A 49,506-nucleotide genomic window follows, 5' to 3' on the forward strand; every position below is an offset into this window, starting at 1 on the left:
ACAACTATTATCTTCTTAAATTGAAGTGGAATGGATTGTTCTTCAGTACTTATAGGTTGATAAAGAATACCAGCTAGCTACCTCGACTGGTTTAACAACGTACTCCAGATGATGAATCTGTAAAAACTTATAGGCTAGGTTCTTTGAATGGTCCTGCTATGCTAGTTCTAAGAGAGGCAGGATCTAGATATTTACAAGCTAAGCCCAAAACATCTTGTGCAGTTGTGTTTAATACTTGGTCAATATATTGCTCATAGAAGCTAAATTCCACTTCTTGAGTATTCACCGTTTTGAATTTGGTGATTGCAGCGAATGGTGAACTAAAAGAGTTAATGAAAGAACCACACATATAGTTCTTTACCGTTTCCAATTCGGATTCTTGAATAAGTTGGTCTTGAAGAGTGTATATTTCTCTACTGATTTCTTCAAGGGTTTCTTTTTCGTTTTCTCCTTTGACATCTGTAGAAATAAGGAAGTAACCAGCGTGCTTAAGAGAGTATAGGGAAGAGTAGACTCCATATGTGTAACCTTTTTCTTCTCTTATATTTTTCATTAACCTTGAACCGAAGTACCCACCTAAAATTTCATTGCTAACCATAAATTTCAGATAGTCAGGGTGTGATCGGTTGAATAGCCTTTTTCCTTGTTTAATGGAGCTCTGAACAAACTTCTTGTCGCGGTGACAGATGCTTTCTCCAAAAGCTTGGAAGTGCTCTAAACCGGATCTTGTAGTGTACTGAATGTTTGTGCCGAATAAATGCTGAATAACCTGAACTGCGTCAATCGGAATATCTCCAGATAGATAGACATCAAATGATAAAACACTACTTTGATAGAGAGCTTTTATTTCATCAATTGAGACTGATTCTAAGTCTTCGATAGATAGGATATAACCATAAGGATGACCGTTGAAGAGTGTCTTTCTTAAATTTGTAGAAGAAAGGTAGGAGCCCTTTTCAAGGTTCATCTGTAATTTATTGATCTCTCTTTCTTTTAATAGTTTTAAAGACTTTTGATTGAACTCAGGAGTATAGAGCATTTCAGATAAGAGGCTTAGGTTCTCTTTAAAATGCTTTTTCAGTCCGTAGATGGCCACGGAAGAATGGTCAAAACTTGGGCTGATTTCTAAAAAGCTCCCAAGAGAATCTATTTGTTCAGATAGCTGATGACCAGTGCGTTTTTTGGTGCCTTCAGCTAGCATTTTAAGTGTTAATTGAACACTAGCTGCATTTTTAGCAGAAATGTTTCCTGCCTTCGTTAGTATTTCAACCTTAAACGCATTGGTGTTACTCTCTCTATGAAGATAGAGTTTTCCTCCTTGACCAAGGTCATAGTCCTCAATCTCGGGAAGAGTGATGTTACTTACCTGACGAATTGGGGGTGCCTGAGTTCTATCAAGCATATATTATTTGTCTTCTGATTTCGTAAAATTGAAAATAGCTCCAAATCTTAGAGTTTCGGCTAATGGATGCTCTTGCAATTGAGGTACTAGGTAGGAAAAGTTAAGCTCTAGCTTCTGCAACTTAAAGCCCACGCCAGCGGTGAAATATTTTCTATTTCCCTTGTTTACATGTTCGTAGAAATACCCAGCTCTTAAAGCGAAAGTTTCGCGATATTCATACTCAGCTCCCACTGAATACATTATTTCTTGAATTTCTTCTTTGAAGCCGCCTGGAGCGTCTCCGAATGATCCGAACATACCTGCTAGTAATCCTTTGTCGCGATGTGACCCATCAGCTTGCGGAGTTGGTACCATCAGTTTATTGAGGTCTAAGGCTAAAGTGATTTTGTTATAAGGATCTAAAAATGAAGAAAGTGAACTCCCTATCCTTAGGTTGGTAGGTATGAAGTCCTCTTCATCTGCACTATTGTAAGATATTTTGGAACCGATATTGGTAATAGAAGCTCCTAAAGCCAGTAATGACTGCTTATTGAAAACTGTAATTTGTTGGTTGTGGTAGATTCCAATGTCGGCAGCGATGCTTGTTCCTGGTTTTGGATCGGTTACAGGGCTTGTAGTAATGTTTCCAGACAGGTTAGAGAGAATGTACTTACCAGTAACCCCTATGCTTAAATTGTCGCTAAGTTTTCTAGAATATGAGGCAGATATAGCAAATTCTCTCGGAGTAAAGCTTCCTATTGGTTGCCCGTTTCCATTAGTGAGCTCAATATCACCAAGGTTGAAATAGGTTAGAGCAGCACCAAAGGCTTGTTCATCATCGAGTTTCTTATAGCCAGAAAGGTAAGACAAAGACATATCGTCTACGTACTTCTTTAGCCAAGGGGTAAAGGTTAAACCTAGTCCAGAGTTTTGGTTGATAAACGTAAGCTTAGCTGGGTTCCAGAAAGTGGAGTTTATGTCTGGTGTGGTTGCTACTCCTACATCGCCCATGGCGCCAGAAACAGGGTCTGGAGCGATTGTTAAAAACGGGACAGCTGTTGCTATTACATTGCGATCTGTATCTTGACCACTAATGGTTCCTGAGTTTTGAGCGTATACATTGACCGAAAAATAGGTAATAATTGTGGTGAGAATGATGAGCCTATTTCGCATGAAATTTTTGTTCAAAGATAGTACTATATAGTTAATTCGAAATTATCAGTTTTCCGCGTACAAAGTCGCTTTTTCCTGTAGTATTTGATGCCAACCTGAGTGTGTAAAAATATATTCCTGCTTCGAGACTTTGTTTATGGTGGTTTTTACCATCCCATTTAAGTTGTATTGTCTCTTCTGCACTCAATATTTCTGTCAGTAAATTATTGACAGGTTGACCTCTACTGTTTAGTATTTCAATCTCTAGATTTAGATTTTCTCCCAAAAGATTGTGCCCAACACTAAAGAAGGTTTCATCTATAAACGGGTTAGGATAGCTTTTTATTTCTGTAATAAATGAACTTTTGGTTCTAATCTCAAACTCTACTGTTTTGGATGATGAATTACCATGGACATCTCTAGCAGATACAGTGAGTGTGTATTTGCCTGTACTAAGATCTTCAAGATCCAATTCTGCAATACCTTTCTTGTAGTTGTCGAGTTGAGCGCTGTAGCGATCATTCAAGTTGAAAGTGAGACTGTCATTGAAGTTGAGAGTTAAACTCTGACCTAATACTGATTCCGAAATATTAATTCCACTTTCATCAGAGAGCTTAATTATGGTTTTTACGTTTTGATCATAGATTCCACTTACTGCCTTTAAGGTGTCGTTTAAGAAGATTCGTATTTCAGGCGGGGTATTGTCTACTAGGTGGTTTTCAAAGGTACCACCCAGTGTGAAGTTTAGATTGCTTCCCAAAGCATCAGAATTCTCATTGTTTTCAATTGCATATACTAGCATTTTACCTTCACCGAAAGCATAATTGATATTTTTAGGGACAATGAAATCAAGCTTGAACTTTCCGGAGGTTACCGAGGCCATTCCTTTAAATAGAACTATATCTCTTTCTTGGAACTGAAATGGAGGGTTTTCGGAGCCCCTTGTGGTCTTCTCTTGAGACTTATCAAACAAAGTAAAGCCAATGGTGCCTTGAAAGCTAGAATTCAATTGACCTCCTGCGGTAATTTGACCTTCTATAGTAACTGGTTGAAGTGCTTTGATTGTATCTTTTTTGGACGGAGTCTTACCATTAATAGCCGTAACACTTATTTCGTTTTTAGGATATGACAGTCTCATACTGGGGTCACCAAGTAGAATAAAATTACGATTGAGACTTCCTTCTAACGAGTTGTTTTTAGTGTATTTGATTACATCTCCGAGCCTTTGGTATTCATCCCCTTGCTTATTTAACATGGTTCCATAGAGTGCTTGGTTCAGCCTATAGTTCGTACTAGAAAACACGGGCCTTGTAGTGGTCAAGAGCCCTATTGTTCCACCTACATTTTTAAAGATCAGTCTTTCTGCGCCAGATTCAGTTAAGGGGTCGTCATTTCTTCCAAATTCGCAAGTAGCGGTTATAAGAAATGGAAGCTTGTAGGTGTTTCTCCATTCTTCCATTAGTTCGAAAGTGAGAATTCTCTCTTGCATCCAACCAAATTCTGCACCATGGCCAGTAAAATTGATGATTAATCGTCCTTCATTGACTGCCTCAATTAGTGCTTTTTCTGCATCTCTTGAGGTTTCACCAGAAGGTAAGCGTTCTTGTTTAAATGCATCTAAATAGAGCTTTCTGATTTGAAACTGTTGAAAAGAGGTGTCGACTAGCGTAGCTAACTGGTCAGCATCTCGTTGGTGAATGTTTCTATCACCATCGTCTGCAACAAAAAGTACTTTACTTCTCCAGTCGCCTAAGGTACTTGGGCTAGTTTGGTAAAGTATTATTTTATCTACGGCCTTTTTAGCTTGTGCTAAATCCTTGGCAGGTATACGTCCCACGCCAATGTCTAGAGAGTGGTCTCCTGCGGTAGATTCTTCCCATTCTCCTTCATGGTTTTCTAAGAAGCCATAAAAATCGTCTGAAGCAAAAGTGAGCAAGGGATGTATAGAGTTCCTTGATTCGTAAATGGGTACCAAATTGGTGTTTTCTTCTATTCGGTCTTTGTAATCGTAGGATCCTTTACCAAAGAAAAGTACATATTTTAAGGTGCCTTGATCGTACTTGTATTTGATGAAATTCCTTATTGCTGATACATCTTGTCGGCCAGCACTAAACTCATTGTAAATCTGATTTACAGTGGCTACTTGAACAGAAAGTTGATCGTGGGAATTTCGAAAATCAGCAAGTCTTTGAGCTTCCGAATGTAAACTCTCGTGAGTAATGATTAAAAAATCGACTGCAACTGATGATTTGAGGTCTTGATTCTGTAAGTCTTCGTATAAATCTGGCTCAGGTAGATTGTTCGAATTAAAGACCATAAATTCAGTGTATGTATTACTGAAAGTAGAAAAGGTAATCTTGTTATCGATGACTGAATGTTGCTGCTCTTTAATATTCGTAGGATCGGTGACATCCCATACTTGATGAGCACTTGCATTACTGTTAATGGAGAAAGTTGAAATGCCTGAGTTTTGCGCTGGGTATCTTAAAATTAATGGATTGTTTGTGAAAACTGGTTCAATCGGAAGGTCAACCCAGTACTTGTTCAAGTATGCTACAGAACTATTGGCTCCGTTTCTATTATAGGTGAATTGAACGTTTATTTGAGAGTCATCTATTTGAGTACTGCTAATGCTGAATGTATTATTCTGAAGGTTTCCTTTAACTGCATATTGTGAGTTTGGTATGGCTTCAAAATTAAGAGTGCCCAAAGCATTGTTATTAATTTGTATGTCTAAGCTAGTAGATACATAGGCTTGGCTTAAAAATTCTGCAAATACTTTGACGGTACTATTAGGTGACAGACTGGGTGTCTGATGTTGAAAGCTGATTGAGTTAATGGCATTCAGTTGTTCGCCAAACCATTCTCTTCCAGAGGAAAGAATGTTTGTCTCATCTGACTCGTGGTATACAAGCTGTCTAGCCGATTTCACTAAATTACCCGAGCTTCCTAAGTCTGGTTTTGCTTCTAACCTAAGTCCTGGCTCATTCTTAGTAGTTAGAAAATAGAAGATTTCATCTGTGTATAGGTTCTTGGTTATATTGAATTGGTCGGAATTTGCGTCATAATCTACTTGGTTAATCTCATCTACATAAAACAATATGTAGTCGTTTTCACCAAATACGCCATCGGACTCACCAACTACCGTGATAGGATTTTCTTGGAGGTCTATGTAGCGATTTTCGCTTAAGCTTTGCGGAAGCATACCTCCGGTCTGACCATAGATAGCTATGTTTTTGGGGTCTATATCTGATGGATCAAAACCAAATTCTCTGAGCTTATTCCATGTGATTTTGTATACTCCAGACTCCGAGAACGACATTTTCACCCATTTACCAGAGCCTAAAACACTGCTCTGGCACAAAAGGCATTGCGGAATTAGCAGTAAAGAAATAAGAAGTAGGTTTAAGCGCTTCAAAGTTTGAATATGACAATTGAATAACGACAAACCCTATTTGTTCGCATTTTCGGGTCTCTTAAAATTAGTGATTATAGAGAGCAATAGATAGATTATCATTATCCATGGAGCAGCCTGATACTGTAGAGTAATGGCTAGAACTAAACCTGACACAAGTAATATGTACTTTTCCCAATTAGAAGCGAAACCAAAGCCTTTGAATTTTAGAGATATCATTCTTAAAGGAGATACCATTAGATAAGAAAAGAATACGGCCATGATTACCCATGCTATAGGTGTTTCAGTTAAACTCTTGCCAAAGTAACTCTCTCCCTGCCATACTATTATGGGAAGCGTTGAGACGAATAATCCGTGTGCTGTTGTAGAAATACCTTTAAAGCTTGTTTGTTGATCTTCAGAGATATTGAATACTGCAAGTCTTATAGCGGAACAAGCTGGAACCAACAAAATTAGATATCCCCAGCCTTGAATTGGGTACATTGAGGCGTAGATGAAGGTTGGCAATACTCCAAATGTGATTAGGTCAGCAAGTGAATCTAGCTGTACACCTAACTTTGAAGATACTTTTAAGGCCCGCGCCACTGCTCCATCTAACAAGTCAAAAAAAGCAGCCAGGAATACGTATAGATGAACTACCGGCTCGCTGTTTTCAGGTTTCGTTAGAATTTGCTGAATAGCTAAGACTCCAAGGCAAAGATTACCTAAGGTGAATAGGTTTGGGATATTCTTTTTGATCCAACTCATACTAGCTTACAAAAAGGATTGTATAGTTTCTCGTGACCTATGGTTGTTTCTCCTCCATGACCAGAGTAAACAACTGTCTCATCAGGAAGAGTGAAGAACTGGGTTTTAATGCTTTCCATTAATGTATCAAAATCTCCTCCAGGAAGGTCCGTTCTTCCGATGCTTTCTTGAAAGAGAACATCTCCACCAATTATAAAACCATCTGCAGCACTATAGAAAGCTATATGTCCGGGAGCATGCCCAGGGGCGAAGAGTACCTTCAAAGTTCTATTTCCAATTTTAATTTCATCACCTTCTTTTAAGGACTGATCTGGTATAGATGGTGTATACTTTTGAAATCCATAGCTAGAAGCATAGGCTTCTACAGATTTTAAGGTTGTAGCATCGTGTTCTCCAATCCATAAAGGCACGTCAAATTGCCTTTTAGCAAAGGCGTTACCCAATACATGGTCTATATGACCATGGGTATTGAGTATTTTCTCAATCTGAATACTTTTATCTTCAATGCACTCAATCAGTGCTTGTTCTTCAGCTGGGTCATAACAGCCCGGATCTATGATTACTCCTTTGCCACTATCATGAAGAATGTATGTATTCTCCATAAAAGGGTTAAAAGTGAATTTAATTACCTCCATGTATTCAATTTTTAAAAGCTCTAAATTTCATTGATTATTCAAGAGTAATCAAAAATACTTCAATAATTTCACAGCATGCGGGTTGACTATCTGATTGTAGGGGCTGGAATTGCTGGGAGTGTGCTGGCTGACCATTTATTAAAAGCAGGAAAAGAGGTGATGGTTGTAGACGATGCCACCAAATCTAATTCTTCTAAGGTGGCCGGAGGTTTATACAACCCTATTACCGGAAGGCAAATGGTTAAAACTTGGAATTGCGACAGGCTTTTCGATTATCTCATACCTTATTATAAAGGACTAGAAACAGAGTTGAAGACCAATTTTTTGTTTGATACTCCGATTTATAGGCCGTTTTTTTCCATAGAAGAGCAGAATGAGTGGATGGCAAAAAGTGCCGAAAATCAATACTCGAGTTACATTAAAGAGATTAAATCCAAACCTGAATGGACTAATGAAGTGTCTAATCCTTATGGTGGTTTATTGCTAAGTAAATCAGGATACTTGGATACTTCAGTTTTTTTAGAGGCATTTAAAGACAAGCTGAGAAGAAGTAAGAAGCTAATTAAATCTGATTTTGATTTTCCTCAACTCAAGAAGTTGACAGAAGGCTATTCATTCGAGGGAGTGACGGCTAAAAGAATAATATTTTGTGACGGAAGATTCGGGGTCGATAACCCATACTTCTCATGGTTGCCATTTAGTTTGGTAAAAGGAGAGTTGCTTTTTATGAAATCTGACGTTTCTCCAAGGGTAATTTATAATAGAGGTGTATTTGTAATACCCCTCGGTAACGGTTTCATGAAATGTGGTTCTACTTATGAGCACAATGAACTCAATGAACTTCCAACCAAAAAGGCAAAAGACGAGTTAATACAAAGGGTTGAAAAGTTGATAAATTTCGACTTTGAGGTGATTGACCAAAAAGCAGGTGTACGACCAGCAACAAAAGACCGAAAACCTTTTATTGGAGAACATCCAGTAGAAAAAGGGATTTGGATTTTTAATGGTTTAGGTACAAAAGGAGTGTCTTTAGCTCCATTTTATGCCAAGCAATTGGTTGAGCATATGGAAGATGATCAACCTTTAGATGCCGAGGTCAATATTGAAAGGTTTTTTTCGTTATTTTAATTGTTTCTTCAGTAACCATATATGGTGAGAGATTATACTAGGCTACTTCAAGCATCTTTTTTTGCACTGATTTTATTCATTGCTACACCTCAGACACAGGCTCAAACCTATAAAGTAGAGTTTGGTAAGAACAGAATCCAATACAAGTATTTCGATTGGAACTACTATGCCTCTGAAAATTTTGAGGTTTACTTCTATAATGGAGGTAGAGATATTGCTTACAAGACAATAGAATACCTAGAAGAAGAGTTTAGCCGAATTACAGAAACCATCGGATACCCACCATTTGCGAAAATTCGAGTATTCCTCTATAACTCAGTTGTAGACAAACAGCAGAGTAACGTTGGGGTTAATGCTGGTGATTTTACTGTGGGTGGTCAAACCGATTTTGTTCAGTCGCAAGTTGAGTTGGCTTACTCTGGTGACTACACCTCATTTAAAGAAAAGGTTATTTACAGCATTACCGAAATGCTGATAGAGGAGATGCTTTACGGAGGAAACATAGCCGAAATGTTTCAGAGCTCCTTTACTAATCCTATTCCACTATGGTTTACAGGGGGTATTGCCAGATACGTGTCCGTTGGGTGGGATAGTAAATCTGACGATGCAGTAAGAGAATATGTTTCTACTACAACTGAGGATAGTTTTGTTAAGCTAACGCCAGAGATGAATATCCTCTTGGGCCAATCTATTTGGAATTTTATTGCTCAAAAATATGGGCAGAGAAGTATCTCTAATATTCTGAATTTAGCAAGGATAATACGTAATGAAGAGAATAGTATAGAGAGAACCTTAGGGGTGCCATTTGATCAGTTTATGAAAGAATGGAGGGTTTTTTATAGCAACACTAATGTTGAACTTAGAAAGTCCTATAAACTTCCAAATGAAGCTAATAGGGTTAGTGGGAAGAATAGAAATGGGATGAGCTTTACTGACGTAAAGTTCAGTCCTGACGGCAAGTTTTTAGCTTATTCTAGAATGTCTCAGGGTCAATTCAGTATTAAGGTGCTGAATATGGCAAATAATGATGAGAAGGAGATCTTTAATGGTGGACTAAAGCTTAATGACCAGGAGGTAGATATGGAATATCCATTATTAAGTTGGGCAGATAGTACAACATTAGGTATTGTTTATGCGGAAGATGGTCGCAATATAGTAGCTGTAAAAAGATTAGGTACTAAGGGAGAGCAGAAGATAGAAATCCCATTACTAAGTAAAATACAAAGTTTTGATTTTAAAGATGGTGGTAGGTTTGCCGTTATGACAGGAGCTATAAACGATGTTCCGAACGCATTTACCTATAATCTAGTTAGAGGGCAGGTCAGAAAAATAAGCGATGATTATTATGATGAAAGAGATATCACTTTTTACCCAGGCTCTAATCAGATTGTATTTATATCTAACAGGAAAACCGATAGTGTATTTGTAGATGGCCCACAAACTTTAAAAGAAGTTGAAGGAAATCAGTTTAATCTTTATGCATATGATATAGATTACCCAGACAGCTCATTTAAGAAGCTTACAAATGCCTTGGCTGTAGCGAAGCGCCCTAAGGTTGTAGATGGAAACTTCGTGCTTTACTTGTCAGATCAACAAGGAATAAATAACATCTATAAGTTTAATGGTTACGACTCTACTAGTGTCCAAATAACCGACTTTTTGTATGGTATAAAAGCATATGACTACCACCCTGAATCAAGAATGCTTGCGTTTGTCTCTAGTCAAAACGGAGAAGAGTCTGTCTTTTTGAAAACTATCGATATAGGCTCATCAATGTTTAGCCCTGTTACACCTAGGCGTGCTTTAGAAGTGGCTAGAATTTTAGCAGAAAGAAGAAGGAGTAGAATTGGCAAGCAATATAATCAGTTAGATTCGCTCAGTAACCCCGAAAAACTACCAACTTCTACACGATCTCCACTTCAAAAGTTAGACTCTCTTAAGGAAGGTGCTATCAATACGGAAGCGTATGAGTTTGAAGCTCAGACCAAAGTTGACACCAGGGATTATAGGTTCGAGAAGCCATCTGAAGATCCAAATGTTAGTGGGCGATCTTTTTTAAGTATTTACCAAAATGCTAATGCCGGCAATACTATACAAGGCCCTACTAATTACGAGAATAGGTTTCAGACTAATAATGTGGTTACCACTTTTGTAATAGACGAGTTGCGTTCATTTTCTCAATTATTAGAAATTGAAATGAATGACTATCTCCGGAACCATAGGTTTAAAGGAGGGGTGTTAATACCTCTTAGCTTTAGCTCTGGTTATGATGTTTATGGTGAGTATGAGTACCTGAAAAATAGAATTGACCTCAGTGCTGGCTACTATAGAAAGAGCATTGTGAGAATGAATGCATCGAATTTTTTAAATCAACGATTCAACAAGAGTACATTTAATCTAGGGTTGAGTTACCCCTTCACTCATAAGTTAAGACTGGAGTTTAATCCATTTTTCACTCAAACTAAGTATATAGATAGAGATATCAGATTGCTAATACCTAGTAATAATCCGGCACAATATGTTTCTGAAATTACCTCTGATTACTTAGGCTTTAATTCATCTTTAGTTTTTGACAATACCATTGTTACTGGAACCAACCTTCACCAAGGAACGAGGGCTAAAATTAGGTATGAAACTCATTTAAAAATGAATCAAAATGCCGTCAGCTTCAGTAACTTGGAAGTAGATGTCCGTCACTATTATAAATTAAACAGAGCTATCTACTTAGCAGGCAGGGCATATTTTGGGTCTTACTATGGAAATGCACCGAAAAAGTATCTTTTAGGAGGAGTTGATAACTGGGCTTTCAATACAATAGAGTCTAGTAATGCAGAGATTAATCCATTGGAGTTTCAAACACTTTTTGATAACAGCGATGTTTTATTTCATCAGTTTACTAACCTTCGAGGCTATAACTATAATACTTTCCAAGGTAGAAATGTAATGACATTCTCAGGTGAGCTGAGGTTTCCGATTAACCAATTAATGAGTAACAGCGATTTGAAATCTAACTTCTTGAGAAACCTGCAGTTTGTTGCGTTTTATGATATTGGTTCTGCTTGGGATGATCTATCACCGTTTAAAAAGAAGAATAACTTGAATATTGAGGAAATTAGGAATGACAATTCTCCATTTAGTGCCGTAATAAACAATTTCTCCAATCCATGGCTTCAAAGCACAGGAGTAGGAGTAAGAACTATGTTGTTCGGTTTCTTCTCAAGAATTGACTTCTCTTTCCCTATCCGCAACTTCGAAACCCTAGATCCAAAACTCCAACTTTCATTCGGATACGACTTCTAGTTTTTTTAGCATCTGAATTAGTCTATTTTTGATATTCAATTTTAGAGTATGTTGAAATCTATGACTGGCTACGGCCGAACAAAAGGCAAGATTAATGGCTTTCAAGCCGATGTGGAGATTAGAACATTAAATTCTAAGTTCTTAGATCTGCAACTCAAAGTACCACGAACTTTTCAGGGCAAAGAATTAGAAATAAGATCACTTATTTCCGATAGTTTGAAAAGGGGTAAGGTTTCGCTTAATGTTGAACTTACTCAAGATACTGACGTGGAAAGTGAGCAGGTGAATCATGAGTTGTTCAGAAGATACTACAAGGAGTATAATAAGCTGGCACAAGAGGTTGGCGCTTCTACTAATGATATTTTCAGGCTTGCCCTGCATAGTCCTGATGTTATGTCATCTTCTAATATTGATGAGAAAGTTTTAGAAGAGCAGTGGACTCAGTTGATGCCTTTGCTAAAACAAGCGATAGCACATTGCGATGACTTTCGTATTCAAGAAGGAGCCAACTTGGAAAAAGAGTTAGGGAGTTATATAGATGGTATAGCAGGTCAGCTTGAAGAAATAATAAGTCACGATCCTGATAGGGTAGAGGTTATAAAAGAAAGAATTAAGAAGCATCAGCAAGAGATTGAAGGCTCAGATGAGTTTGATAAGAATCGTTTTGAGCAGGAAATGATCTACTATATAGAGAAACTAGACATTTCTGAAGAGATAGTGAGGTTGAAGAATCACTTAAGCTATTTCAGAGAGGTAATGGCCGAAGATGATTCCCAAGGAAAGAAGCTTGGGTTTATCAGTCAAGAAATTGGTAGAGAGATTAACACTATTGGCTCAAAGGCTAATTATGCTCCAGTCCAAAAGCTGGTTGTAGGCATGAAAGACGAACTCGAAAAGATTAAGGAGCAGTTACTAAATATTATATAGTCTTATCTGGCTCCAAGGTCTTAACTATAGCTCAACGTCAAGATTGGTTCACTGCCTGTAAGCCCTGACCTTCCCAGAAATGCTGGGAAGATCTGACTGTAAGTTCATAGGGAATTTTCCCCCTGAATATCTACCTTAAGTCAAAGTGTATAAATAGAGACATTCTTGACTTTACTGGATTGCCTCTTTGTAGACCGGGATTCCATTTAGGAGCCATTTTTAGTACCCTTATGGCTTCGTCATCACAACCAGCACCAATTCCTCTTACAACCTCTATATCGGATATGTTTCCTTCCTTATCCACGACAAAGTTTAGAAATACTTTCCCCTCAATTCCAGCCCTTTTGGCCATTTTTGGGTACTTAAGATTGTCATGTAGAAACTGACCCCAAGCCTGCATACCACCAGGAAAGCTAGCTTGAGTTTCAGCTATAACAATGGTGTTGTCATTGACTATTTCATCTGGGATATCGTACGATTCGTAATCTTCAATGACATCTGTTGCTTCAAAATCAAAGTCTGGAATATCTATCTCTGGTGTTTCAATTTCATCATCAACAATGTCAATCAGTACAGGTTGTGGTTTAGGCTTTGGGGGCTGTGGTTCTTTGTGTTTGGTTATTGGCGTTTCGTCAAATATTTCAGCGTCCAGGGAATAATGGCCAATTATTTTATCGGGTTGAATTTCTGTCTTAATCTGAAATGCTGAGAACACTAGGAGTGAGCTGATGCATAGACCAATACTCATAAAGAGGTTTCTTTTAAGAGTATAATTTACTGAGTTGTTCTTCTTAATTTCCATGACTATTTATTTAGTGTTGAAACTAATTATTTAGTTATTGTGTTTAAAATAAAACCCACTTCTCAGTGGGCTTCATTATTTATTTCAGCTTGAAAACTATCCTAAATTGCATTCTGGACTTCACAGCTCTACCTCGCTGCTTTCCAGGATTCCACTTTGGAGACTCTTTAAGTACTCTTACGGCTTCTTCATCACATCCACCTCCGATTCCACGAATAACTTGGATATCAGAAATGTTACCTTCTTTGTCTACGATGAAAGATAAGAATACAGCTCCATCAATACCCATTCTTTTAGCTTGTCTTGGGTATTCAAGGTTTTTACTTAAGTATTTCATCCAAGCAGCGTTTCCACCAGGGAAAGAAGCTTGCTCTTCTACGATCATGAATACTTCATCTGCCACTTCTTCTTCTGGCTCCTCCTCGAAGATGATCTCTTCAACCTCAGTTTCTTCTGTGATTTCTACATCAAGGTCAATTTCAATTTCTTCTTCAATCTCTTCCTCATCTGGAATTTCGATAATTTGAGGCTGCTTAATTGGTGGCGGTGGTGGCGGTGGTTGCTCGGTTGGAGGTATTTCGGTTAATTCTTCAAAATCATCCGGAGCCATACCTAGATCCATCAACTCGCCTTCTTCATACTGCTTTGCTTCGAAAGCATATAAAGTTAGGGACAAGCTAATGATCAGGCCAAGAGCCATATACATGGTTCTTTTTTTGCCGACATCCGCTTTAGGGGTTTTCTTTAATTCCATAACTTTTCTTCAGTTAGATTCTAAAACTATAATATTAGTTTAGGAATCGCAAGTTTATTTTTGATAAAAATCATAAAAACAATTACACCAAACAAGGCTCCTGTAAAATTTGCAAGTAAATCATAAATATCTGCCATACGACCAGGTACATATTGTTGCAAACCTTCTAGGATAATCCCGTAAACTAAGCATATAGTTAACGTGAGATTCCTTTGTTTTGTTCCTTTACCTTTCAGTTTTCCTTTAAGAGAGTACCCAATAAGTACCAGTAGACTAAATATTAGAAAAACAGCTAGGTGGGCTAATTTGTCGTAAGAAAGAAGCTTTGACTGCGGAAAAGTGTCTTGTGGCAGTAGCATTAAGAAGGCCAAGGTTATGGCCCAGATTATTGCTGGCCAATAAGCATACGGCCTCAGCTTCTCAAACATCTTAACCTGCTATAAGCGACTTGTAGTCTTCTGCAGAAAGAAGGTCATCTAATTGAGATGAATCAGATAATTTAATTTTGATCATCCAACCTTCTTCATAAGCGTTGTCGTTTACTTTTTCTGGTGAGTCTTCGAGGTCTTCATTTACCTCCACAATCTCTCCACTCAGTGGCATAAACAAGTCTGAAACTGTTTTTACTGCTTCAACAGTACCAAATACTTCATTAGCATTTAGAGTGTCTCCCTCAGTTTCAATTTCAACATAAACAATATCACCTAGTTCGCCTTGAGCAAAGTCTGTGATGCCTACTGTGGCTACATCGCCATCTACCTTCACCCACTCGTGGTCTTTCGTGTACTTTAAGTCTGCAGGTACGTTCATAGTGTCATTTCAATTTGCACCAAAATTACATGCTTTAATGAGAATTGCAGACTTTATTGTGACAAACTGAATTGAATTCTTCCGCCAAATGTAGTTCGTGCATTTAGGAAGCTAGTAGATACTCGTGGGTCGTTAACGCTTCGGTCGAAATACAGGGTTACTAGCAGGGCTTCGCTAATCTTGTAATCTACTGTTGGATTGAGCCTGAAGGTCATTATACCATCTGTTATGATAGGATCTTCATCGATTCTACGTTGAACAACCTTGGTGTCTGAAATGGTGAGTCCCATGTTGAACCTCAGTTCATTTGGAAGAGACTCTCTTCGGCCATTTATTCTGAACGGTATTTGAACTCCAGATTTAGCGAAGCCAACGTTTAGAACGAAATCTTTCTTTTGCCTTTCAGTGATTTGAATATTGGATAGGTTAAGTCCTAGGTTTCTTTCTCTATTGTAATCTAGCCTAAGCGTCCAGTTGCCTTTTGTTCTCATATTCATGCCTATAAATGGAGCCATTCTTTCTGTCATTACTACTTGTTGGGCTAAATAGACAGGAACTAAATCTCCGTTTTCATTGAATTGAGAGGCCAGGCCAGCATCTCTTAAGCTATAATCTAGCGTTAGGCCTGTTGTGTAAAGAGGTGAGTTTACGAAATTACTGACATCATATTGGCTAGCATAAGCATGGCTTATTGAGAAAGTGCTGAATACATCGCTAATACCCGGAATTTTGGAAAGACCGTTATAATTAATGCTCCAGTTAGGAATAGGCAGTTTTGGGAATGGACTTAGGTTTACACTTTCTGGATTTTTGCCCGTATATGCAGCTATGAACGCGGGAATTACAACTTCTTGAGAGTTAATATCGTATTCCCCGTTTTCATTTAGGCCGTCAAGCCTTTGCTTTAAGGCGCTTCTGTAATTTTCAAAATTTTCAAAAAGAGGAGAGGTATTATCTGCATTATCTTTTTCAAAGGCTGTTTTAATCATCATGAATGAGATGCCATAAGTACCTGTTCTATTCGGGTTAATGCTGACAAAACCGGGATTATCGGCATCGTTTCGGAATATTTCTTGATAATTATCAGTGTAGTTTTTGCGTCCGTTTACATTAATTCTGAAGTCTTGGAATGGTTCTACTACAGCATCGAAGCCATAGGTAGTAGTTCTATTTTGTTGAAAAGGTGAGGTGAGGAATTCGCTTGGAGCGTATAGGCTGTTATTAGCCAATCTGTTTCTTATACTGTTGTCTTGTGAGCCTAAAACAAAGCCAAGGCCTGGGTTTTCAAATCCTTTGTCTAACCCGAAGAGATAGACGTCTGGCATGTATCCCGGTAAAATGGTGCCTTCTGTTCGGGCATAATTAAAGTTGACACTTCTAAGCGACATAAGGGCTCTTAAGAAGCCTTTCCAGAACGGTATTTCAGATATACTCTTTCTTTGCGTTGAGTCTGCTGCAGCAGCGTTTGAGCCAGGTCTGGTTCTGCTTCTGGTTGGTGTGTTAATTTTCTTAAGTACACCGATGTTATTGTAAAGCTTCACTAAGTCTAGCTTACCTGTTACCCCATACTTTCTATTATTTCTGGCTGTATTTCCAAGTGTGTCTCGCTGGCCTATAGCTCCAGCTATCCAATTAAATGTGGTGGTATAATCAACGTCAGAGCTAATCCAGTCTGTAGCTGGTATTTTATCGAATGGAAGGGTATAGCCAGCAGTTATACTATGGGTATAGTTTTTAATTCTGCCGAATTTTTTAAAGTTGTTCCATATAGAGTCCCGTTTTACATCGGTATTAATATCACCCTCAGGTTCGTCAACAATGGCGTTTACCGTAGCTGTGTAATCTAAAGTGAGCCTTTCTGTTAGGTCCCAATTAACTGCATATCTTCTGTCGAAGGTGAAAGACTTTTCGTAATACGGATCAATTCCATCAGTGCCCAAATCTGCATTGCGCAACTGTGTCTTTAGAAAACTTCTGTTTACATCGCCATTGACTGTTATGGAGGTAGGGATCGGGTTGAAGTTGATGTCTTGGATTAGCTGAAGCCATTTGGAGTTCAGAAATTCAGCATTTTTAAAAGGAGCTATATTCAGTGGGGCAGGGTTATAACTGTAATTAATAGCGCCTCTGTAATTTCTGTAGGCGTATTCGGCAGTATTGATATTGCTTCGGTCTATCTCATTATAAGCATAGGTGAAGCTAAAGTTTTCTATGGCCCAAGGTAAGTTAAGGCCTCCTTCTCCAGTCCTCCTTTTTCGTACGTTTGAAAAGTTAAAGCTCCTTCTTTTAGATACATCAACCACCTTGTCAAAATAGTCATCTCGTTCTCCTTCATCATCGAAAGAATTCAAAACATCTTCTAACGGTAAATCTGGGTCTAAAGGATCGAACTGAGGGACTGATCGAGCGTGTTCCACACTGTAGAACGCTGGGATTTCTAAGCCCCAGTCTTCTGGGAAAAACTTGTGTAGTGCTACGCTGGTAGAAATATCATAGGCAGTCATTTTTTCTCTGTTTCTTTCCGAAACCTTATCTGAGATTCCACCAAAACCGATTGATGAGTGAGAGAATGAAGCAGAAACATTTCCTAAATCTGCCAGCTGAGCATCTAATCGAGCATTAGCTGCCCAACCAGACTTAGAGTCAAAGTCTGTAACTCTAAGTTCATTTGCCCAGAGGTAGAAAGTTTTTGGTTCGGCATCTAGAGAGCTAGGGTTTCTAACCCCAATCATTAATGTCTGAACAGAGCTCATATCTGGCCTACCTACAACAGTAACATTGTATTTGCCAACAGTAGCAGTATATGGTAGGTTGAGGTTGGCGTTCATTCTATTGCGCTCTGCTTTTACTTCGTAGAGATCGCTAAAGGCTATGTCTATTTCATTTTCTTCAGGCCAAATGAGTTCTGGAGAAATGTCGCCTGATTGAGTCATGGTAAGCGGAACCTCTACCTCATAATAGTTCTCGGTGAAATCGGTACCTAACCTTAAGAAGGCAGTTACCTCGCCTGGTTGAAGATTATCTGGACTGTCTGCATGCAAGAACATTTTTATTCTTCCATAATTGACCATGTCCATAGTTACGTTTTTATATACCGCTCTAGCATCTCTATCTCTAAGTCCATCTACATAAAGTTGAATGGACTGCTCATTTCTTCTACGTTCAACAGTTGAGGTATTGTCTCTGTCTCGCTGAATGCCTGGAGGGAGCACATAAGGCGGTCTGCCATCTGCTGCCTGACTATTGTCTTCAATGTTTACAACCCCTACAGTAAAATTGGGGTCAGATGGTTCAGGTATTTCAAACAGCCCTTTTTCATATAAACTTTCTTGGAAGGTTCTCCACTGGCTACCAACCATTCTGAAATTGACAAACCTTAAAACAACTGGCTCTTCAAATTCGGTGAGGTAAGTTCTTACATATCTGATGGACTTAAACCCGTTGATATTTCCTTGTACGCGGTCTGGTTTTCTAACAGGAATACGGAAAAGGTACCAGCTGACTTGGTCGCCATTTACTTCATTGGTTACTTTATCTACAATATTGTTGGTGCCTACCTGGAATTGACTTGGTCGAACATCAATTTCATACTCGTAATATTCCTCTAAGTCGGCCAGAGTATTATCTCTATTTAGGTCTTCATTGTCTGGGAGGTTGCTGTTAGAAGCGGTAAAAGTTTGATTGCCCGTAGATAATGGGCTATTACCTTCCATGCCGTTGAAGTTTTTATATCGGGCTAGAATCTTTACATCAGCAGCATCTAATTCATCGCTTAAATAGTACTGGAAGTTATCTCCCGATGGATCACTTTCTAGCGCAGCTCTAACCTCTGCACTAACATTTACACTAGATAGGTAATCGGTGAAAAAAGTGACTTCGTCTGTAGACTTGAGTCCGTCTAGTCCAACGTCTTGATTTTCTCTGGCGCCTTGGCTATTGTCGAAAGCTGGATTTAGGTAGGGCTGGTTGGTTACATAACCCCATTCGTTAACCACCACATCGTTAGGGTCTGTAGAGCCATCTGTAGGAAGTCCTTGCTCAAAAGCATGTCTTTCATCCTTCATTAAGTCTTCTGAAATACTACCCAGGTTGAGGAACATTTTACCACCAGTTGTATTGGCTTTTGGCGGGTTTATGCCATCATCTATTTGGCCTCGTGGATTCTGAGGTGTACCGTTAGAGCTATTTATAAACGGATCCATCATCCAGAACTCTATGTACTCAATATTGGTCTTGTCGAAATCTACCTCATTGGTGATGGCTCTAACAATTCCTCCAAAGTTCTTTTCGGGTTCAGGTAGTGTTCCATCTGGGTTCAAGTCAGGATTGTAATTGTACATTCCTCGCTCTGATGGATAGTAGGCGATATCAAACGATGGCTCGTTTACCACAATTTGTTGAGGGTCTCGTTTTATTACTTCTGTTTGACCAATAGAGCGCACATAGTGGTTTTCTAAGTCTTCAGGAGTAATATTCTGTGGCCTGTTTCTGCCAGAAGATCTGTAGAAAACATTGTCTATGGTGTACCAAGCAATTTTTGCTCTTCTGTAGTTGGCGCCTAGTCTGTCTGGTGTTTGATTGGATAGGTCGAACCTATTGTCATCTGTTTTCGGGGTAGATGCAAGTTTCCAACTTTGAGGATTACTGAGACTAAAAGGTGTTACTGTGGCTTCAAAATCGTCTATGTATGAGGTGCTCGTTCCATTTACTTGGTTTGAAGTACCTGGAATGAGCTGGGCAAATTCGCCACCCATAGTTATTTTAGATGGTGCTTTAGTGTCTATAAATGGAAGGGCATCTACCATTCTTGTCAGTAAGCGAGAGTCTGCACTATAGTTGAAATCTAAGCCCCACATGGTATTGCTCACAGGTTCATTCCCTATGTTTACTCTAGATAGTTGAGGCCTTTCATTTAGGTGTAGGAGGGTGAGGCCAACATTGGTTTTGTCATTGACTACATAATCTAATCGTGTACCTAAGAGATTTCTCGCCTGAAAACTGAAGAGGTCTGCCTTTTCATAAGTTACACGGATCTTTTTTCCTGAATTAAGGATAGATGGGTTAATGATGGTGACCTTTCCTATGGTGTAATCTACCGTGTAATCAGAGCCTTCAACAAGCCTGGTACCACCTGCGGTAACCACTACACTACCTTCGGCCACTTGAAAGGCATTAAGGTTTATTTCATTGGTAGAGCCAGACTGCAGGCTTCCTTTAATAAAGTATTTATTCAGTCTGGAAATTAGCTGAGCATCGGCACGGGTTGTTTGGTAAAGCGTGTCGAATACATATTTGTCTTTTAAAAACTGTTCAGAATCTAGGAATTGTTCTTCTAGCCTATCGCCAAAGGGTTCTAAATAGGGAAATACCATGTAGCCTCTATCAGGATTTATGGTTACGCCTTCTACATAATCGAAATTACCGTCTTTCTGTGGGTCGCCATTTTGATTAAGCTTATCCAGTCCCATAATTTCTATGAGAGGAATGTCTTTGGTGTTCTGGCCTTCGTGCAAACTAGGGTTATCAATTCCCGTATTATCATCGCGGTAAATGACCCTTAATTGAAACGATTGCTTTTCTATGTTGGCAGCATTGAGGTTATAGATGTTCTTCATCATCAGGTTCCAGGTAGGAACTTGAGTGTTGATTTTATTAGGGCGAAGCATCTTTAGGAAAATGATGTCTTCTTCACTTCTTCCTTGATAGTCTTCGGTCATTTCACCCACCTTGTAATTTCTGCCTTGGTAGTTGTACTCGAAAGAAACGGCTAGCACTTCATCATTTTGTAGCTGTCTGCTTAGAGAGAGAAAGCCTAAAGCGCTATTGAAGTAATATTCGGAAGGATCGAGTTTTCGAGCACCAGTCACCTTTACAAAATCCTGACCATTCTCTAGGTTGTATTGGTTTTCTAAAATTCCACTTACCTGATCTGGTCGTCTCAGACTAGGGTCGTTCTGAAGGTTAGAGAACAGACTATTGGCACCATTGCTAGTAGGGGAGGAAGGGTTGCCGTTGCCCACAAAGTTATTACCATCTCTATATATTACATCGCCTTCACCTAAATCCATAAAGGCGGCAAAGTTTCGCAGCGTTTGAGTGTTATTATTTCGGTTCAACACGTAAACCTCAATTCTACTTATTTGTACACCAGAGATTACTGATGGAATACTACGTAGCCAGTTTTCATAATTATCTCTGAAAAAATGACCTAAGAAAAAGTGTCTGTTTTCATCATAATCGCTGGCTCTTATCTCGAACTCATTCCTTTGTACACCACCCTCTACTTCAATAGATTCTGAGGTTCCTCTTTGAGATGCCGCAAGGGCTGTTACATAGAGCCTTCCGAATTGTAACTGAGTCTTAAACCCGAAGAGGTTTTGGCCTCCAGTTATTAAGCTATTGGCAATTGGTAGGCTTACATTACCAATCTCCATCGTTTTTATAATGTCGGATTCAAGGCCAGAGAAATCTACTTTTAGTTCGTTTTCAAAATCGAAGGAGTTGTTGTTGTCAAAATTGGCATTGATCTTCATTTTGGTACCAATAGTGCCATCCAAACTCATTTGAATGTTTTGGTCAAACTCGAAAGTACCGTTTCGCTGCTGCCGAATAGGAATGGCAGGGTTGTCTACTCTTTGAAAGCGTGCACCAAAATCGAGCAGAACAGTTCCATTGGTATTGATTAGTATTTGGTCTCCTCCAAATAGTCTATCGAAGAAAGGGTTTAGAGCAATAGGAGGAATGAGTCGACCTCTATTGGCAACAGCACTTTCTCCATCTCTGGCTTTAGATCGTTCTTTAAAAAACTCACGATTATCGGCCTCAATACGCTTTTGAAGTGCTTGGCTAAATGGAACATAAGCGGGTGGCCGAATAAAGGAACTCCCAACTTCTTCTGATGTAATAATATTCTTGCTTGTGTCTACAGCGTAATTTCTGTTGTAGAATGAAGCATTGTTGAAAAGTAGCGGAGAGTTTAATGGCTTTCTGAAAATTGGATCGCCAAATGGGTATCTAGGTCTGTAAATTGGGTATGGCGATGGGACATACTTAGTAGTATCGACCTTTGTGGACGTAGTGTCTTGCGTTTGAAATAAAGCAAAGGCAGGCGTTGAAATGCTGCTTGCAATCATTCCAAGGAAGAAGATGACTAATATTTTCCGCGTGTGGTTAACCAATACTTAAGAAATAGCTTAGGCTGCTTTGAGTGCCAACTTTATCAATTCTTCCAGACTTATTTCTCCAGAGCGATCTTTCATTATTTTTTCGATGCTCTTTTGCGCAGCTGCCTTGTTAATGCCTAAGGTTACTAACGCTGCTAGTGCTTCGTTTCTTATGGTGTTTCTGCTAGAAGCCCCAATATTAATCAGATCGCCAGAAGCAGACTCTCTACCGATTTTATCTTTTAGCTCGAGAATTATGCGTTGGGCGGTTTTAGCGCCTATGCCTTTAACACCCTGAATAGTACGTACATCTTCTCCCATTATGGCTTCTTCAACCTCTTCTGGGCTTAAAGAAGAAAGCACCATTAGCCCAGTTGAAGGGCCAACTCCAGAAATAGAAATTAAATGCTGAAAAATGCTTTTTTCATGTTGATCTGCAAAACCGAAAAGTGTTTGCGCATCTTCCTTTACATGAAAGTGAGTGAAGAGTTGAATGTCTTCACGGTCTTTAATTTTAGAAAAAGTGTTGAGAGAAACCTTAACTTCATAGCCAACACCTTGAATATCAATAATAACGAAGGTGGGGTCTTGAAAAGCAAGTTTACCTTTTAGATAAGCAAACATATGTGGCGAGTCTTTAGGGAAAAACAAAAATGGCAAGTATTACTTGCCATTCCTAAAATTAATAAGATTCCTTAATTCCTTGCCCTATTCCTTGTTTTAATGTCAGGTAGTTCTGAATGTAGTTAGGAGAGACTCCATTTCTCGTATTAGCTCTCTGTGGTCTTCATTAGGGAAAATAACAAAGCCTTCAATATAGTAGAGTTTGCCTTTTTGTTCATCTACAAACGTGTAGCTTACAAAGGTGCCACCTACAGAGAAGTTGTTGGTTTTCCATGCCCCGCGCATTTCTACGGTATACTTATCTCTGAAGTTGATGTTTCTGAAAACAGGCTGCATATACTTGTTTTCCGTAATCATGTACGATTCTGGGTTGGCAGGGTCTCCGTAAATGTACTTCTGACCAATTTCATCGCGAAGTTTGATGATGTTTTCTTCTTCAAACTCTTCTTGAGATTTGTAGTCTTTAACATAGACAAATAGGTTCTTGCTAGGGCCTACCGAGGGTAAATAGCGAGCCCACATGAAATCATCTTCTAAAATGGCAAGTTCATAGCTTGCAGGTATTTTGATGGAAATGCCAAGTTGGTCGTTTACTCTGTTTACGATGCCTCGAGAAGCCGTAGACATTCTTAGGTCATCGGCTAGCCTTTGTTTCTCTGCAATGTTGAAGTAGTTCTGAATAGCATCTGCATTCTCAAGAAGGTTGTTGATAAGTGTTTTGTCGTCTTTAGCGAAAAGCTGGAGAACTTTCTGGCCTCTGGCAAATTGATTTTCAGAGGTTTGCATATATCGCTCTGGGTCATTGAGAATCATTTCTTTAGATGACTCACTGAAAGTGCCTTGCAGCCATTTATCTGCTGCAGAGTTGCCCTCAAGACTAACCACATAAACTAAGTTTCTGGCTAGTTTAAATATTCGATTAAACTCAAATGGTTCAATGATTCTTATAGTGAACATGGGCTCTGTTCTGGTGAGTCCAGGAACCGGTTCTCTGAAGACAGTTTTGATGGCTTCACCAAGTTCGCCTTCGTACTTCTTTTTGTTCATTACAATAACAATCTCACCAGGTTCTCCAGAGGCTTCGGGTAAGTGGGCTTCTTTCTTGGCATTGGCCGTTCCGTCTCCGTCTACATCAACTTGTGCACCATCTTTGCTGTTCGAGCATGAGAAGATGAAAAGGGTTATTAGTGTATATAAAGCGATTTTTTTCATAACCTAAGTAATATTTAGATTCAAGGAAACTATTTCTAATTATAGAAACAAGAAAAACTACTAAAAGTTTAGTTGATTGATTTTACTAATCAATTCTGAGCTTCATGCCAGGTTTGAGTGTGTTACCTCTAAGGTTGTTCAACTCCTTAATTCTGTCGATGCTCAGTCCCTGATACATACGAGAAATATCCCAAAGGGTGTCACCAACTTGAACAACGTGAATCTTGGAATCTGGAATTGGCTGATTCAAAACGTTTTTCACTGTAACAGAAGATGGATCGTAAAAGTCGGGTCCAATAAAGATTTCTAACTTTTGCCCAACCCTAATTAGAGAGCCTCTAATGTTGTTCCATTCGCGGAGGTCGGAGAGCTTTACATTGTGTTTTCTGGCAATTGTTCCCAGCACATCGCCACTTCGCACTCTGTACACAACCTTTTCCTTGCCAAAGGTACTGCCAGGCATATTCTTGGCTACCTTTTCAAACTCCACTTTATCTGCTTCTGCTCTTGTGAGAATATTGCTTTCATTGGCATAATACTTATGCGCTTCTTGTTTCGGTATTCTCAATTCAAAGTTCTTGATTTTTTCAGGAACAGCGCCTTTTTTGATGGAAGGGTTTAATTCCGCTAGAACATCTAAATCAATGTTGCTCTCTTCTGCAAAAGACTTTAGGTAAATGAACTGATTGGTTTTTATTACCTCATAATCTTGAGGTAGAAGTTCTTCTGTAGTATAAATATTATGAATGTCGGCATACTCCATGGCGTAAACGATGGCTGCAAATTGAGGAACATAAGACCTTGTTTCCCTAGGCAGGTAATTGTATACAGCCCAAAAGTCTCCTTTTTTTCCAGCCCTTCTTTCTGCTCGCCATACATTACCAATACCACTATTGTAAGCAGCCAATGTGAGCTTCCAGTCTTCAAACATTCCGTAGAGCCATTTAATATACCTACAGGCTGCATCGGTAGCCTTTTCTGGGTCCATTCGCTCATCTATATACCAGTCAATGTGTAGGCCGTATTGCTTTGCGGTAGGAGACATAAATTGCCACAGACCGACAGCTTGAGGGCCCGAAACCGCTTTCGGATTTAGTCCTGCTTCAATGATGGGTAGGTACTTTAGCTCTTGAGGTAAGTCGTATTTGGCTAGGTACTTCTCAAAAATGGGGAAGTAAACTTCCTTTCTTCTGAGCATTTCTCGCGTGTAATCACGATCTCTAACAGTAAAGTAATTGATGAAGGCATGAACTCGCTCGTTATAAGCAATGTCTATGTCTAGGTTTAGCTCGTTATATAACTTTTCAGTTTGTTCCTTAGAAATGTCAGGAGCATAATCATATACCTCATACGGATGAAGCTCTTCCTGAGCAATACTGAAAATTGAAATAATTGATAATAAAACGACTGATATCCACTTCCTCATTGTCTGCTTAACGCGTTTTGTTCTGCAGGATTTTCGAAAATGCAAAAAGTTTTTCTTCCTCAAAAGCTCCTGCCATAATTTGCATTCCTATTGGCAAGTTCTCACCATCTGAACCACATGGAATAGAAATGGCTGGAATGCCAGAAATTGACGCCTGAACTGTAAACAAGTCGGCCATATACATAGCTAAAGGACTTGTGTGGCTGTTTTGTTTGAAAGCTGTGGTTGGTGTAGTGGGAGTAATGATGAAGTCACTGTCTGCTAAGATGTTCTCTGTAGCCGCCTTAATTAGCTTTCTAACTTTTTGGGCTGTAGTAAAGTATGCATCGTAATAGTCGGCACTAAGTACAAAGGTGCCGAGCATAATCCTTCTTCTTACTTCATCACCAAAACCTTCTGTACGAGAGCGCTTATACATAGTCTCAAGGTCTTCCGTATTGCTGCTTCTTAAGCCGTAATGCGCACCATCATATCGAGACAGGTTTGTGCTAGCTTCTGCAGTAGTTAAAATGTAATAAGTGGGTAGAATGTAGTCTGCATATGGGAATTCGGCTTCTATTAATTCGTGCCCACCATTACCAAGCTGCTCTACTAGTGATTTGTATGCCGCTCTAATTTCTGGTTGAATGCCTTCGTTAGTGAAAAACTGTTTGAAGTAGCTAATCCTGAATTTTTTGTCTGTTATAGGCGTGTTAAATTCTGGTGTAGGCTGGCTTGAGCAGGTAGCATCTTTGCCGTCTTTCCCCGCAATTACCTGAAGGACTCTGGCATTGTCTTCAGCAGATTTAGAGAAGATGCCGATTGTATCGAATGAGGAGGCATAAGCCAATAAACCCCATCTGGATATTCTTGAATAAGTGGGTTTAAGACCAGTTATTCCGCAAAAAGCAGCAGGTTGCCTCACCGATCCACCTGTGTCTGTACCCAAAGCAATATGACACATGTTGGCAGCAACTGCAGCAGCTGAGCCTCCTGATGAGCCACCTGGAACTCTGCTTGGGTCTAATGGGTTGAGCGCTGGGCCATGGGCAGAATTCTCATTTGAAGAGCCCATTCCAAACTCGTCACAGTTTTGTCTGCCAATAACAATAGCATCTTGTTCCAGCAATCTTTCGACTGCTGTAGCGGAAAACTGAGATTCAAAACCTGAGAGGATATTGCTCGATCCGTTTACCTGATGGTTTTTATAACAGATCAAGTCTTTGATTCCAAAAATTAAGCCGGCCAAAGGGCCGGCTGTGTTATTGGATATTTTAATGTCTATTTCTCTTGCTCTGTGCTTAGCTTCTTCGGAATAAACTTCAACAAATGCATTGAGATGTTTTCCTTTCTCTATGTTGGCTAGGTAGCCATCTACTAATTTTGCACAGGTTGTTCGATTTTGCTTAAGGTCTTCCTGAATCTCATCTAAAAGATGATAATCCTTCATTAACCTTATTCTTTATCGATTTCTTTTCCAGCATCGTCTACCTCTTTCTTAATCTCTTTGGTAGCGTCTTTGAACTCTCTAATTCCTTTTCCAAACCCTCTTGCCAAATCTGGAATCTTCTTAGCTCCAAATAGGAGAAGAACAATAAATAAGATGACAAAGATTTCGGGTCCTCCCGGCATTCCTATCGCTAAAATTGTTTCCATGCGTATAAAATTCTAATCTTTCAAAGATAGGCAAAAACTATCATTTTAAGCTTTCAAAAGCAATTTGTTTATCAATTGTATGTTTTCTGCGCTTAGTTTTTTACTCAAGTGGCGGTTTGACAACTTAAGGTTAGTTGGTTTTTGATTGTAGCCAGGTTTCAGGGTTTACCGCCCCTTTCTTTCCGTAAATTCTAAACTTCATTTCAGAAACGTTATCGGAATTGGTTAATACTTGACCAAGAACATCGCCAGGACGGACATCTTGTCCCTTTTGAACCGTTACTGCTTTTAGTTTAGAGTACGAAGTAAAATATTCTCCATGTTGAATAAGTACTGTAATTCCTTGTCCTTGAATAGACATAATTGCACTTACCTTTCCTGGGAAAACCGTTTTGACCACTGCATTGCTTCCCGTCTGAATATCAATCCCTTTGTTGTTAATCTGAACTCTTTTAAGTGTTGGGTGAGCATGGAGTCCATACTTTGAAGAAACAAAGCCTTCGTCAACAGGCCATGGTAGTTTTCCTCTTTCCTTTTCAAAGGCCGAGGTTAGGGCTGTCATGTCAATATTAGCCGCAGCGGCAGCCTTTCTTTCGGCCTCAATTATGGCCTCAATTCGGTTAGTAAGCTCGCGTTCAGACTCCCGTTGTTTATCAAGTTCTTGGCGAATTCGCTTTTCTTCCTGCTCCAGTTGTGTTACTAGTCTTCTTTGCTCGAGCTGTAAACCTTGTAGTTTTTGGTTTTCGGTAAGCTCATCATTTAACAAAGCTTGCTTGTTCTCTTTCTGCTTTTCTATTTCTAGTATCTGATCGGTTAGGTTTTGCTGAACGATTTCTATTTGCTTCACCTGTTTTTGCCTTGCTTCACCATACTGCTTTATGTACTTCATGCGCATAAAGAGTTGATTGAATGTGCTAGCAGCAAAGATGAAAGTAAGTTGATTGAAGCCTGAACTAGTTTTTTGAGTAGCATATATCATTTGAGCATACTCTTGTTTCAGCGCATTTAGGTCTCGTTCCATTGCATCTACAATGCTTTGGTTTTCTGCAATTTCTTCGTTAAGAATGTTTACTTCTGAGTTAATGGCTGTAATAAGAGAAGAGCGAGAAGATATCTGATTGTTTAGCGCTTTCAACCTACCTAACGAAGTGTTTCTTTGAGCTGCCGTTTGGCTTAGAATCTTTTCGTTTTCTTTAATTTTTCTAATAATGTCTGCTTTCTGCTTTTCTAGCTTAGCTCTTTCACTTTGGGCAAAAGAATTAGGCGCAACAAAGAGTGTAGCCAAACAAAAGATGAATACCAGAAAGAAACTATTTGACCTTGTCATACCTGTCTGGAATGCTAAATGGGAAGCTAAGCGATTCTTCTTCAATTTTAACTCTGTTGTGCTCAATGTCTATTTCTGCTTCTTCTTTTTTACCTTCTTGAAAGTAAGTGAGTACCATTAAGGCCTTATATGCAAAAGGCTTTTCTTCTAAAGGTTTAAACTCTCCATACTTCAATTCTAGTGTGTTGTCGTTTCTTAAAGTTGTGGCGAAAAGGTTCTCTAGCCTTCTATTTTTAGAGCTTACCATGCTGCTTACCCTTAGGTCGCTCACGCGTTGGGTTACGTAGAAATTGTTATTCTTTTCAACTATATCATCATTTTTGGTAATGGGGATTGGCATGTCTCCAATAATGATGGCTTGGAATATAGCGTAGTTAAACTCGAACTGAAATCGTTGGTTGAGTTCTTGGAAGCTGTATGCAGCATATTGTCTATGGATTCTATCCATAACAATTACGGAGTCTTGTGTTATCTTTCCCCTAACTCCTTCAATTCCAACTCCATTGCTTAAAGTAAACCATATTAGGCTGTCTTTTTTGATTCTAATGTTGGCGGTAGCTTTGGTCTTTTCTTCTCCGTTTTTGTATTTGATTTTGGAGCGAGTAGAGATGTAATCGTATTTAACTTCTTCTATGGTTAAAACCTCTCTCGGGGAGAACTTAAAACCTAAGAAGCGTTTGTTGCAACCAGTAATGAGCAAGATCATTAGAGTGAAAACTAAGATAGATGCTCTTTTAGTCGTTTTTTTCGCTAGCAATTTTTTGATCTATTTTGTCTGAAGCGCCACCAAATTCTTTTGCTTTAACCCAATATTTCAGGGCGATATCGGTCAACTTAAGCTGTTTGTAGATATCGCCATAGAGTTCCATAGCAGCGCCATCTTTATTATCCTCAAATGTATGAATATTACTTAATAGTAAAACGAGTGCCTCAGCTGGCTTATCGGAAGAATATAAAGCTAAGGCCCTTTGGTATACGTCTTTTAAATCTTTTTCTCCTACGGTAAATCTATTACTAATGGTCTCGGTACTTTCTGTGATCACATTATGAGTAGCCATGAACTTACCATAGCTTATACTAGTTTCTGGGTGAATTTGGTTAAGCTTTAATGCTTGTTGGTACAATTGAGAGGCTTGCTGAATTTGATCATTCATTTCAGCTATCTCAGCTCGTTTTCCAAGAATTTGACTAGTGAGTAATTCATTAGAGCGAGTCATTCGAGATGCTTGGTTCAGGAGATCTTCGGCTTCGTCTGGCTCATTAAGGTTTATTTTTGCGCTGGCCAGATAAATGTAAAAGATAGCCTGATTAGGATAAAGCATTAGAGCTTCGTCTGCATCTGCACTTAAGGCCTGCCAGTCTCCTGTGTTGTACTCATAAGAAAGCACCTTGTCCCAAACTTTAAAGTCGCCCGGTTTTAATTCCTTCAGTTGCTTATATCTGTTGATGGCTTTTACTTGAAATAAGTCTCTCTGATTGCCTAAGGCAATTTCAGCCAACTTGGTATAAACATAGGTTCCATTCTCTACAGCTAGTGCCTCATTAGGGTATTGATTTTCCAGACTGGTTTGAAGACTATCGATCAGGTCGATGGGTAAGTCAGTGCTGTTTTCTAGAATAAGCTGCCCTAGGAGCAAGGTTTTATCAGTTAAAGAGGCTTCAGGATCGCCAAAAGACTCTATCAGAAGATCGTATTTAGCTGAAGACTCGCCTTTGCCCTCGTATAGGTTTGAGAGAAGTATTCGCATTTCTGCGGTTTTGTTTGGCTCTGCTTCAAGGCTTGCAATGGCTAGCTCTGTTTCTCCTAGTGTATTTAACAGATTAGCGTATTGATATTTTAAATCTGAATCGGAAGGGTGCTGAATTATCAGCCTTTCCATTAACTCTATCGCTTTTCTTTTTTTAGATTCTTGAACGTACATCTCCACTAGCTTCATGCTTTGGTCTAGCGTAAGATTTTCCGTGCTTTCAAAAGCGATAATAGCATCTTTCTGTTTGCCTGTGGCTTGAAAGGTTGTTGCTAGCTCAACCAAATATGGCTTATAATCCGTTGTATTTTCGGTCATCAGTTGATAGAACCGTGAAGCTTCTTGCATATCTCTATTGGCCTTGGCCAGCTGAGCCCCCAATACGTAATAGTATTTAATGTTGCTTCTTATATTGATGGCCTCCTTGATGGCTTCTAAACCTTCTTTTGGTTTATTCTGACCTAAGTAGATTTCGGCCTTTTTAAAATAGGCTGCGTGGTTTTTTTTGTCTACTTCTATAGACTTATCTAAGTATGCTAAAGCCCTTTCAAAATCTTCTAGTAAGAAGAATTTCTCGGCTTCAATCATCATGAATTCTGCATTGGACTGCTCATACCTTGTGGCTTCTTCTTTTATTTTTCCTTCAAAGCCTTGAGCTAAGGTGTTCAATCCCGCCAGAAGGAGGGATGAGAAAAATAAGTAAAAAGGGAGCTTCAACTTCACAATTAATACACGCAACGATTGATCAAGCAGATTGGTTTAATATATCATTTTTAGGCCTTAGCTTTTGTTGCTAATGGTTTTATACGTCAACGACTTACCTTCTCTGAAATACATAAATACAGCAAAAATTGCAGTAACAAGCAAGTCGAAACCATACGAAAGCCAGCGATTAGCAATCTCTATTAGTCCTTCACCATAAATAATGGCCAAACCGAGTAACAGGTAAATTATGAGTGGTTTTAATTTATAAGGAACTGGAAATTCCTTTTTACCCTTGAAATAGCACAGGCTACACATCACTATATAGCACAGTAACGAAGTAATAGTTGAACCATAAAACCCTAGGATTGGAATAAGTAATATGTTGCCTATCAGTGTGATAACTGTTCCGGCTAAGGCGTAATAGGTACCATAAATGGTTTTGTCTTTAATTTTAAACCATACACTCAGGTTTACATAGATGCCGTAAAAGAGTTTGGCTAAAAGAAGAAGCGGAAGTACATATAAAGCGCCTTTATACTCCTCTTGTTGAAGGAATAAATCGCTCAATAGGTTCATATTCAGAGCAACAGCCACCATTACGAAAATGTTGAATACAACGAAGTAGTGCATGATTCGCGCAAAAAGGGCAGGTGCTTCTCTGTTTTCCGAATGGTTGAAAAAGAATGGCTCTACTGCATATCGGAAAGCTTGAATGCCGAGCATCATAATGACACTTAGCTTAACTGCACTGGCAAAAACGCCTAATTCAGCCTTGCCTAAAATAGCTTCCATAATGATGTTATAGCCTTGTTCATTGAATATGCCGCCTAACCCCATTAAGAAAATAGGGAATGCGTAAAGGAACATTGGCTTAAACGTAGGCCAATGAATTTTAAGCTTTAAGCTTCTGAATTCAGGCCATAGAAACGGTAAGTAAAGCGCATTGGCAATCAGGTTCACCATAAAGATATACCCAACTCCATAAGCTGGCTTATAAAAACTTTCGACAAACCCCTCTAAAGAAGAGAGGTATTTGCCTGCCAGAATATCTGGGAAAACAATAATGAAAAGTAGGTTTAGTAGTATGGTAACCGTTATAACTCCAGACTTCACCAGAGCAAATTTTAAAGCTTTTTCTTCTAGCCTCAGTTTGGCAAATGGAATGGCTACAATGGCATCTATAAAGAGAATAATGGCCATGTATTGAATGTACTGTGGAGCGATTCCTTCGCCTAAAAGCCCAGCAATATTGGGTGCAGTAAAGAAAATGAAGCCAGAAAGAAGGGTGGAAACCAGTAGCACTGCTGTGCCAGCATTGTTAAAAGCATCTTTAGCACTTTCTTTTCTTGAAAACCTAAAAAAAGCCGTTTCCATACCGAATGTATAAATAATCAGCATGATGGCTATGTAGGTATACAAGTAGCTAACACTGCCGTATTCGGCTTCATCTAGTCTATCAGTCCATATGGGCAGCAATAAAAAGTTGAGTACTCTGCCAAGAATACTGCTAATGCCATAGTAGGCTGTCTGACCTGCTAGTTTTTTGATTTGACTCATTGGGTAAATAGAGCCTAAAGCTATGGTTTGATTTAAAGTTATTGGGCTGCCATGTGGCAGCCCAAATATTATAGCTAATAAACGTAAGTTTTCGCGAAGGTTATATTATTCGCCTTTAAACTCTGCTTTTCTTTTTTCTAAGAATGCTTTTGTGCCTTCAGCAAAGTCGGTAGTTTTTGTACAGGCTGCAAAGCTGTTAGCTTCTGTCTGATAACCATTTTCTTGTTCGTTATAAACGGCATTTACGCAATCAATAACTAAACCAATGGCTATTGGAGCCTTGCTTCCGATTTTCTTTAGAATTTCTTCGCACTTAGCCAAGGCAGAGTCAGTATCTACCTCTACGTGGTTTACTAAGCCTAAAGTTTTGGCTTCTTCTGCACCAATCATATCACCAGTCATACAAAGCTCAAGAGACTTTGCTTTGCCTACTAATTGAGTAAGCCTTTGGGTGCCACCATAACCAGGGATTATTCCTAGGTTAACCTCTGGCTGGCCAAAGCGAGCAGTTGCAGTGGCTACTCTCATATGGCAAGCCATGGCCAATTCGCAGCCACCACCAAGCGCAAAACCATTTACTAATGCAATAACAGGTTTGTGGCAATTTTCTATGGCAGAGAATATCTCTTGGCCGCTTTCGGCAAATTTTCTGGCGTTAACTTCAGAGAGTTCAGCTATTTCAGAAATGTCTGCTCCGGCTACAAAGGCTTTTTCGCCAGCGCCAGTAATAATTACTCCTTTAACTGAAGTATCGTCATAGATTTCTTCAAAAGCAGTTTTAATTTCATCGAGAGTTTGAATATTCAGTGCATTGAGTTTATCTGGTCTATTAACTGTCAGATGAACTATGCCTTCTTTGTTCTCTACTAAAATGTTATTGTATTCCATTTCGTCTTATTCAGTGAGGGCTCAAATATAGTGGTCGCTTTTGGCAAAGTGAAATATTGATTCCGTCTGCATAAAATTTGGAGCAACAATTCATATTATTCTGAGTTAGAATTCTTTAATCAGACATTGGTGATTACCTTTGTGGCCGAAAATAGAACCCCCTAAAAAATGAGTAAAACAGAGAGAATTACAGTTGCCTATGGTGATGGTATTGGTCCTGAAATTATGGATGCTACCATTAGAATTATGGATGCAGCTGAAGTAGGACTAGCCTACGATGTAATTGAAATTGGTGAGAAGGTTTATAAATCTGGACACAAGTCTGGTATTAGCCCTGAGTCTTGGGAAACTCTTCGAAACAACCCTGTTTTTCTAAAAGCTCCAATTACAACACCTCAGGGTGGAGGTTACAAAAGCTTAAACGTGACCATTAGAAAGTCATTGGGTCTTTTTTCTAATGTAAGACCTTTTAGATCTTACCCTCCTTACGTGCCGTCTAACTTCCCTAACATGGATGTGGTTATTGTAAGAGAAAATGAGGAAGATCTTTACGCAGGTATTGAGCACCAACAAACTAGCGAAGTTGTACAGACCTTAAAGCTTATTTCTGAGCCAGGTTCTGAGAAGATTGTTAGATATGCCTTTGAGTATGCCAAAGCTTACAATCGTAAGAAGGTTACTTGTATGACAAAGGATAACATTATGAAGCACTCTGATGGAATGTTCCACAAAGTGTTTAATGAAATTGCTAAAGAGTATCCAGATATTGAGGCTGATCACTGGATTATCGATATCGGATCTGCAGTTGTTGCTGCTCGTCCTGAGTCGTTAGATGTCGTGGTTACGCTTAACCTTTATGGAGACGTAATTTCTGATATTGCGGCTGAGGTGGCTGGTTCTGTAGGAATGGCTGGTTCTGCTAATATTGGTATGAACCACGCAATGTTTGAAGCAATTCACGGTTCTGCTCCAGATATTGCCGGTAAAAACATGGCCAACCCTTCTGGTCTATTAAATGGCGCCTGCATGATGTTGGTACAACTAGGCAAAGCCGATAAAGCTGAGCTTATTCAGAATGCTTGGTTGAAGACTTTGGAAGATGGTATTCATACTGGAGACATTTACCGAGCTCAGAGAAGTGTTGAGAAGGTGGGAACTAAAGAATTTGCTGATGCTATAATCGAAAGATTAGGCCAGAAGCCATCTAAACTGAAACCAGTTCAGTACGAAGAGAATGTAAAAATCAGTATCGATGTTAAAGAGAAGCCTGCCAAGAAAAAAGACTTGGTTGGTGTAGATGTTTTCATCGATTGGAGAGGCGAGAGCAGAGATGCTAATGAAATTGGTGATAAGCTATTGAACGAAGCTTCTACAGACAAACTGAAGTTGAAGTTGATCTCGAACAGAGGTGTGTTGGTTTATCCAAATGGAATGCCTGAGACATTCAAAACTGACCACTGGAGATGTAGATTTACTAACCCTGAGGGTGAGGTTCTTCAGAATGGTGATGTGATTGAGCTTTTGAATAAGGTTGAAGCTACAGGTTTCGATTTCATCAAAACTGAGCACTTGTATCACTTCGATGGTGAAAGAGGTTACTCTTTAAGCCAAGGAGAATAAGTAAAAGAGATTTTAAGTAGCCTCTGTGCTATGTTATTCCAAAGGAAGTAGGAATTTCTCTGAGTTAGTAGGTTAACTTCGGGAGATTCCCAATCAAGTTGGGAATGACGTTGGTGCAGGGGCTTTTCTAATTCATCTGACTCAGGAAGTAAGTGCCTGAATCTTCCAATTCATAGACCTCATTGTATGAAGGAGACTTTGCCTTCATGGAAAAGGACACGTCCCAAGTTCCATTGTTCTTTTTGGTTCCTGAAACATTGAACTCTTCGAATTCAAAGGCTTCGAAATAGCAATAACAGGAGCGAGTGTAATAGACTTCTATATCGGAATCGGCCTGCTGATTCCCTGAAAATGCTGTTACATCCGAAGGGATTTCAATCCAAAAGGTTTCTGAGAGCTCATCATCAGCAATATTCTTCTCTTCTGGGTGCGTATATATGAACCTAAACACAGTTTTATCTCCTGTGGTCCAGTTTACATACATTCCAACATCCTCCGAGGGAGGGGCGATTTCCGAATTAATATAAAAGTATCGCTCTGTGGTGCCAGGGGTAGTCTCTTTCTCACAAGAGAATAGACAAATTAACCCCAGACATAAATAGAATAGCTTCCTCATAACCAATTAGACCTAACAGGTAGGTAAAAGGTTGGAAGTCTACTTTTTAACGATGTCGAAATACTTTGGAAGGTTCTCCAAAATGTCTGCAGACATTTCATCGATAGAATAGTCGGGTTTCCAGCCCCAGTCTTCTCTTGCAGCAGAGTCATCTATGCTGTTAGGCCAAGAGTCTGCAATTTTCTGTCTGAAATCTGGAGCATAGGTAATTTGAAAATCTGGATGAAATTTTCTGATAGAGTTAGCTAATTCAACAGGCGTGAATGAGAAGCCAGCTACATTATAGCTAGATCTTACTTTAACTGATTCCGCTGGAGCTTCCATCAGGTTTAAAGTAGCTTTAATTGCATCAGGCATATACATCATCGGCAGGGAAGTATCTTCCTTTAAAAAGCATGAAAAATCTTCGCCAGCTAACGCCTTATGGTAAATATCTACAGCATAATCTGTTGTTCCTCCGCCAGGTAAAGATTTATATCCAATCAAACCAGGGTATCTGATAGATCGTACATCAACTCCATATTTTTGGAAGTAATACTCGCACCATCTTTCTCCAGCTTGTTTGCTAATACCGTAAATGGTGGTAGGAGCCATTACCGTGTCTTGCGGTGTCATATCTACAGGAGTAGTAGGTCCGAAAACAGCGATTGAACTTGGCCAGTAGATTTTCTTAAGGCCTTTTTCTTTAGCAAGATCGAGTACATTGAGTAAGCTAGTCATATTCAAATTCCAAGCCCACTGTGGGTTTTCTTCGCCTTTGGCGGAAAGAATTGCCGCTAAATGATAAATCTGAGTAATGCCATGCTTGTCTACTATTTCACCAAGCTGCTTGGCATTCATTACATCTAATTGCTCAAATGCTAAATGTTTGATGGATGGACTAGGAGAGGAGATATCGGAAGCCACCACATTGTTTTCTCCAAATAATTCTGCTAAACCCAAGGTTAATTCTGAGCCTAATTGGCCGCTTGCACCTATTACTAATACTTTATCCATCCTCATTCTATTTTGGCTGCAATATTAATTAATAGGTTGTACATGTAAAACGTTTGCGTTACCAAAGGCGATTGAATTCTGCTGCTTATATTTGTTCAACCATGGAGTATCCTGATTTCAAAACCTGGCTTAAGCAGAAAAAAATTGATCCTAAGGCATTTGCCTCTAAAGAAATGGAAAGGTTTATGGAATTGAAGAAGCTTTTCGATCAGGTGAATCCCAACAGTTTTACTGCACAAAAACTTTTTCTAATTAATAAGATTAGAAGGGCTTACCCTTTAAAGGAAGAAGAAGCTGTAGCAGTGAAGAAAAAGCCCATGGCGAAACCAAGAATTGTAAAACCTAAAACGAATTAATATGTACGATACGCTGAAGCCGAAGCTAGAAGCTGAGTTGGAATCTATCAAAGAAGCTGGTCTTTTCAAGAAAGAAAGAGTGATTACAACTCCTCAAGGAGCAGATATTAAAACTGCTGAGGGTAAAGAAGTAATCAACTTTTGCGCGAATAACTACTTAGGCCTTTCTTCTCACCCTAAGGTGGTTGAAGCAGCAAAGAAGGCTATTGATACACATGGCTTTGGAATGTCTTCCGTTAGATTTATTTGCGGTACTCAAGATATTCACAAAGAATTGGAACGTAAGATTTCTGAGTTCCTAGGTACAGAAGATACCATTCTTTATGCAGCAGCATTCGATGCGAATGGTGGTGTATTTGAACCACTTTTAGGCCCAGAAGACGCAATTGTTTCTGATGCATTGAATCATGCTTCTATCATTGATGGTGTTAGACTTTGTAAGGCTATGAGATTCCGTTATCAGCATAATGACATGGCTGATTTGGAGAAGCAACTGCAAGATGCCAGAGAGCAAGGTGCTAAGAACATCATTATTGTAACTGACGGAGTGTTCTCAATGGACGGAACTATTGCTCAGTTAGATAAAATCTGTGATCTGGCCGATAAGTACAGCGCCTTGGTAATGAGCGATGAGTGCCACTCAACTGGTTTTATGGGTAAAACAGGTAGAGGAGTGCATGAGCATTGTGGTTGCATGGACAGAATGGACATCATTACCGGAACTTTAGGTAAAGCCCTTGGTGGAGCTAGTGGAGGATTTACTTCTGGTAAGAAGGAAATCATTGAGTTGCTTCGTCAGAGATCTAGACCATATCTATTCTCAAATACTTTAGCACCATCAATTGTAGGTGCTTCTATCGCAGTATTCGATATGCTGTCTGAGACTACTGAGTTGAGAGACAAGCTAGAAGAAAACACCAAGTACTTCAGAGAGGCTATGACTAAAGCTGGCTTCGATATTAAGCCAGGAGAACATGCTATTGTACCTGTAATGCTTTATGAAGCACCTTTGGCTCAGAAAATGGCCGATGCACTTTTAGAGAAGGGAATCTATGTAATCGGATTCTTCTACCCAGTAGTACCGAAAGGTCAGGCTAGAATCAGAGTTCAGGTATCAGCAGGTCATGAGAAGCATCACTTAGACAAAGCCATTGCTGCCTTTACCGAGGTAGGTAAAGAGCTTGGGGTGATATAATATTTAATCCGACCAACCTTTGACAAGCTTCTGCTTCCAGCATTTGATGGAGTGATTGACTTCTGAATTGTTCGAGACTTAAGTTTGTCAAAGGTAAACCTAGGCAAAGCAGCCAGCTCTATAAGGGCTGGCTGCTTTGTTTTTGGTCATTTCTTTTAAGTTAAACTATTATTTTAGTTTATTAAGGGAATGATTCAAAGATCAACTCACAATACCTTAGCTTTGCTCATTCTGTGTTTTTTAATAGCCACTTCCTGTAGTAACGGTGATAGCTCCGGGATTGTCTTCAAAGATGGTTTTGCCTCCATTCCCATAGATATTGACGCTCCTAGGCAAAATCTGGCTGATTTTATTGAGTCTGTAGAGATCATTCAACTTGAAGAAACGCCTAACTCTCTTCTGGGAGATGTAATGGAATATGAAAAGGTGGGGGACAAGCTTGTTCTTCGGAATGTCAACACTAATAGTGTAACTCAATATACTCATGAAGGGGAGTTCTTAAGCTCTTTCAGTAAAGTCGGGAACGGCCCAAAAGAATACTCTTTCATTTTATCGTTTTGGGTTGAAGGGGAGAGTGTATTCATCTATGACTCTCCGAACGGAAGAGTGCAAGAGTATGATATTGAGGGGAATTTCAAGAGCTCAACAAGAATCGCACATGGGGCAGTTGGTTCAATTATATCAAGGGACGGTAGCTTCTATCTCTCAACCATAAGGCCAATTGACGGTGAAAATAAGTACTATGCTTTAATCCTTGACCAAAATGGAGAGGTTGAAGACATGCAAATACCCTATGCCCATACTAAGCTAATATACATCTCATGGGGTTATCCGGATATTAGAATGGCCGAAGATGAGTTGATTCATCACTACGTGAATAATGATACAGTTTACATTCAAAGAGATGGGCAATTTGAACCTTACATTTCTTTCGATTTTGCAGATAATTGGGCTTGGAAAGGGGTTGAAGAAATTAAAAGTTCTGGTGACTATGCTCAGGTTGTAAGGCAAAGAGACAAGGTGAGCTCTGTTTCACCAGTAATCTCTGGTAGGTTGATTTTTTCCTCTTACAAATTGGGAGGTGATATGCATTCTGTTCTGATAGATCTCAAGTCTGGCGAATCTATCACTCTTAAGGATGCCTATAGCAATGCCTTTAGACCTTTGGAATTTGAGGATGGAAAACTTGTATATAGCGTAGACTCAGACCGTATCAGCGATTTGGTAGGCTCGTTAACTTCATCTCAGATAGAATATCGAGGAGGCGCCTCTTTAGAAAGCATAGAGTCTTCAGAAAATCCCGCTTTGGTTAAGATTAAGTTTAAGGAGAGTTCAGAATGGTAAGGTTAAACTTTGATAAACTTATGTCTCTAATGGCAGATTATGCCTGTCGCTTTTACAGCTTTGGCTGCTTAAGTTTGATAAAGGTCATTCCGGCCAAGACATTCTATCTATCGGGAGCTCTACGGTTGAGCTTAGTTGTATTTCTTTTAGCTAGTTGTTCAGGAACAAAAAATGAAGAGGGTGTTCACTCTCAGAACCTAGAAACTTTCCAGTCCTATCAACTTTCTATTGATGCTGAAAGAAAGAGTTTCAGTTCTATTATTGAATCAATTGAAGTGGTTACCCTGCAAGAAACGGATAACTCACTGCTGACTTCCGCTTCAAGAGTTTTAAAGCATCGGAACGAATATCTGGTAATCAATAAGAGTGATGAGGAGGTTGTGTTCTTCGATAGCGAAGGAAAATACCTTAGAACTTTTCGTCAGTTGGGACAAGGGCCGGGAGAGTATCAAGCTATCAATAGTATTTGGATTCAAGACGATGAACTATTTATTTATGAAAGACAGAGATCTATAGTATTTAAATATAGGATTGAAGGTGAATTCCTAGACTCTAAAAAACTACCATTCGAAGTTGGTCACGTGATTGGCTATAAAGACGAGTATTTAGTTGAATTCAACTACACCATCATTGAGGATTCACTGATGTACAAGTTCGGTGTACTTAACAGTGAAATGGAGTTGACTGAGAAGTTTTTAAAAACTGATGAAGCTTCGGATAACATAGATATGAATCCTGCTCCTTCCATGTTTTCTTACAGTGATGGCGTTTTACTGACCCACATGTACAGTGATTCGGTTTACTATTACAAGCAAGGTCAGTTTAAACCATTCATTCACTTCGACTTTGGAGAAGATTGGTACTGGGAGAATGAAGAAGTTTTTAGTGAAGACAAGCTAGTGAGTTCAAACAAAGCATGGGAAACAGACATGAGCCTGTCAGAAAAATATGCTTATGTGTGGACAGTAGTGGGCTATTCGCACTATGATTATTTCATTATCGATAGAACAACAGGAAAGTCAGAAAGAGTTGACCTGCGAAAGGACTCTCACTTTAGTACTACAATCACTGACTTAGGCTGGGAAGGAGATAAGTGGCTCGTGTCAATGCTTCCGGAAGACTTGCTCCAGCTTTCTGAAGAACTGAATTATAAATTGCCTAATCTAGATCAACTTAGCCGATCTGAAAACCCTGCTTTGGTGAAGGTGAAGTTTAAAGATAGTGGTGAGTGGTAGCGCTGTAATCCAACCTTTGACAAACTTCTCCTGCCAATACCTAGCAGAACTTGAACCTTTGGAGAAACAAGTGACTAAAGTTTGTCAAAGGTTATTAGTATGAAGGCAGTCAGCCCGCAAAGGACTGACTGCTTTAAAGTAGTGCTATTTAAATTTTACCTGATCGAAGTAAATAATATCTTCGTTACCAGCTTCAACATTATGTATTAGCATATCCTTATTCCAAAATATTTGATCTCCTTTAAAGAAGTAGTAAAGCAATGAGCCCCCGTGGTGCTTGAGCGTTTTTACGTGGTTGAAATTTTCATCTAAAACAATCACCTCTTTTTCTGTAGCAAAGTCACGAGCATTGTAAGCCCTTTCAGTAATTCCCTTTCTAGCGATTCTGAAATAGTAACCAGATTTAGGGTCGAAAATTAGTTTTTCGTACTGATCACTAAGCCAAGTTGCAAACGAATCGAGTGAGGAGGCTCCAACCTTAGCCTTATGGGTGCTTTTTTCTTCAGTATTATTCACTATGCTGCTTTCGGCCTTATAGGCTTTTGTGTAGCCATTAAAGTCGGTGACGTAGATTGAATGGGACGATGGGAAGTTGATAATGAACTTGTCAATTTTTTGGTTGTATATGATGTTAGCGCTCTTTAGCATTTGAGAATAGTCTTTGTCTTTATACTCAGGTGGGAAGTCAAACAGAAGTCTTTCAACACTACCATCTTTTAGACTGATCTTTCCGAAATGATTGGGGTAGTCATCTGCATTTTTCATTTCATTTGCACCAATTCTTACTGGCCATGCTTGTACATATATATGCCCTTTTCTGTAGGCTAAGGACTGTCCGATTCCCATAGAGCCGAAGCCAACATTACCACCGTCTACCGTCAGCCTTTTATATACGTTTCCTTTATCGTCAGATAAATAGGCCAGATCCAATTGTGAGTCGAAGTAGATGATGGAATCAGTATTGATATAGCTAAGACCACCATAAATTTTCATGTTTTTCAAGGCATTCGGTCCCTGATGGTCATATTTGATTTTCCTTTCTATCTCCTGCTCTTCCAGATCATAGATGAGCATTGCATTTTCATTATAGCTGAACATAGCGAGCTTCTCTTCATCATTTTCAGAAATAGGTTGAACCATAAAGCTGTAAAGGTCGGCTATTGGGTCGACAGGAAGAGAGTAGGTGTCGTTTTGGACTGAAGAGGAAGTAAATATCAAGACGCTTGATATTAATATGAAGGCTTTGAGTTTCATTGTCTTGGTCTTTTAAACTAGTGTTTACATCTATTACTTAACCCTTGACAAACTTCTACTGCCGATTTTTAGCAGAACTTGATTCTTTGGTGCAGCTAATTACCAAAGTTTGTCAAAGGTATATCTCGTTAAGTCAGTCAGCCCTTAAAGTGCTGATTACGTTACTAGTCTTTATTTCTTCTTACTTACAAACCAATAGGCCAACGGTACAAAGTAGAGTGCGGTGAAGGTACCGATGGTTAAGCCTCCAATAACTGCATAAACCAAAGGTCTCTGTAAGTCTGCGCCTAAACCTGAGGAGAAAACTACGGGCAAAAGTGCCAGAATGGTAGTGATTGAAGTCATCAGAATAGGTTTTAATCTAATTTCTCCAGTTTTAGCAATGGCCGCAGCCAATTGAGTTTTATAATCTGCTGAAGTTGTAGGGCTGATTTTAGCTGCAAACCTATTAATTGTGTCAATTTTTAGGATGGCATCGTTTACCATAATTCCCAACATCACAATGATACCTATGGCCGACATTACGTTCAGTGTTCCTCCAGTGAGTTGCAACACAATGAGTGCTCCTAAAATACCCAAAGGCAGAGTGAAGATTACGATTAATGGTTGAATCAATGACTCAAATTGTGCGGCCAGAATAAAGTAGAGTAATGCCACTGAAATCATCAAGATAAACGCCATCTGGCTCAAGTTCTCTTTGTCTTCAAAGTAAGTGCCATCAAAATCTACCGTTAGTCCTCTAGCTGATGCCACTTTGGGGAGTTCTACTGTAAGAGCTTCAATGTCTTCACTGCTTAGCTCTTCCCATTCCATAGATTGATAAACACTAGATCTATCGGCAGTAATGTTCTTTTCATTAGAAGAGAAGCTAATGGTAACAAAGTTACTTAGGGCATATTCTTGATTCTGTTTGCCCATTACAGTAACTCTTTCTAGCTGTTGCCTTAAGTCGGCTTCTGGTCGCTGAATTCGTACAGGAGTAACCTCTCCAAATCTTCTGATTTCGGTAACCAAATAGCCATCTAGTGCCTTGCTGAGTGCCGATTTAAATTGCCCTTCCGAAATCCCATATACCGATAGCTTCTCACTATCGATAGATGCTTCTAGAGCATCTTCATAAATAAAGCCTTTGCCCTGTAGTGGAGGGGTTGAGCTGATTGCTTTAACCTCATTGCTTAACTCCTGATAATCGGCAGAGGTGAGTAATTCATTGTTACCTAGTGTTTTCCATTTGGCTGAAAAGAAGCTTCCCTCAGTAGTGAAAATCTGATCGAAGGCATTTGGTGCATCTTCAATATTAATATTCGCATTTGGGTGTCTCTTTTCGAAATAACTCAAAAGCCATTTTTCGGTAGCGCTTTTGTCTGTTTTGGAATTGAACTTAAAATAGATTTCGGCATTCTCCACACTCCCTTCATCTACAGAAAGGATAAACTGCTTTAGCCCAATGTCTGACTCACTTTCAGCTTCCGTATTCAGTTCATTCAACAAGTTTCTAATGCGGTCTTTACTAGCTTCAGCAGCTATGGGTTCATTCCAAACTATTGAGAGGAGTGTTTCAGTCTTTTCGATGTCCGGTAGTCCAGCTTTCTCAATTTGGTTAATGGTCACATAGGTCAACGGAATTAACAGTAAGAGAATAACGAAACTTATGGCCCTAAACTTCCAAAGCAGCTTATAAAAACCTTTGTAGGCGCTAAGAATGGTTTTGAAAACGAGACTATCTTCCTTGATCTCCTTTTTAACATTCTGAAAGAAAATTCTGTAAAGCAATGGTAAAAGCACAAAGGCTACCATTAGCGAAGTGCCTAATATAATGGCTACTGAAACAGCTTGGTCGTAGAATAAGGCTCCAGAAAGTCCATTAAGAAAAACTAGAGGAACGAATACCGCTAGAGTAGTTAACATAGAGCTGATCAGCGGAGCCATCACTTCGTTAACCCCTTGAATACAAGCCTCAATGATGCCCAACCCATCTTTTCGCTTTCTTGTGATGTTGTCTATTACAATAATTGCATTATCAATCAGCATTCCTAGGCCAAGAGCTAAGCCACTTAGAGAGATAATATTGATGCTAAGACCTACAGCATAAAAGAGAAGGAAGCTGATAATCAGAGAAACTGGGAGCGTAATTCCCATGATAATAGGCATTCTTACATTGCCCATAAAAAGGAAGAGCACAGCAAATGCGAAAATTCCTCCATATATGAGGCTAGTTCTAAGGTTGTCTATACCTGCGTTGAGTAGACTACTTTGATCTTGTGTAAGCTCAAAATCTACTTTAGGGTAATCTTCTTTAAAGAGTTCTACTGCTTCGTAAACCATTGGCACCAGCTCTGTCATTTTTGCACTGTTTTGCTTGTGCACTGTAATTACTAAGCCTTCGGTTTCTCCAAAGAGGTGGTAACTCTGTACCTTTTCTTGTTGGTAGCTAATGTCGGCTACACTCTGCAGAGCTATAACGTTTCCATCTCGTGTGATTAAAGGCAGGTTGCGAATTTCATCTAAATCGTCTAGTCGGTTGGCCATTCTAACATAGTACCGATATTGGCCGTCCTTAACAGAAAGCTGGCCTAGCTCTTGATTGGCACTCTTAAGTACTTGGTCTATCTGACCCTCACTGAGCTGAAGTGCCTGTAGTTTCTCTCTGTTTGGATTAATAGAAATATATTGATCGCGGAAACCATTGATGTCTACAATGGAGATTCCTGGGAGTTGCTCTATTCTTTTCTTAAGTACTTTTTCGGCTAGCTCAGAAACTTCAATAAAGTCGGCCTGATTTTTAGGCAGGAGCTGTAGTCTGATGATGGGAATATCGGAAGTGTTGATTCTGATAATCCTTGGCCTATCCATGTCTCTAGGAAGCGATTCGGTCAGCCTATCAATTTTTTCGTTGATCTCTACATAGGCCAAGTCCATTCGAGTGCCATAGTTGAACTGCAACTTTACTATACCTGTTTCACTACCCGCTGTGCTTTCAATAGACTTTAGGTTGTTCAGTGAGTTAAGTTCGGACCTGATAGGGTTCAATACACTATTCTCAATGATCCGGGCAGGATTATTAGGATAGTCTACCTTGATGGCTACAGAAGGAACTTCAATACCAGGAAGAAGAGACACTGGTAGCTCCTTAATAGCTAAAGCGGAGAAAAAAAGAATGCCTACAAATGAAAGGAAGACGGCAATGGGTCTGTTAATCAGAAACTTTACCATGATGCTTAATTAGTAGCTCCCATCACGCTTGTTCTACTTACCTGAGCTTCATGAGCCAATTGAATGTTGTTGGTGATGATCACTTCTGAACCATCATTTAAACCAGAGGTAATCTCTACCTCTACACCGTTGTCTAGTCCTGTTTCAACATAATTCCATTTGGCAATTCCATCCTCATATGTAAAGACCACTGGCTTTCCAGACTTCATTACAATGGCTTCTCTTGGCACCAAAATGTTCTCAGACTGTGGCGATCGGATTACGGCATTTGCAGTCATTCCTGGAAGCAGCCCTTCCGTAGCGTTAAGTTGAAGCTTTACAGTAATCATTCCCCCTTCATCTACCTTAGGGTTAATTTCTATAAGAGTGGCTTCGAAAGATCGATCTTTAATAGCTAGAGGGAAAACATCTGCTTTTTGCCCAATCTCGATCCTCCCATAGTCAGATTCAATAATTTTGGCAGTAAGTACTAGCTGATTAGGTGTGTAGATTACACAAAGCTCTTTTCCGGCAGAAATTATGTTGCCCTGTTTTTCTTCTAGTTCGGCAATACGACCTGTTATTGGGGCTTTAACCAAAGTCTTTTTCAGATTCATTTGGGCCTCTTTTAGACTAACGGTAGCGCTTCTTAGACCAGATTTTAGCTCTAAGTTATTTTTGGCAGCAGGAGAAAGGGTAGAGTAACCTATAGAGTCATTCTGAAAAGTTACCTTTGCGCTTTCATAGGCCAGCTTGGCTTTTTCTATGGCAAATTCTTCATTGTCGTTCTGCAGTTCGGCCAATGGCTCACCTGCTTTAACCATTTGACCATTCTTTACATACAGTTTCTCTAGGTAGCCAGAGCCTTCAAAAGTTACTTTTAGCTCTTTAGCCGACTCCATAGTGCCAGAAGCATTTACTCTAAACTCGAAAGTAGAGTAGATTGCCTTTGCCGTAAGTACTTCGGTGGGTTTTACCTGAGCGCGTAAAGATTCTACATCGGGCTCCTCAATTTTTTCTTTTTCTTGTTTGCAGCCTAAGAGTGTTACAATAAAAAGTGCTGCTAGTATTGTGTTTCTCATTATGCTAAAAATAGTTTCAAATTTTATGAATTAGAAACTATTGAGAAAGAAAGTTTTAGTTGAATTGGCTAAACGGTAATAAGGGAATTTCTTCAAGCCTTTGTTAGTCTTGGAACGACAAGTACTAAAGTGTAAGCTCATATTTACATCATTGAACTTATCGAAAATCTATAAAACAAATAACCTCTAGGCATTACAATAAACAAAAAGAGGCAAAAGACAACTTAGGAAAGCTAAATGGAAGAAACATCTCAATAGCTCTCGGTCAGCCTTTCTACACCCCTAATGGCGTTAAGGGGGTGAGCCAATAGTCGGACACGATGTCTTTCCAACTGTATTTACTTTTGGAAATAAAAGAGGGTAAAACTTACTCTAAATATTGCCCAAGCGGCTGTCGACCATTTCTTCAAGTCCAAGATAGATACCTTCAAAAGGGTTTACAGGGCCCGATTTTACTATTTTGACCAAGTTAGGTATTTCTACAATTACCTAACTTGGTCAAAATATCAGGCATCTAAAAGTCTGTATCCAGTTTGTTTAAGGCTCAATTTTTATGACGCCTACCGACTTCAGTGAGATCAGAGACTAGTGGGAACTAACAAGGAAAATTGAAATTTGAATAGTTTCTTTAATCTGGTTCAGGTAAGCAGCCAGCTGTGGCGTAGTCACAAAGAGTGCCCGCTCCTTCGCAACGAGTTTTAACCCCGCTATTACACTCAGGGGTTTCATAGATTACCTCAGTGTTTCCTAACTCATTGAGACTAAAACCCCAGTTTGGAGTTAAGATAAAAAAAAACGCTAATAAAGATGATAATATAAGATTTAATAAATTTTTTCTAAAGTGTTTCATTATATAGTTGTTTTTAGTTTTTAAGGTTTTCCTTTATAAAAGAGTAAGCTAAATCTATTTCATAGTCGCTTACTGACATATAGTCCGTATGACTCTCTTTTTCAAAATAAATAATAAGTGGCTTTGAAAGCCCAATCTCGAATAGATGAGCCTCACCACCCAAGTCAATGAAAGTGCTGTATTTCTGCTTTATATTTTCTATTAGAGAATCCCAAATATTGAATCGTGTATTGTTAATGAAGATTACGTTTAAATCTAATTCATTAGACATTTCATTTAAAAGGGCAAGGTTTTTTTCAATACATGGGTCGCAACTTTGAAGATCCAATAAATAGTATATTTCCCCTTCATTTAAACTTTGATTATGAACCTCTTTCATATAGCGTGTAAACTCCGATAGAAAGGGGTATTGATTGCTTTCGTTTTTATTTATACAACTTTGAGTGAGCACGAGGGTAGACGCTAACAACAGTACTATTATAAATGCATACTTATTCTTCATAATTTATCTTGATAATATCAAAAGAGACAATGTTTTCATCATTGTCATAGACTGGGAAAACAATTCCTTCTGAAGAAACTGCTGGATTAAGATAGCTGTAGTTTTGGTAATTAGAGATGGTTGATTCTCCTAAATAATTTAATTTATCATCTAATACGATTATTGAGAAAGGCTTGATCGCGGCACTATTTATGCGATTAGTGGTTGAGTTCCTTAATGGTTGTGAGTGAGAAACTATTCGATAATATAATTTTCTATAACTATCAAAAATCAAGTTGTGATAAATACCTTGACTAACAAGGATGTTTCTTCCTGCTTGGGAGTTGTATTCCCTAGGAATAAGTTCAAAATCATTTAGAAATTTAGATTTTGCCGACACAAATGTGCTGTTGGAGGAACTGAGGTCTAGGATTTGAAGACAATGAGCTCTTCTATATGATATAATTAATTCACCTGGGTTGTTTTTGAATTTAGTCCATGAAAATTTGTAGTCATTGTAGAAATAATTGTTAGGATCGGCAGTCATAAGTTCAGGAAACATACCGAGTAACTTTGTTACTTTAAGATTAACCGGATCAAATTCTAACATGAATGGTTTTTCATAGAACTCAACGTCTTTATCCCAATTTAGTGGCGGGAAAGATCTAACGTAGATTTTATTCTTATAAAAAAAGAAGCTTTCCGAATTATTGAGCGGGTCTACTCCAGAAAGGTCACTATTTGGAGAGATTAATTTTGAGAAATCCCATTTGTCAACCACCTTTTCCGCTTCATTCATAATGACCATTCTTCCCCCAGATCCAAAAAGTATGATTGAATCTTGATTAATAAACTTTGCCTCGGATAGAGGGAGTTGTCTTAGTTCTACAGGGGTATTGGTATAAATCGTTTTGATGTAAGTTTCGTTTGTGAGATTAAATTTTTCGATGCGGTTAAGACCAAAGTTTATACCATACAAAAATTCCCCATCTTCACTGCTGATAACTGATATTTTAGAGTACAATCCAATTAAAGAGTCGTTATCTATTTTAATGGATCTAATTATTGAGTTTGTCAACTCTTTATATTGCTGTTCTAGCTTACAGTCATAAGTGAGACTTTCATTTTCCGCAGTTTTTTGGCATGAAAAGACGATTAGAAGATAAGATATAAGAACGTAATTTATTTTTTTCATTAATATATGTTTTAGGTTAAGAAGAGAAATGTACATTTCTCTTCTTAAGGTGGCCAAGATGTTATTCAGGCGTAGGTACGCAGTCCCATCCAATAGTTAAGGAGCATAGATTGCCGTCTCCATGACAATAGATTTTTTGTCCACTCACACACTCGGGTGTTTCAGTAGTTACTTCATGCGCTCCCCTGCCAGGTTCAGCTAAGGCAATATTGGTCGACCCTATTGATAGGATAACCATACAAATACATAAGGATAATAATAATGATATTTTTCTCATAACTTAAATTTTATTGAGGTTTTACTGGTTCACAATCTGGGCCATCAATTGATACATCACATAGATTTCCAACACCAGAACAGATGAAGGAAGCCCCACTTTCGCAAATGGCGTTTTCAGACCTAGCCAATGTGTTACCTCTTTCTATATCCGCTTTTGTTTCAAACGGTGTTAAACCCATTATAGCTAAAGCCGTAATCATTAATGTTAAAGATATTTTTTTCATGATTATCTTATTTGAATTTACCTACTCTCTTTCAGGGTTTTCGGCAATCCCCTTTGTTTACTCAAATGAGCGGCAACAACACAATAGGGATTGAGAGAATTGCAATTCAGATAATCGGTATTGTGGATGTCTTTTGTTCGTTAGCCATGTGGCAGGATGAACTTCCTTCTTTCTTTTTCCGGATTTGAAAGTGTTTGAAGCTAGGGAATGATTTTTTTAAAAGCAATTATAAAACAATAAAAAAACAATAA

The 49,506-nt window shown here is 39.0% G+C and carries 36 protein-coding genes; 8 read left to right on the forward strand and 28 right to left on the reverse strand.

Going from position 1 to position 49,506, the window contains the following annotated elements; translation table 11 throughout:
* Positions 1–127 precede the first annotated feature (127 nt).
* The 5 genes from AWW68_RS07145 to AWW68_RS07165 are packed head-to-tail and all read right to left on the reverse strand — an operon-like array spanning position 128 to position 7,330.
* Positions 128–1,402 carry a M16 family metallopeptidase gene (locus AWW68_RS07145; protein ID WP_068218678.1) on the reverse strand — a complete coding sequence of 425 codons (1,275 nt, stop codon included), beginning with the start codon at positions 1,400–1,402 and terminating at the stop codon, positions 128–130.
* A gap of 3 nt (positions 1,403–1,405) precedes the next feature.
* The gene (gene porV / locus AWW68_RS07150; RefSeq protein ID WP_068218680.1) at positions 1,406–2,554 is read right to left on the reverse strand and encodes a type IX secretion system outer membrane channel protein PorV; all 1,149 of its coding nucleotides are present in this window, start codon (positions 2,552–2,554) and stop codon (positions 1,406–1,408) included.
* 31 nt (positions 2,555–2,585) lie between these two features.
* The gene (gene porU, locus AWW68_RS07155; protein WP_317038750.1) at positions 2,586–5,981 is read right to left on the reverse strand and encodes a type IX secretion system sortase PorU; all 3,396 of its coding nucleotides are present in this window, start codon (positions 5,979–5,981) and stop codon (positions 2,586–2,588) included.
* A 3-nt stretch (positions 5,982–5,984) separates the two neighbouring features.
* Positions 5,985–6,695 carry a CDP-alcohol phosphatidyltransferase family protein gene (locus AWW68_RS07160; protein WP_068218687.1) on the reverse strand — a complete coding sequence of 237 codons (711 nt, stop codon included), beginning with the start codon at positions 6,693–6,695 and terminating at the stop codon, positions 5,985–5,987.
* Positions 6,692–7,330: an MBL fold metallo-hydrolase gene (locus tag AWW68_RS07165; protein WP_068218691.1), complete on the reverse strand. Its 639-nt coding sequence runs from the start codon at positions 7,328–7,330 to the stop codon at positions 6,692–6,694. Before AWW68_RS07165 ends, AWW68_RS07160 begins: the two co-directional genes overlap by 4 nt.
* Positions 7,331–7,405: 75 nt before the next feature.
* Between AWW68_RS07165 and AWW68_RS07170 the strand changes: the two genes are divergently transcribed.
* The 3 genes from AWW68_RS07170 to AWW68_RS07180 are packed head-to-tail and all read left to right on the forward strand — an operon-like array spanning position 7,406 to position 12,685.
* Positions 7,406–8,458, forward strand: coding sequence for an NAD(P)/FAD-dependent oxidoreductase (locus AWW68_RS07170; protein WP_068218694.1), 1,053 nt, complete (start codon positions 7,406–7,408; stop codon positions 8,456–8,458).
* Positions 8,459–8,479: 21 nt separating this feature from the next.
* Positions 8,480–11,758, forward strand: coding sequence for a hypothetical protein (locus AWW68_RS07175; protein WP_068218698.1), 3,279 nt, complete (start codon positions 8,480–8,482; stop codon positions 11,756–11,758).
* Between the two features lie 48 nt (positions 11,759–11,806).
* Entirely contained in the window at positions 11,807–12,685 is an 879-nt protein-coding gene (locus AWW68_RS07180; protein WP_068218701.1) for a YicC/YloC family endoribonuclease, read from the forward strand.
* Between the two features lie 130 nt (positions 12,686–12,815).
* Here AWW68_RS07180 and AWW68_RS07185 read toward each other — a convergent pair whose 3' ends face one another.
* The 15 genes from AWW68_RS07185 to AWW68_RS07255 all read right to left on the reverse strand — a co-directional run bounded on the left by AWW68_RS07185 (position 12,816) and on the right by AWW68_RS07255 (position 33,336).
* Positions 12,816–13,487, reverse strand: coding sequence for an energy transducer TonB (locus AWW68_RS07185; protein WP_068218704.1), 672 nt, complete (start codon positions 13,485–13,487; stop codon positions 12,816–12,818).
* A 79-nt stretch (positions 13,488–13,566) separates the two neighbouring features.
* The gene (locus AWW68_RS07190) at positions 13,567–14,241 is read right to left on the reverse strand and encodes an energy transducer TonB (protein ID WP_068218709.1); all 675 of its coding nucleotides are present in this window, start codon (positions 14,239–14,241) and stop codon (positions 13,567–13,569) included.
* Positions 14,242–14,267: 26 nt separating this feature from the next.
* Positions 14,268–14,669: a VanZ family protein gene (locus AWW68_RS07195; RefSeq protein ID WP_068218712.1), complete on the reverse strand. Its 402-nt coding sequence runs from the start codon at positions 14,667–14,669 to the stop codon at positions 14,268–14,270.
* 1 nt (position 14,670) lies between these two features.
* Positions 14,671–15,051 (reverse strand): glycine cleavage system protein GcvH, encoded by a 381-nt coding sequence (gene gcvH, locus AWW68_RS07200; RefSeq protein ID WP_068218715.1) that lies wholly within the window; start codon positions 15,049–15,051, stop codon positions 14,671–14,673.
* Between the two features lie 53 nt (positions 15,052–15,104).
* Positions 15,105–22,184, reverse strand: coding sequence for a T9SS outer membrane translocon Sov/SprA (sov, locus tag AWW68_RS07205; RefSeq protein ID WP_068218718.1), 7,080 nt, complete (start codon positions 22,182–22,184; stop codon positions 15,105–15,107).
* A gap of 60 nt (positions 22,185–22,244) precedes the next feature.
* On the reverse strand, positions 22,245–22,838 hold the full coding sequence (gene ruvA / locus AWW68_RS07210; protein ID WP_068218721.1) for a Holliday junction branch migration protein RuvA: 594 nt from the start codon (positions 22,836–22,838) through the stop codon (positions 22,245–22,247).
* 102 nt (positions 22,839–22,940) lie between these two features.
* Positions 22,941–24,050 (reverse strand): DUF4837 family protein, encoded by a 1,110-nt coding sequence (locus AWW68_RS07215; protein WP_068218724.1) that lies wholly within the window; start codon positions 24,048–24,050, stop codon positions 22,941–22,943.
* 85 nt (positions 24,051–24,135) lie between these two features.
* On the reverse strand, positions 24,136–25,476 hold the full coding sequence (locus AWW68_RS07220) for a lytic transglycosylase domain-containing protein (protein ID WP_068218727.1): 1,341 nt from the start codon (positions 25,474–25,476) through the stop codon (positions 24,136–24,138).
* A 7-nt stretch (positions 25,477–25,483) separates the two neighbouring features.
* On the reverse strand, positions 25,484–26,905 hold the full coding sequence (gatA, locus tag AWW68_RS07225) for an Asp-tRNA(Asn)/Glu-tRNA(Gln) amidotransferase subunit GatA (RefSeq protein WP_068218730.1): 1,422 nt from the start codon (positions 26,903–26,905) through the stop codon (positions 25,484–25,486).
* 5 nt (positions 26,906–26,910) lie between these two features.
* Entirely contained in the window at positions 26,911–27,111 is a 201-nt protein-coding gene (locus AWW68_RS07230; RefSeq protein WP_068218733.1) for a Sec-independent protein translocase subunit TatA/TatB, read from the reverse strand.
* Positions 27,112–27,241: 130 nt separating this feature from the next.
* On the reverse strand, positions 27,242–28,483 hold the full coding sequence (locus tag AWW68_RS07235) for a murein hydrolase activator EnvC family protein (protein ID WP_221405975.1): 1,242 nt from the start codon (positions 28,481–28,483) through the stop codon (positions 27,242–27,244).
* Entirely contained in the window at positions 28,422–29,144 is a 723-nt protein-coding gene (locus AWW68_RS07240; protein ID WP_157717558.1) for a DUF4292 domain-containing protein, read from the reverse strand. Before AWW68_RS07240 ends, AWW68_RS07235 begins: the two co-directional genes overlap by 62 nt.
* A 28-nt stretch (positions 29,145–29,172) precedes the next feature.
* The gene (locus tag AWW68_RS07245; RefSeq protein ID WP_157717559.1) at positions 29,173–30,909 is read right to left on the reverse strand and encodes a tetratricopeptide repeat protein; all 1,737 of its coding nucleotides are present in this window, start codon (positions 30,907–30,909) and stop codon (positions 29,173–29,175) included.
* 57 nt (positions 30,910–30,966) lie between these two features.
* Positions 30,967–32,448, reverse strand: coding sequence for an oligosaccharide flippase family protein (locus AWW68_RS07250; RefSeq protein WP_068218743.1), 1,482 nt, complete (start codon positions 32,446–32,448; stop codon positions 30,967–30,969).
* A gap of 105 nt (positions 32,449–32,553) precedes the next feature.
* The gene (locus AWW68_RS07255) at positions 32,554–33,336 is read right to left on the reverse strand and encodes an enoyl-CoA hydratase/isomerase family protein (RefSeq protein ID WP_068218747.1); all 783 of its coding nucleotides are present in this window, start codon (positions 33,334–33,336) and stop codon (positions 32,554–32,556) included.
* Positions 33,337–33,504: 168 nt separating this feature from the next.
* Here AWW68_RS07255 and AWW68_RS07260 point away from each other — a divergent pair, with 168 nt between their 5' ends.
* A complete protein-coding gene (locus AWW68_RS07260; protein WP_068218750.1) occupies positions 33,505–34,956 on the forward strand; it encodes an NADP-dependent isocitrate dehydrogenase in 1,452 nt (483 codons plus the stop codon).
* 127 nt (positions 34,957–35,083) lie between these two features.
* On the opposite strand, the gene AWW68_RS07265 is transcribed toward AWW68_RS07260, so the two are convergent.
* Entirely contained in the window at positions 35,084–35,572 is a 489-nt protein-coding gene (locus tag AWW68_RS07265; RefSeq protein WP_157717560.1) for a hypothetical protein, read from the reverse strand.
* A 39-nt stretch (positions 35,573–35,611) separates the two neighbouring features.
* The gene (locus tag AWW68_RS07270; RefSeq protein ID WP_068218758.1) at positions 35,612–36,568 is read right to left on the reverse strand and encodes an NAD-dependent epimerase/dehydratase family protein; all 957 of its coding nucleotides are present in this window, start codon (positions 36,566–36,568) and stop codon (positions 35,612–35,614) included.
* 101 nt (positions 36,569–36,669) lie between these two features.
* Between AWW68_RS07270 and AWW68_RS07275 the strand changes: the two genes are divergently transcribed.
* From AWW68_RS07275 to AWW68_RS07290, 4 genes are all read left to right on the forward strand, one after another.
* On the forward strand, positions 36,670–36,924 hold the full coding sequence (locus AWW68_RS07275) for a hypothetical protein (protein ID WP_185101231.1): 255 nt from the start codon (positions 36,670–36,672) through the stop codon (positions 36,922–36,924).
* A 1-nt stretch (position 36,925) separates the two neighbouring features.
* Positions 36,926–38,119, forward strand: a complete 1,194-nt coding sequence (kbl, locus tag AWW68_RS07280; protein WP_068218761.1) for a glycine C-acetyltransferase — start codon at positions 36,926–36,928, stop codon at positions 38,117–38,119.
* 189 nt (positions 38,120–38,308) lie between these two features.
* On the forward strand, positions 38,309–39,463 hold the full coding sequence (locus AWW68_RS07285; RefSeq protein WP_068218764.1) for a 6-bladed beta-propeller: 1,155 nt from the start codon (positions 38,309–38,311) through the stop codon (positions 39,461–39,463).
* Positions 39,457–40,698, forward strand: a complete 1,242-nt coding sequence (locus tag AWW68_RS07290) for a 6-bladed beta-propeller (protein WP_068218768.1) — start codon at positions 39,457–39,459, stop codon at positions 40,696–40,698. Before AWW68_RS07285 ends, AWW68_RS07290 begins: the two co-directional genes overlap by 7 nt.
* Positions 40,699–40,842: 144 nt before the next feature.
* Here AWW68_RS07290 and AWW68_RS07295 read toward each other — a convergent pair whose 3' ends face one another.
* The 6 genes from AWW68_RS07295 to AWW68_RS07320 all read right to left on the reverse strand — a co-directional run bounded on the left by AWW68_RS07295 (position 40,843) and on the right by AWW68_RS07320 (position 49,255).
* The gene (locus AWW68_RS07295) at positions 40,843–41,952 is read right to left on the reverse strand and encodes a DUF4221 family protein (RefSeq protein WP_084375615.1); all 1,110 of its coding nucleotides are present in this window, start codon (positions 41,950–41,952) and stop codon (positions 40,843–40,845) included.
* A gap of 171 nt (positions 41,953–42,123) precedes the next feature.
* Positions 42,124–45,165, reverse strand: a complete 3,042-nt coding sequence (locus tag AWW68_RS07300; RefSeq protein WP_068218773.1) for an efflux RND transporter permease subunit — start codon at positions 45,163–45,165, stop codon at positions 42,124–42,126.
* A gap of 5 nt (positions 45,166–45,170) precedes the next feature.
* Entirely contained in the window at positions 45,171–46,226 is a 1,056-nt protein-coding gene (locus AWW68_RS07305) for an efflux RND transporter periplasmic adaptor subunit (RefSeq protein ID WP_068218776.1), read from the reverse strand.
* A gap of 863 nt (positions 46,227–47,089) precedes the next feature.
* Positions 47,090–47,578, reverse strand: coding sequence for a hypothetical protein (locus AWW68_RS07310; protein ID WP_068218778.1), 489 nt, complete (start codon positions 47,576–47,578; stop codon positions 47,090–47,092).
* Positions 47,568–48,752: a DUF4221 family protein gene (locus tag AWW68_RS07315; protein WP_068218782.1), complete on the reverse strand. Its 1,185-nt coding sequence runs from the start codon at positions 48,750–48,752 to the stop codon at positions 47,568–47,570. The genes AWW68_RS07310 and AWW68_RS07315 overlap by 11 nt, the downstream gene beginning before the upstream one ends.
* A 287-nt stretch (positions 48,753–49,039) precedes the next feature.
* Positions 49,040–49,255 carry a hypothetical protein gene (locus AWW68_RS07320; protein WP_157717561.1) on the reverse strand — a complete coding sequence of 72 codons (216 nt, stop codon included), beginning with the start codon at positions 49,253–49,255 and terminating at the stop codon, positions 49,040–49,042.
* Positions 49,256–49,506 lie beyond the last annotated feature (251 nt).

This window comes from Roseivirga spongicola, assembly GCF_001592965.1.
In the GTDB taxonomy this organism is placed as follows: domain Bacteria; phylum Bacteroidota; class Bacteroidia; order Cytophagales; family Cyclobacteriaceae; genus Roseivirga; species Roseivirga spongicola.

Excerpts from the sequence above, each read along its gene's own strand:
- AWW68_RS07145 (WP_068218678.1), bottom strand. The coding sequence starts at position 1,402 with ATGCTTGATAGAACTCAGGCACCCCCAATTCGTCAGGTAAGTAACATC.
- ruvA (WP_068218721.1), bottom strand. The coding sequence starts at position 22,838 with ATGTTTGCTTATCTAAAAGGTAAACTTGCTTTTCAAGACCCCACCTTC.
- AWW68_RS07180 (WP_068218701.1), top strand. The coding sequence starts at position 11,807 with ATGTTGAAATCTATGACTGGCTACGGCCGAACAAAAGGCAAGATTAAT.
- AWW68_RS07295 (WP_084375615.1), bottom strand. The coding sequence starts at position 41,952 with ATGAAACTCAAAGCCTTCATATTAATATCAAGCGTCTTGATATTTACT.
- AWW68_RS07315 (WP_068218782.1), bottom strand. The coding sequence starts at position 48,752 with ATGAAAAAAATAAATTACGTTCTTATATCTTATCTTCTAATCGTCTTT.
- AWW68_RS07185 (WP_068218704.1), bottom strand. The coding sequence starts at position 13,487 with ATGGAAATTAAGAAGAACAACTCAGTAAATTATACTCTTAAAAGAAAC.
- AWW68_RS07170 (WP_068218694.1), top strand. The coding sequence starts at position 7,406 with ATGCGGGTTGACTATCTGATTGTAGGGGCTGGAATTGCTGGGAGTGTG.
- AWW68_RS07165 (WP_068218691.1), bottom strand. The coding sequence starts at position 7,330 with ATGGAGGTAATTAAATTCACTTTTAACCCTTTTATGGAGAATACATAC.
- gcvH (WP_068218715.1), bottom strand. The coding sequence starts at position 15,051 with ATGAACGTACCTGCAGACTTAAAGTACACGAAAGACCACGAGTGGGTG.
- AWW68_RS07195 (WP_068218712.1), bottom strand. The coding sequence starts at position 14,669 with ATGTTTGAGAAGCTGAGGCCGTATGCTTATTGGCCAGCAATAATCTGG.
- AWW68_RS07275 (WP_185101231.1), top strand. The coding sequence starts at position 36,670 with ATGGAGTATCCTGATTTCAAAACCTGGCTTAAGCAGAAAAAAATTGAT.
- porV (WP_068218680.1), bottom strand. The coding sequence starts at position 2,554 with ATGCGAAATAGGCTCATCATTCTCACCACAATTATTACCTATTTTTCG.
- AWW68_RS07230 (WP_068218733.1), bottom strand. The coding sequence starts at position 27,111 with ATGGAAACAATTTTAGCGATAGGAATGCCGGGAGGACCCGAAATCTTT.
- AWW68_RS07250 (WP_068218743.1), bottom strand. The coding sequence starts at position 32,448 with ATGAGTCAAATCAAAAAACTAGCAGGTCAGACAGCCTACTATGGCATT.
- AWW68_RS07285 (WP_068218764.1), top strand. The coding sequence starts at position 38,309 with ATGATTCAAAGATCAACTCACAATACCTTAGCTTTGCTCATTCTGTGT.
- AWW68_RS07220 (WP_068218727.1), bottom strand. The coding sequence starts at position 25,476 with ATGAGGAAGTGGATATCAGTCGTTTTATTATCAATTATTTCAATTTTC.
- AWW68_RS07240 (WP_157717558.1), bottom strand. The coding sequence starts at position 29,144 with ATGATCTTGCTCATTACTGGTTGCAACAAACGCTTCTTAGGTTTTAAG.
- AWW68_RS07310 (WP_068218778.1), bottom strand. The coding sequence starts at position 47,578 with ATGAAGAATAAGTATGCATTTATAATAGTACTGTTGTTAGCGTCTACC.
- gatA (WP_068218730.1), bottom strand. The coding sequence starts at position 26,905 with ATGAAGGATTATCATCTTTTAGATGAGATTCAGGAAGACCTTAAGCAA.
- AWW68_RS07260 (WP_068218750.1), top strand. The coding sequence starts at position 33,505 with ATGAGTAAAACAGAGAGAATTACAGTTGCCTATGGTGATGGTATTGGT.
- AWW68_RS07160 (WP_068218687.1), bottom strand. The coding sequence starts at position 6,695 with ATGAGTTGGATCAAAAAGAATATCCCAAACCTATTCACCTTAGGTAAT.
- AWW68_RS07215 (WP_068218724.1), bottom strand. The coding sequence starts at position 24,050 with ATGAAAAAAATCGCTTTATATACACTAATAACCCTTTTCATCTTCTCA.
- AWW68_RS07190 (WP_068218709.1), bottom strand. The coding sequence starts at position 14,241 with ATGGAATTAAAGAAAACCCCTAAAGCGGATGTCGGCAAAAAAAGAACC.
- AWW68_RS07305 (WP_068218776.1), bottom strand. The coding sequence starts at position 46,226 with ATGAGAAACACAATACTAGCAGCACTTTTTATTGTAACACTCTTAGGC.
- AWW68_RS07255 (WP_068218747.1), bottom strand. The coding sequence starts at position 33,336 with ATGGAATACAATAACATTTTAGTAGAGAACAAAGAAGGCATAGTTCAT.
- AWW68_RS07270 (WP_068218758.1), bottom strand. The coding sequence starts at position 36,568 with ATGGATAAAGTATTAGTAATAGGTGCAAGCGGCCAATTAGGCTCAGAA.
- sov (WP_068218718.1), bottom strand. The coding sequence starts at position 22,184 with ATGATTGCAAGCAGCATTTCAACGCCTGCCTTTGCTTTATTTCAAACG.
- AWW68_RS07175 (WP_068218698.1), top strand. The coding sequence starts at position 8,480 with ATGGTGAGAGATTATACTAGGCTACTTCAAGCATCTTTTTTTGCACTG.
- AWW68_RS07290 (WP_068218768.1), top strand. The coding sequence starts at position 39,457 with ATGGTAAGGTTAAACTTTGATAAACTTATGTCTCTAATGGCAGATTAT.
- AWW68_RS07265 (WP_157717560.1), bottom strand. The coding sequence starts at position 35,572 with ATGAGGAAGCTATTCTATTTATGTCTGGGGTTAATTTGTCTATTCTCT.
- AWW68_RS07300 (WP_068218773.1), bottom strand. The coding sequence starts at position 45,165 with ATGGTAAAGTTTCTGATTAACAGACCCATTGCCGTCTTCCTTTCATTT.
- AWW68_RS07320 (WP_157717561.1), bottom strand. The coding sequence starts at position 49,255 with ATGAAAAAAATATCTTTAACATTAATGATTACGGCTTTAGCTATAATG.
- kbl (WP_068218761.1), top strand. The coding sequence starts at position 36,926 with ATGTACGATACGCTGAAGCCGAAGCTAGAAGCTGAGTTGGAATCTATC.